We start from the raw sequence: 55,545 nt of genomic DNA on the forward strand, positions 1-55,545 counted from the left end.
GTGATCTTCGCCATTGCGCGCCTGATCGCCGCCACGGCCGCCTCGCTGTTCAAGCGCGTGGAAAGCGGCGAATTGCAGATCGGCTGGCTGGACAAGGACACGGCCCTGCCCACGCGCCGCATCGCCAGCGTGGTGATCTGGCTGTTCGCGCTGGCCATGGCGTACCCGTATTTGCCCGGCTCGCACACGGCCGCCTTCCAGGGCCTGTCCGTGCTGGTGGGCCTGATGGTGTCGATCGGCGCGTCGAGCATCGTGGGCCAGGGCGCCAGCGGCCTGATCCTGATGTACACGCGCGCCCTGCGCAAGGGAGAATATGTGCGCGTGGGCGACAGCGAGGGCACGGTGGTTGACGTCGGCATGTTCGAGACGCGCCTGCGCACGGGCCTGGGCGAGGAAGTTGCCTTGCCGAACGCCTGGGTGATGTCGCAAACGACAAAGAACTATTCGCGCGCCCAGCCCGGCGGCGGCTTCGTGCTCGACTCCACCGTCACCATCGGCTATGCCACGCCGTGGCGGCAAGTGCACGCCATGCTGGAACTGGCCGCTGCCCGCACGCCGGAGCTGTCGACCACGCCGAAACCGTACGTGATGCAACTGGCGCTGCAGGATTACTACGTGCAATACCGCCTCGTCGCCTACGCCAGCGCCGAAGTCCCCCGCCAGCGCGCCGAAGTGCTGAACCGCTTGCACCAGAACATCATCGACGTCTTCAACGAATTCGACGTGCAGATCACCTCGCCGCACTACATCGACGACCCGAAAGAGTCGCACGTGGTGCCGCCCGGTGAATGGTTCAGGGCGCCGGCGAAGCGGGGGAAGAATCGATTGAGGTGGTTCCGCCCAAGTCTTGAACGCGAGGCGTGGTCTGTGCGTGACGTATGCAATGGCACGCGCTATCTTGGTTTTTCCTCGGGAGCGCAGGTATTCTTGCCATTTGTCAGCTGAATTACCTGGAAACCCCCGGCGGGTGCCGCGAGCAGGCAGAAATCTGCGGAGTAGCGCGAAGTGGGATCGGACGCGGATGGCGGCCTTCCCAGGAAGGATACGCCATACACTTTTCCCGCAAGCAGCGGCGCGGCAGCGCTGCTCTCGGCCCCCTCGGGTGCCTTGCCATAGCGCACACATCCCTTGTTTGGCAGACGATAGCTGGGATCGCCAAACGAGGCATTGGGAAACATGACCGTCCATACATCTTTCCAGCCATTCGGCCCAGGTGTGCTGATCGTCAGCATCTTCAGGCTGACTGGTCCCCTTGATCGTTCCTCTTCGCTGGCAATTTTGAAGCAGGGAAGGCCCGCCTCAGTCATGACGGCGGCTGTGCCCATGCGCGACCACGCCGAGGCATTGATGCTCGTCAAGGCGGCAAGCAGGAATAACAGTGTGTGACGATATGGCATGGCGATCCTTGCACTATCTGATGAGCGAATGCTCCGGGCAACTATCCTGTTTCCACGCTGGCGTGTCGCTGCCAATGGCGATGATTTTTCGTTCACCAGTGGCCGTGGCTACTATGCAAAACTTTCCCATATAGCCATAGGTAGGGTCTGCAGGATCATTTGGTCTTCCATTGAGGAAAATGCTGTAGACCCGTCCTGTTTGCAGTTCAGGGGCGGGCATGCCGTTCGCTCCTTGGGGAAGATCACCATACCGAAGGCAGCTTTTTGACGAGAGCGGTACTTTTTTCCACCAGTCATATAAAAACTCCACACACCAACGGCGGGCTTTTCTGACAGGTCTGAAATGCTGAGTGCTCCCAGGAGTGGCTGGCCGTTACGCTTTTCTTCCTTCTGTGAGATTGTGAAACACGGTACGCCGTCAACCGAACTTATTTCTGCGTCGGCGATGCGCGATCTTGCGGATACTTCAAGGGATATCGACGAGAGGAGTACGCTCGATATTGCCGCCAGGTAAATTTTTTCGCTTTTTCTGTCTGTGAAAAAGTCACTGAGTACTTCTTCGTATAGTGCTTGGTCATTGGCATATTGCTCCTGTTGCATCGTTGGAGGATGCTTCAAATACTTTAACGCATAGTAGTCAGCCAGTAGATCCCCTTGTGCTTCCATGTTGTAGTCAGCTAGTCTTTTTGTGTGGCTGAGCTCATAGTTATAGTCCAACCCAATTCTGAATGCGCCCCGCATTGCCACCGGGTATCTCAGTTGATACTGCCAAACATGGACCATTTCGTGAATGAACCAACGGCGCCGGATCCTATCAGTACTAGAAAAATCGTCCAGAAATCTCGACTCATGAAAGTACATTTCCCCATTGGGTGTCATGGCAGTGTTTTTTGGTTGGAACAGCCATAGATAAGGCCTCTTGTGAATTTTGACTTTGCTATAGTCGACGGCATCCTCGAAAATCATCCATGCCATGTCTATTTCACCCTGGGTAAGCGGGCGAGCCATGCTATCGATTTTTACCTGTTTTACTGATGTATCGAGATCCTTGTCGGTCGTTTTTACGTCTTGTAGTTCCAGTATGATCGCCGTTGGCGCCACAGGGGCAGGTGCAGCGGAGCAGCAAGGAAGACTATCTTCTTGTGGGAAAAACTCCACCATCGTTATTTGCGCTTCCCGCTTGCTGGCGACGCGCCCCGTGCGCCCCTTCGCATCCGTCGTCCCCGTCCACGTTTCCCCATTGCTCAAGGTGAGCCGGTAATCGGCGTGCGCCAGCGGCACTTTGTTTTGCGAGACGAATTCCACCTGTTCGTCGTAGCCGCAGCACCAGCATTCGTCGGGCTGTCCGGCCAGGCGGTGCAGTTCGCAGCCGCTTGTCGCGTTGCGCAGGGTCGCGCCCAGCACGGGTCGGCCGTCGGCGCTGAAGGTGACGATCATGCTGTCGAAGCGCGCGCCCAGGCTTTTCTTCTGGTGGGCCACGAGCTTGAAGAACACGTCGCACGCGGTGGTGCTGATGACATGGTGCCTGGCCATGGCGCGCTCCGCCTTAAAACCTCAGCCTAAGCCAGCGGGGGCGGGATGGTATTGACTGGGCGCAAGGGGTGTGCGTTTGCGTTAAGATGCCCGGCGTTTCCCCGTTACGATGAAAAGAAAGAGAACCCATGTCCAGCGTACCCCATACTCAAGCATCGCAAGCCGCCGGCAGCCTGGCTGCCGCCCTGATCGGCGACCCGTTCTACCGCGCCGTCACGGTGGCGTGCGGCGAGGACGAAGCGGCGCGGCTGGTGATGCTGGAAGCGTACTTCGCGCTGGCGCTGGACGAAGGCTGGCAGGCGGGCCGCGTCGACCTGGCTGGCGATGGGTGCAATGAGGCGGGCAATGGCGCCGCCATCTGGACGACGGATACGCCGGCAGCCCGGCGCCAGGCCGCGTATGCGCAGCGCGAGGATGCTTTGCGCGTGCTGCTGGGCGAGCAGGGTTTCGCGCATTTTTCGGCCATCGTCGAGAACATGGAGCATGCGCTGGCGCCGCATGGTCTGCAGGACGCGTGGTACCTGTCGATCGCCGGCATCGCCCCGGACGCGCAGGGCCGGGGATTGGGCGCGTCCGTGCTGGCGCCGGGCCTGGCGGCCGTCGATGCGGCCGGCGCCGCGTGCTTCCTGGAGACCTACAACGAGCGCAGCCTGCCGTTCTACGGCCGTCTGGGCTTCGTGGTGGCGGGGCGTTACGCGGAAACCATCACGGGCTGCGATTACTGGCTGATGCTGCGGCAACCCACTGCTGCCTGATTGACCATTTTGCCAATTTCTATACACTCGTCTTTTCATTCAAGACTTGGAGATGGAAATGCCGACCCTGCCACTGCGCCGCACCCTGCTCGTTCTCGCCTGCCTGGGCGCCCTCGGCCACGCTCACGCCGATACCGTCATCGATAATGCGAATGGCTACACGCTCGACGCGCATGGCAAGGTGGTGCGCTTCACGGCGCTGGCCTTTGACGACGCTGGAAAACTCCTCGCCGTCGGCAGCGCCGCGCAGGTGAAGCGCAAGGCGGCCAAGGGCGCCCTGCACGTCGACGTGCAGGGCAAGACCGTGCTGCCAGGGCTGATCGACGCGCATGGCCACGTGTTCGGCCTGGGGACGATCGCCAGCGGCGTGATGCTGTACGGTTCGTCCTCATTGCCTGCCGCCGTGCAGGCCGTGGGCGACTTCGCCCGCGCGCATCCCGAGCGCAGCTGGATCGTCGGCAGCGGCTGGAACCAGGAAATCTGGAAGCTGGGGCGCTTTCCCACGGCCGCAGAGCTCGATGCGGCGGAAAGCGCACGGCCCGTGTGGCTGCGCCGGGTCGACGGCCACGCGGGCTGGGCCAACAGCCGCGCGCTGGCGCTGGCCGGCATCACGCCCGCCACGCAAGATCCGGCCGGCGGCAAGATAGTCCGCGATGCGGACGGCAATGCAACCGGCGTGCTGGTCGACAATGCCATGGACTTGATGGATGCCGTGCTGCCCAAGCCGGGCGACGTGGAAAACCGCGCCGCCCTCGATGGCGCGCTGGCGCAGCTGTCGCAGGCGGGCCTGACCAGCGTGCACGATGCGGGCATCGGCCAGATGCAGGACCGGCTGTTCCGCGACTATGCGGACCACGGCAAGCTGACGGTGCGCGTCTACGGCATGATTGCCGATACCACCGAAGACTTCGACGCGCTGTCGAAAAGGGGCCCATTAAAAAGCTATGCGCGCGACATGTACGCCTTGCGCGCCGTCAAACTGCTGTCCGACGGCGCCCTGGGCAGCCGCGGCGCGGCCCTGCTGGCGCCGTACAGCGACGATCCTTCTACCCGCGGCCTGCTGTTCTTCAAAGATGACGCCATGCGCGCGAAGATGGAAAAAGCCATGCGCGCCGGCTACCAGGTGAACGTGCACGCCATCGGCGACGCGGGCAACCACCAGATCCTCGACGGCTACCAGGCCTTGACCGCGCAATACCATAGCGCGGGCCTGCGCCACCGCATGGAGCACGCGCAGGTGGTGCAGTTGTCCGACATCCCCCGCTTCAAGGCGCTGGGCATCGTGCCGTCGATGCAGCCCACGCACGCGACGTCCGACCAGAATATGGCGGAGCAGCGCGTGGGCCACGAGCGCATCAAGGGCGCGTATGCGTGGCGCACCTTCCTCAAGCAAGGTTCGCGCATCGCCTGCGGCTCCGACTTCCCCATCGAGTCGCCGAATCCGTTCGAAGGCATCCACGCGGCCGTCACGCGGCAAAACAGCGAGGGGTTTCCGGCCGGCGGCTGGTATCCGCAGCAAGCCATGACGGTGACGGAAGCGCTGCGTTGCTTCACCCTCGACGCAGCCTGGGCGGCGCACCAGGAAAAGGTCATCGGCACCCTGGAAGCGGGTAAATGGGCGGATTTCATCGTCGTCGACCAGGACCTGTTCAAGGTGTCACCAGCCGCCATCGGCAAGACGCAGGTGCTGCAGACGTGGGTGGCGGGCAAGCGCGTGTTCGAGAAAAAGTAAGGATTTGACACCTGCAAAAACCTGTTGACTTGGTTGTATAGACAACCTATGCTGGGAGTACCAGAGCGGACCACGCATGTCCGCTCGCACCCTACGAGGAGACAGCATGAACAGCACAATGGACACCGATCCACGCTTTGATGCCAGCCGTACCATCCGCGCGCCGCGCGGCACGGTCATGGCTTGCAAGAGTTGGCAGGCCGAGGCGGCTTACCGCATGTTGCAAAATAACCTGGACCCGGAAGTGGCGGAAAATCCGCAGCACCTGGTCGTCTACGGCGGCATCGGTCGCGCGGCCCGCAACTGGGCCTGTTTCGACCAGATCCTCGCCTCGCTGCGCGAACTGGAAGACGACCAGACTTTGCTGATCCAGTCCGGCAAGCCGGTGGGCGTGTTCCAGACGCATCAGGACGCGCCGCGCGTGCTGATCGCGAACTCCAATCTGGTGCCGAAATGGGCGAACTGGGAACACTTCAACGAACTCGATCGCCAGGGCCTGTTCATGTACGGCCAGATGACGGCCGGCAGCTGGATCTACATCGGCACGCAGGGCATCGTGCAGGGCACGTATGAAACCTTCGCCGAGGCGGGCCGCCAGCATTTCGGCGGCGACTGGGGCGGGCGCTGGATCTTGACGGCGGGCCTGGGCGGCATGGGCGGCGCGCAGCCGCTGGCCGCCACGATGGCCGGCGCCGTGTCGCTCAATATCGAATGCCAGCAAAGCAGCATCGACTTCCGCCTGCGCACGCGCTACCTGGACAAGCAGGCGGCCAGCCTGGACGAAGCTTTGGCGCTGGTGAAATACCACACCGAGCGCAAGGAAGCCATTTCGATTGGCCTCCTGGGCAACGCGGCCGAAGTGCTGCCGGAACTGGTGCGCCGCGCCAAGGCGGGCGGCCTGGTGCCCGACCTCGTGACGGACCAGACGTCCGCGCACGACCTGGTCAACGGCTATCTGCCGCGCGGCTGGAGCGTGTCGGACTGGAAGGCGGCGCAGCAGGACCCGCAGCGCCACGCGCGCCTGACGGTGGCCGCCGCCGATTCCTGCGCCGCCCACGTGCAGGCCATGCTCGATTTCCACGCCATGGGCGTGCATACGGTCGACTATGGCAACAACATCCGCCAGGTGGCGTTCGACCAGGGCGTGCAGAACGCCTTCGACTTCCCCGGCTTCGTGCCCGCCTACATCCGCCCGCAGTTCTGCGAAGGGCGGGGGCCGTTCCGCTGGGTGGCCCTGTCGGGCGACCCGGAAGACATCTATAAAACGGATGCGAAGATCAAGGAGCTGTTCCCGCACCACAAGCAGGTGCACCACTGGCTGGACATGGCGCGCGAGCGCATCGCCTTCCAGGGCCTGCCGGCGCGCATCTGCTGGCTGGGACTGGGCGAGCGCCACATCGCGGGCCTGGCCTTCAACGAGATGGTGCGCACGGGCGAACTGAAGGCGCCCATCGTCATCGGCCGCGACCACCTGGACACGGGTTCCGTCGCCAGCCCGAACCGCGAGACGGAAAGCATGAAGGACGGCACGGACGCCGTCTCCGACTGGCCGCTGCTGAACGCCATGCTGAACACGGCCGGCGGCGCCACCTGGGTCTCGCTGCACCATGGCGGCGGCGTGGGAATGGGGTATTCTCAGCATGCGGGCATGGTCATCGTGGCCGATGGCACGGAAGGGGCGGCGAAACGCCTGGCCCGGGTGCTGGTCAACGACAGCGGCTCGGGCGTCATGCGCCATGCCGATGCTGGCTACGAAACCGCGGCCGCCTGCGCCAAGCGCAACGGCCTGATTCTTCCAATGCTTCCTTGAGACCTTGATGCGAATGACTATGACACAGCATGCCAAAAGTTGGACCCTGAAGCCGGGCGCGATGACCCTGGGCGACCTGCGCGCCGTCTGGGCCGCACCCGCCAAACTGATCCTCGCCGCCGAGGCCTATCCCGTCATCGAGGCATCTGCCGCCGCCGTGCAAGCCATCGTCGCCAAGGGCGATGCGGCCTACGGCATCAACACGGGCTTCGGCCTGCTCGCCAAGACGCGCATCCCCGATGAAAAGCTGGAGCAATTGCAGCGCAACCTGATCCTGTCGCATTCCGTCGGCACGGGAGAGCTGCTGTCGGACGCCGTCGTGCGCCTGATCATGCTGATGAAGATCGGCAGCCTGGCGCGCGGCTTTTCCGGCGTGCGCCCGCTGATCGTCGATACCCTGATCGCCCTGTACAACGCGGGCATCATGCCGGCCATTCCCGCCAAGGGTTCCGTCGGCGCCTCGGGCGACCTGGCGCCCCTGTCGCACATGACCCTGGCCATGCTGGGCGTGGGCGAGGTGCGCGTCAACGGCGAATTGATGCCGGCCCCCGAGGCACTGGCGCAGGCAGGCATCGCGCCCGTCGTGCTGGCGGCAAAAGAGGGGCTGGCCCTGATCAACGGCACGCAGGTGTCGAACGCGCTGGCGCTGCATGGCCTGTTCATGGCCGAGCGCCTGCTGGAAGCGGCCATGGTCACAGGTGCGCTGTCGCTGGACGCGGCCAAGGGCAGCGATGCGCCGTTCGACGCGCGCGTGCACGCCGTGCGGGGACAGCCGGGGCAGATACTGGCCGCGCAGATGTACCGCCAGCTGGTGGCCAACAGCGCCATCCGCGCTTCGCACCTGGAAGGCGACGAGCGCGTGCAGGACCCGTACAGCCTGCGCTGCCAGCCGCAAGTCATGGGCGCCTGCCTGGATTTGATCGGCAACGTGGGCCGCACCCTGCTGATCGAAGCCAATGCCGTCACGGACAATCCGCTGATCTTCCAGGATGGTCCCAACGGGCAGGCGGAGATCGTCTCGGGCGGGAACTTCCATGCCGAACCGGTGGCCTTTGCGGCCGATACCATGGCGCTGGCGATCGCCGAAATCGGTGCGCTGGCAGAGCGCCGTATCGCGCTGCTGATCGACGCGACGCTGTCCGGCCTGCCGCCGTTTCTCGTGCGCGACCCGGGCGTCAATTCCGGCTTCATGATCGCCCACGTGACGGCCGCCGCGCTGGCGTCGGAAAACAAGTCGCTCGCCCACCCGGCCAGCGTCGACAGCCTGCCCACGTCCGCCAACCAGGAAGACCACGTGAGCATGGCCACGTTCGCCGGGCGCCGCCTGGACGACATGGCGCACAACACGGCCGTCATCGTCGGCATCGAACTGCTGGCCGCCGCGCAGGGCATCGATTTCCACCGTCCGCTGAAAACCTCGCCGCACCTCGAACACGTGCACCACCAGCTGCGCCAGAAGGTGCCGTTCTTCGACGCCGACCGCTTCTTCGCGCCCGACATCGAGGCTGCCAAGCAGATGGTGCTGCAGGGTGAATTGAGCAGCACCTGCAAGAATTTGTTCGCCCCGCTGTACGCTTAAGCGGGAGCAAGGAGACAGGCATGGATTTTCGCTTCAACGAAGGCAGCATCCCGCTGCTCGTGTCGATGCCCCACGTGGGCACCGACATACCGGACGATATCGCCGCGCGCATGACGCCGCAGGCCTTGGTCAAGGCCGACACGGACTGGCATTTGCGCGAGCTGTACGGCTTTTTGCAGGAGATGGATGCGTCCGTGCTGTCGGCGCGCTGGTCGCGCTACACCATCGACTTGAACCGCCCGCGGGAAGACACGAACCTGTACCCGGGCCAGGATACGACGGGCTTGCTGCCCAACGATACCTTTCACCGCGAGCCGCTGTACCTGGCCGGCAAGGAACCCGATGCGGCCGACGTGCAGCGCCGATTGCAGCGCTACTGGGCACCGTATCATGCGCAGCTGCGCGCGGAACTGGACCGCCTGCTGCGCGTGCATGGCGCCGTGGTGCTGTGGGATGCCCATTCCATCGCCTCGCATGTGCCGCGCTTCTTCGACGGCAAGCTGCCCGACCTGAACTTCGGCACGGCCGATGGCGCCAGCTGCGATGCGGGCCTGACGTCCGCCGTGGTGGATATCGCGCGCGCGCAGGAACAGTTTACCGTGGCGCTCAACGGCCGCTTCAAGGGCGGGCATATCACGCGCCATTACGGCCAGGCGGACAAGCGCGTGCATGCGATCCAGCTGGAGATGTGCCAGTGCCTGTACATGAATGAACCTGGCATGGACGAATCGGCGCCGTTCGGCTACCGGCCCGACCTGGCGGCCCGGGTGCAGCCGCTGCTGCGCCGGATGATGGAAGCGGCCGTGGCATGGGTGGCGCATTGAGTACCGGTCTGTTTGCGCGCCACGCGCTGCTGCCGCAGGGCTGGCGCCGCGACGTGCTGCTGGAATGGGACGCGGCCGGCGACTTGACCCACGTCGAGGAGGGCGCCACGCCGCCGCCAGGCGCGGAAGTGGCCGAATATGTCTTGCCCGGCATGGTCAACCTGCATTCGCATGCCTTCCAGCGGGCGCTGGGCGGCATGACGGAGGTTGCAGGCGACGAGGTTAATCATGTCGCGGACAGCTTCTGGACCTGGCGCGACTTGATGTACCGCTTCGCCCGCCACATCACGCCGGAACAGATGGAGACCATCGCCGCGCAGCTGTTTGCCGAATGCCTGCGCCATGGCTACACGTCCGTCTGCGAATTCCACTACCTGCAGCGCGATGCGGCTGGCGCGCTGTATGCGCGTCCCGCCGAAACGGCCGAGCGGGTGCTGGCGGCGGCGCGCGTCAGCGGCATCGGCATGACCATGCTGCCGGTGCTGTACAGCCATGCGGGCTTCGGCGCACAGCCCCTCAAACCCGAGCAGGCGCGCTTCCGCACGGGTGCGGACGATGTCTTGCGCATCGTCGAGGCGCTGGCGCCGCAGCGCGGCGGGCAGGTGGAAGTGGGCTTTGCGCCCCATTCGCTGCGCGCCGCCGGTGTGGCGCAGATCCGCGAAGTGGCGCAAGCGCTGCCCGCGGGCCGCCCTATCCACATCCATATCGCCGAACAGCAGGGCGAGGTGCGCCAGTGCCTGGACTACAGCGGCCGGCGCCCGGTGCAGTATTTGTACGATCAGCTCGACGTCGATGCGCGCTGGTGCCTCGTGCACGCCACGCACGTGCAGCCCGACGAAGTGGCGCGGATGGCCGCCAGCGGCGCCGTGGCGGGCCTGTGTCCGACGACGGAAGCGAACCTGGGCGACGGCCTGTTTCCGCTGGCCGAATTCATCGCCGCCGGCGGGCGTTTCGGCGTCGGCAGCGACAGCCATGTGTCGCAGTCGCCGGTGGAAGAATTGCGCTGGCTCGAATACGGCCAGCGCTTGCAGCGGCAGCAGCGCAACGTGGCTGCCACGCCGGAGCAGCGGCATGTGGGCGACTATCTGTGGCAGGCGGCCTTGCGGGGCGGCGCGCAGGCGGCCGGGCGCAAGCTCGGTGCTTTGGCGCCGGGCTGCCGCGCCGATGTGCTGGTGCTCGACGACGCGCACGTGAACCTGAGCGGCGTGCCCATCGCCGATGTGCTGGGCAGTTTTATCTTCTGCGGCAACGACAAGCTGGTGCGCGACGTGCTGTGCGGCGGCCAGTGGCAGGTGCGCGATGGACGCCACGTGGCGCAGGACGCCATCGCTACCGCCTACAAGCGCACCCTGGCGCAATTGAGGGCGCTCTGATGGCGACCTTCATCCCACAGGAATACCTGCGCGCCGCGCCGTGGAAAAACGGCGGCGGCAGCACCATGGAAATTGCCATTTCTCCCCCGGACGCCGGTTTCGGCGATTTTGACTGGCGTATCAGCCTGGCGACGATCACGGCCAGCGGGCCGTTTTCCAGCTTTCCCGGCATCGACCGCAGCCTGATGCTGGTCGATGGGGACAGCGTGCAGCTGACGCTCGACGGCACGCGCAAGGTGGTTTTGAGCGCGGCGCAGCCGATGCTGTGGTTTCCCGGCGAGGCGGCCGTGGAGGCGCAAGTCAAGGGGCCGACGACGGATTTCAATGTGATGACGCGGCGCGACCGCTGCCGCCACCAGCTGGAAAAAATCACGGCGCCGGGCAAGCTGGTACGGCGCAGCGCGGCCACCCTGCTGTTCGTCGCCGGCGAAGGCCACGTGCTGGCGCGCGCAAGCGGCCAGCAGTTTGCGCTGGCCCGCCATGACGCGCTGCTGCTGGACGCCGACGATGCGCAGGAATGGCGTCTCGACGCCTTGCAGCGCACGGCCGTGTTCCGCGTCGACCTGTTCATCTAGGAGAGAAAACGATGCAAGACTGGGATATGGTCATCCATAACGTCAACCTGGCCACGATGGAGCACGGCTACGGCGAACTGCTCGACGCGGCCATCGCCGTCAAGGATGGCCGCATCGCCTGGTTCGGCCCCGGCGACGAGCTGCCGGCCAGCGGTGCGGTGCTGTTCGATGGCCAGGGCTGCTGGCTGACGCCCGGCCTGATCGACTGCCATACGCACGTCGTCCACGCGGGCAACCGCAGCGACGAATTCGAGGCGCGCCTGAATGGCGCCAGCTATGAAGACATCAGCCGCGCCGGCGGCGGCATCATGTCCACCGTGCGCGCCACGCGTGCGGCCAGCGACGACGAATTGCTGCGGCAAAGCCTGCCCCGCGTGCTGGCGCTGCTGGCCGAGGGCGTGACCACGCTGGAAATCAAGTCCGGCTACGGTCTCGATGCGGACAGCGAGGCGAAGATGCTGCGCGTGGCACGCCGCATCGGTCAAGAGCTGCCGGTCACCGTGCGCACCACCTTCCTCGGCGCGCACGCGCTGCCGCCCGAATACGCGGGCCGGCCCGACTCTTATATCGACCTGCTGTGCGCGCAGATGCTGCCCAGGCTGGCCGGCGATGGCCTGGTCGACGCCGTCGACGCGTTTTGCGAACGCATCGGCTTTACGCCGGCGCAAGCGCAGCGCATGTTTGACGCGGCGCAAGGCCTGGGTTTACCTGTAAAACTGCATGCGGAGCAGCTGTCGGACCTGGGTGGCGCGGCCTTGGTAGCCCGCTACGGCGGCCTGTCGGCCGACCATTTGGAATTCCTGTCGCAGGAGGGCGTCGCCGCCATGGCAAAACACGGCACGGTGGCCGTGCTGCTGCCGGGCGCATATTACTTTTTGCGCGAAGTACAGCAACCTCCCATCTCAGATTTGCGCGCGGCGGGCGTGCCGATGGCCGTATCCACCGATTGCAACCCGGGCACCTCGCCCATGACGTCATTGCTGCTGGCGATGAACATGGCGTGCACCCTGTGGCGGCTGACGCCGCAGGAAGCGCTGGCCGGTGCCACGTGCCACGCGGCGCGCGCGCTGGGCCTGCAGCAGGAAACGGGCAGCCTGGCGGTGGGCAAGCGCGCCGATTTCGCCCTGTGGCGCATCGCGCGCCCGGCCGACCTGGCGTATGCGCTGGGCCTGAACCCGTGCGCGGGCGTGGTGCATGGCGGTGTCTGGCGCACGCCGGTGGTAAGCTTGCCGGATTGATCATCCGTCCCGGAGCGCCGCGTGCGTGCTGCTTATTTGCCGTTTTACTTGCTGTTGTTACTTGTCTTCGCCGCCGCGCCCATGCCCTCCCTTGCCATGGACGGTGACACCCTGAAGGTGGGTTCGAAGCGCTTTACGGAATCGTACATCCTCGGCGAGATCATCCAGCAGAGCGCCGCGCCGCACGTCAGGGCGCAGCACCGCCAGGGCCTGGGCAACACGGCCATCGTGCTGGCCGCGCTGCAGGCGGGCAGCATCGACGTGTATGCCGAATACATGGGCACCATCGCCAGCGAAATCCTCAAGCACGACAAACAGATTGATCTGGATCAGATGCGGCGCGAGCTGGCCGCGCTGGGGCTGGGCGTGGCCGTGCCGCTGGGCTTTAACAATACGTATGCGCTGGCCATGCGCGGCGATGAACAATCCATCGCCAGCCTGGCGCAGCTGGCGCAGCACCCGGCCTTGAAGTTCGGTCTGTCGCATGAATTCATCGGCAGGATCGATGGCTGGCCGGGCCTGGCCGCGCGCTATGGCTTGCCGCAGCGCCCGCGCGGCCTCGATCATGGCATTGCGTATGAAGCGCTGGCGCAGCGCCAGGTGGATGTGATCGACATCTATTCGACGGACGCGAAGATCCGCCAGTACGGCTTGCGCGTGCTGGCCGACACGCAGCAGTATTTCCCCCGCTACGACGCCATGCTGCTGTACCGGCTCGACGTGCCGCGGCGCTTTCCCGCCGCCTGGCACGCCTTGCAGGGGCTGCAGGGGCGCATCAGCGAGGGCGACATGATCGCCATGAATGCGGCCGTGGAAATCGACGGCAAGAGCTTTGCCGGCGTGGCGCGGCAGTGGCTGGCGTCCGGCACGCGGGCAAACAAACCGGCCGCCGCGCGCAGCGGCCTGCTCGATAAAATCTTCGGCGACGATCTGTGGACCCTGACGCGCCAGCACCTGACCCTGGTGCTGCTGTCGGTGGCCCTGGCCTGCCTGATCGGCATTCCGCTGGGCGTGCTGGCGGCGTTTTCGGCGCCGCTGCGGCAAACGGTGCTGGCCTTCGTCGGCGTGCTGCAGACGGTGCCGTCGCTGGCCCTGCTGGCGATATTGATTCCCGTGCTGGGCATGATCGGCTTGGCGCCGGCGCTGGTGGCGCTATTCGTGTATGCCTTGCTGCCCATCGTGCGCAATACGTGCACGGGCATCTTGCAGGTGCCGCAAGGCTTGCGCATGGCGGCGCTGGCGCTGGGCCTGAGCCGGCGCGACCGCCTGCTGCACGTGGACTTGCCGCTGGCCTTGCCCGTCATGCTGGCGGGCGTGAAAACGGCGGCCGTGATGAGCGTGGGCACGGCCACCATCGCCGCCTTCATCGGCGCGGGCGGCTACGGCGAACGCATCACCATCGGCCTGGCGCTGAACGACAACGACATGCTGCTGGCCGGCGCGATCCCCGCAGCCGTGCTGGCCCTGCTGACGCAAGGCTTGTTCGAGCTGGTGGAGCGCTGGGCCGTTGCCGGCCGGCAGCACTGACGGCATCACGGTTACAGCGAGTGCAGTTTGGAGCGCACCGAGACGACGGCCTGGTGCAGGATGCGTTCGGCCTGGAAGTCGTTCTCGCGCTGTTCGGCGATGGCTTGCAAGTCGCGCGTGTAGCGTTCCAGGCGGGAACGCAGGTAGGCGCGGTAGATTTTCATGACGAGCGGTTTGGCAGAGACATTCATGATGTGGCTCCCAGTTGCGGAATGATGCGTTCATTTTGTGTGAGCGGAATGCCGCCACTTTGCGTCATATCAAACGCCATGACCCCGGCAAATTGGCGCGTTTGACATTGCGCAATGCCCCCAACGTCGAAGATGCCACACTGAATCTTCCCTGCTCGCCTGGACATCATCAGCCGCGGGCCCTGATTCCATCAAGCATACTCGAGGAGCGTCGCATGGTCATTTTTGCCGTGGTTGCTGGCTGCATCGCCTGCCTGACAGTGTACCAAATCTATAAAAATGCGCAGGGTGGCAGTGGCGTTACGCAACAACATATCGGCTTGCACGGCACATTGATTGAACCACGGAAATAATCAGTGTCATCCAAGCGACACCTGGCACCTGCCTGGCGGATTTAAGTCAAATGTAAGGTCCGGTAAGCAAATGTAAAGGTCGGCGCGGTGACCAGTCGTAGCGTTTATATTGATAACCGTTGATTGCATTCTCCCCCTCCCACTTGACAATGGGTTCACCCCGCGGTGCCGCTAGCCCGCGGGGATTTTTTGGGAACTTGCATTGTCAGTGCCCTCGCTACAATTCCAATCAGGCCGCTTTTGGCGTGCCCGCCGACAATTGCGTCAAGGCATCGCCAGCCACGCGGCAGATGCGCCAGTCCGGCATCACGTCCGCGCCCATGCCCTGGTAGAAGTTGATCGCGTTGTCATTCCAGTCCAGCACCGACCATTCGAAGCGGCCGCAATCGCGTTCGACGGCCAGTTGCGCCAGCGCCACGAGCATCTGCTTGCCATAGCCCTTGCCGCGCACCGATTGCTTCACATACAGGTCTTCCAGGTACAGCCCCTTGCGGCACAGGAAGGTGGAAAAATTGTGGAAGAACAGGGCGAAGGTTACGACCGTGCCGTCTTCCTCGCCCACCAGCGCCTCGCACGCGGGGTGTGTGCCGAACAGGCTGTCGTGCAGCATGGATTCCTTGGCGATCATCATGTGTTCGAGTTTTTCAAACACGGCCAGTTCGTGGATCATGCCGAAGATGGCGCCCACGTCGGATGCGGTCGCGGGACGGATGGCGAGGGAGGAAGAGGTGCTCATGTTGCCTTTGTTGAGGGAGTGGTGGAAAGGGAAGCAATGCTACTCGTCTTGCGCGCGCCCGACGTCAGCGCCCATGCCACGCTGGACAGGCACAGCACCATGCCCACCCATTCGATGGGGGCGGGCCGGTAATGTTCGAACTGTACCGACAGCAGCACGGAAATGACGGGCGTGACGACGCCGATATACACGGTTTTTTGCGTGCCGATGCGCGCGATTAAAGTGAAATACGCGCTGAAGGCGATCACCGAGCCGAAGAGGGCCAGATACAGCAATCCCATCCAGTAACTCGTGCGCGTAGGCAATTGCCAGGACTGGCCCGTGGCGATGGCCCAGGCGGCGACCATCAAGGTACCCCACAGCATGGTCCACGCCATCGTCAGCATCACGTTGCCGGACTGTTCGCGCACTTTCATGACGAGGGCATTGCCCACCGTGCTCGACACGGTGGCCACCAGGGCCAGCATGAAGCCGAGCAGAAAGTGGCCATTGCCGCCGCCGAGCATATCGTGCAGCGCCGCGCCGATGGACTGGTAAAACAGCAGCACGATGCCGCAGATGGCGACGAACGCCGCGCAACAGGTGCTCCAGGTGATCGGCGTGCCGAAGGCGATGCGGTTGAGCAAGGGCGTCCAGAACACCATCAACGCGAACAGCACGCTGACGAGGGCCGACACCAGGTATTGTTCCGAGCTGTAAGTACACACATAGCTGAGGGCAAACGAGGCCAGGCCCTGCAGCAGCATCCATTTTTGCGCGCGCCAGGGCAGGCGCAGGCGGTCGCCGCGCAGCGCGCACCAGGCGAACAGGGTGGCGGACGCCAGGCCGAAGCGGTAGACCACGGACACGGCAGGGGCGACGTCGCCCAGCTGCAAGGTGATGGCCCAGAAGGTGGAGCCCCAGATCAGGCAGGCAATGATGAACAGGAGAGGAGAGGACATCGCGCAAGTATACGGGCATCGCGCGGGGATGGCGAGTATTGGCCGAGCTTGCTCGGGGCCGTCAGGAGACACTCCGGTATTGAGCCAGCGCAGTGCTTCTGGAGAATGTTGAATTTATGAAAATATTTACATTAATATCAAGTAAATATTTTCTGAATTGCATCTTTGAACGGAGACCGCCATGCCAGCCTCACTGCAGATCAAAGTATGGAGCGTGCTTGTGTATGTTCTCGTGGCAACCTTGATGGCCATCTGGCTGCACGAGGGCATGTCGCCCTCGGCCTTGCTGATGGCTGCCGGCGCCTTTGGTTGAAGCCCGTGCGCCGGCAAGCAGATCAGTGGGTGACGCGGGTCTTGCGGCCATCCGACAGCAGGCGCACGCGCTCGCCCGGACGGAACAGCTCGTCCGCGTCCTGCACGATGGCGCGCATGTCGCCATTGTCCAGGCGCACGGTGATTTCCAGGCCGGGTTTGTTCGAGGCGTTCGCTTCGATGCTCTTGCCGGCCATGCCGCCGGCGACCGCGCCGAGAATGCTGGCCGCGATGGCGCCCTTGCCGCCTCCGACGGTCGAGCCGGCCACACCGCCCAGCGCCGCGCCAGCCAGCACGCCCGTGCCCGTTTCGCCCTTGTCGATGGTTACCTGGCGGACGGATTCAACCGTGCCCATGCGAACCGATTGTTCATTCTGCGCCTGGCGCGCGTTGTACACATTCGCCGAGTTCGGTTGTACGGCACAGCCGGCCAGGGTGGCGAGCAATGCCACTGCAATAATTGGTGCTTTCATGTAGGACTCCCTTGGACAAAAGTTGGTTGCCGATTGCGTCGACCGGCAGATGATGACTTATCATAAGGACACTTGTCGCAGATAACTAGTTGCGAATAGTAAAAATCTGTTACCGGTCCCGCGTAACCGCTTGCCGCTCAATACGCCAGCCGCAGGCGCCGGTACAAAAATCCCAGCACGAACAGCGGACCCACCAGCAAAAAGCGCAAGTCGTCGAGAAACGACGGTTTCTTGCCTTCGATCTGGTGGCCGATGAACTGGCCTATCCAGGCCAGCACGAACAGCGCCAGCGACACGGGCAGGATGGTCAGCGGGGGCATGAGCAGCAGCAGGCCCAGCATGGCGGCCAGCATCGCCAGCATGCCCGCAGCAAACGGGCGCGACAGCTTGTAGTAATAGTATAAGGCCAGAATACTGCCGAGCAGCGCCACGCTGGGATGCACGCTCCACAGCAGCCCCAGCAGGCTGAAAACGATCAGCGGCACGCACACGATGTGCACCCATTCATTGACGTGGTTGCGGTGGCTTTCGCCATACTGGGCCAGCAGGGTGTCGATGGTGCGCATGGGCGGTCTCTTGTGTGGAGTTCTGGCTGGAAATTCTACACCGGAACTCAGCCAACCGAACGCAGCGAACCGCCCGCAGAATTGTTGTATTGGAAATTCTGGGCTATTATTTCCAATTGGAAATGTTTTCACCCACTGCACAGATGGAATAAAGGTATCCGTGACATTGCAAGCCAGCCACCCTGATTACCAGCGCTATTCGATGGCGTCCCTGCAACAAGCCCTGTCCGGCGCCGACGGAGCCGATGCGGCACGGCGCCAGCGCATCGAAGCGGAAATTGCCCAGCGCCAGCAGGATGACCATGCGGCAGAACAGCGCCAGTGGGCCGCGCGGCCGCAGGACAAGCCGCTCGATCCGGCCACTGCCGCGCTCAAGGAAGCAGCCGGTCCCTTTCTGCGATCTGCGGGCTATGTGTTGCTGTTCGCATGGGTGGTGTTGCGAGTTGCGGGCTTGCTGGAAACCTTGCAGACAGGTAGCCGGACCTATGTGTTTGGCAATCTCGGTTTGTTGATCTTTGGTGCCTGCCTGGTGCGCGGCAAGCTGCGCGCGGCAGTATGGCTGCGCTGGCTGGCGGTATTCTGGATCGTGCCTGCCGTGCTGGCGATCGATTTCCTGTTTCTGCAGCCGATGTCTCTGACGGTGATGCAATTCAAGCTTGCACCCGGCTATCGTATCTGGTCGGCGCTGGAAGCCGTGCTGTCATTGTGGGTCATTCATTACCTGTATCGTCAGCTGGGTATGCCTGCCGTCATGGCCGCCTGCGATGCCAGGGGGTACAAGCGACGCGATCTGCGCATCCCTGCCATCTGCGGCCTGATCCTCGGCATGACTGGCGTGGCTTTCCAGCTGCATGCCTTGCATGGAGATACGGCTACGCAGGCGCGTGCGATCGTGGCGCAGCGCTATGGATCGGGCTACCAATACCATGTCAACGGCGTCGGCAATGTCGTCACACCGCAAGGCAAATTTCATACGGCACAGGTGCTAGCGTGGGATGACAAGGGCATCATGTCTGTGCCCGTGCAATGGCCCCAGTAAAATAGGCGCTGCCCCCACTCCTGCAGGATGCCGCTTTTGACCCGCTTATTGTCTGTTGAACCGGCCATGCCGGACCCGCGCAAGCGCTGTTTCGCCCCCGTCGTCGATGCCGGCACGCGCCTGCTGATACTGGGCAGCCTGCCCGGCGAAAAATCGCTGGCGCATAGCCAGTACTATGCGCACCCGCAAAATCGATTCTGGCAGTTGATGTCGGAAGTGACGGGAGTAGATTTGGTACGGCTCGATTACACTTCACGTCTCAATACCTTGCTGGAGCAGCGTGTTGGTCTATGGGACGTGGTGGCTGAAGCACATCGTGCGGGCAGCCTCGATAGCAGTATCCGCGACCGCAATGACAACGATTTACTCGCATTGATGGCCAATTTACCTGAGTTGACGACCATTGCTTTTAACGGTGGGACGGCGTCCAAGCTTGGTCTGAAGATTCTGGGCCAGTATGCGGCACGTTATCGCATCGTCCAACTTCCATCGAGCAGCCCCGCCTACACATTGTCCTACGCCGAAAAATCGCAATTATGGCAGGTTCTACGCGGGGTTATCTCGGTCCCCAACTGACATCGAGCGTGCCTGAAATCAACGCCGAACCCGCTGGGATGAGCTAATCATTTCGCTCAGAACGAACGGGATCAGTGTCGCCCGAGGACGTATTGCGGTAACGTATTCCGAATGGACGTGTAAGCTTCGGGCGTGTTTTATGTAACTTTGCCTAAGGCTTGTGCCGATGTCCATTTTACTTCGGCAGTCTCAACAAGCTGTCGAATTGCTTTGAGGTCGGCAACTGCAAATCCATATGTGAAACTCGGTTCAACTTGATTTCTCTTGGACTTGCTCAAGTCGCGATGAACATGATCCGGGCCATATTCGACTTTGTGATGATCAGCCGAATCTATCCGGGCAATTGGCTTCCTCGTAGGGTCTTGAATATTGTATGCGTAATCATTTAGCGCATCTTGACGAATGATTACGCGAAAACCTGAGTTGCGCACAGCGGTTATGGTCTGGCCATCAATTTTTTCAATTACGCATTTCAGTTCGTCGCGCACCATCTCACAGGTCATTTCGATGGTTTGTTGCCCGTGTCGCACGACCTTTGCACCTACGAGGAAGGGGGCCGGAACGCCCATCTTTTCTGAAATGTAGTTGAGCAGTGTTGAGTGATCCTTGGCTTCCGTTTCATGCTGGCCGCAAAGCTGCAAACCAATCATGATGCCCTTTACGCCGATAACTGTAGTCGTAGACATCAGATTAGTCTTCTTTCCACACACCATACAACCGCCATTGGAAGACAGCCAAATACCTTGTTCGACCACTGTGTTCCTGACCCGCCCGTCCAGCAAACCGTTGAATGCCTTGTTGTTTGCCTCCCACCGCGTATGCCAATGCTCGTAACGTTCGGCATAGCGTTTGTCCTCGATCAATGGCGAGAACTGTTCGTCGTTCATCGGTGGAAGCGTTACACCATGCTGCTGCATATATGCGCCAATCTTACCGACAGCCATCAGGTCAGCCGTCTTCATGTAATAAATTCGTGGCGCAGGGAAGTTGTCGGTTGCTGCATAGAAAGCATTGAAATGGAATTCGCCGGCACCGATGTAGATGTGGGTATTGTCGGCTGTCTTCATCATTTGCAGAAGATCACTTTGGCTCTTCATCTCAATGGCGACCACGGGCATGTTCGGCTTCAGCACGTTTACCGCCATGCTCTTTACACACGTGTCCGTATGGCGTCCGTCAAGGCCATAACTGAAACAAATCTGGATCATTTGGCGGATGTTCAAGTTACTCCTTCACTTTCAACTGGCTCAGTATCGAACCGATATGTGTCCGCATTATGCAGAATCAAGTTGATTCCAAAGATTCTTCGGACTTCGAGATTCAATCGGCGAAAACTTACTGGTACTTTCATTAACGCTCCAGTTGCATTCACAGTGGCGCCTGACAGCTACGCTATTCGTAGCGCAACGCAACTATACCCAGAAAACTTGAAAGACTTGAAGAGCGAAAGTGAGAGTCTTGCGCAAGTCGCGGAGAATCGCATGGATGCGCGCCTTTAGGTGCGATTTGAGCCAAAGGGCAACAGATAACCGAAGTGCTGGGCAAGCATGCGCAGCGCTACCGCATCGTCAGCTTGCCGTCGAGCAGTCCCGCCTACACCTTGGCGTATGCGCAGAAATTGCAGGCGTGGCTGGCTTTGCGCCCCTGATGTCAGGCGGCCCCGTGCATGAGGCGCTGCGCCTGTACCTGCGATACTGGCGCCGCCAGAACCAGGCGATGCAGATCAGGCCCAGCACGGATGGCGCCAGTTGCGTCCAGAGCTGGCCCATGCGCAGCAAGTTGCCCGCGGCGGCCGAAAGCATGGCGAACAGCGAAGCGAGCAACTTGTAGATGTGTTCATAACGCCATAACACGCGATGCCAGCGGCGGGGAAAGGCCCAGCGCGCGCCGTCGTAGACGAGGATGGTGGCGAGGCCCCCAGCGATGACAGTACGACGAGGGCTTGCTGTCCGGACGCATCGTGCTGCAGGCGCAGCAGGATCAGCCCGCCCGCCAGCAGCGCCGCTGCCGTCATCGTGCCGTCGACGGCTTGCGGACCGGCATCGCGCGTGTAGATGGCGCGCCAGCCGCTCAGCAGCTGGTACAGCACCAGCACGGTCAGCACGGCAAAGACGGGGCGATAGTCAAACAGCACAGGTTGCCGAGGGCGGCCGTGGCGCAGACCAGCAAGGTCAGCCAGGCGAACAGCCTGCCGCGGCGACGGTGCTGCGGAGTGCCCTTGGCGGTCGCCAGCAGGAACAAGCCCAGGCCGATGGCGGCGTTGCCGGTCAGCACATGGGTGGCAATATTGATCAGTTGTGGCTGGGGCATGCGCTTCTCCGGACGGTGCGCCTGGCTGGTCGCACGCTAACGGGAGATGGTATCTTGATAACTGCCGCATGTCGAGATGGCGGGCGGCAGGGGCGAACTCAGGCAGGCGCGTAAGGCTGCGCTTCCAGCGGCTGCCCCTTGGCATCGAATTTCAGCGCCACGGACAAGCTGGTGACGCCGATGGTGGCCAGCGCGTCGCAGATGTCGTCGACTTCGTCCTGCAGGTCGGCGGCCAGGTCCAGCGGCTTGTCTGCGCTGTGCAGCAACTGGCCGCCCGCCGTGCTGACGTTGACGCGCAGCAGCATTTCGCCATGTTCATCGGCCGGGCCGACGACCACCGAGACGTCGCCCGCGTCCACCTTGTTTTCCGCCAGTGCATGATTGATGCCGGACATCATCTGCAGCATCGCATACTCGCTCATGCCTTGTTCCTTGCCACCGTGGAACAGATCCTGGTACAGAAAACTCACTTCCAGGGTACTGCCGGCCGGCGCCAGGCAGCGTTTCACCAGGTCGCCCACTTCCGTCGTCCACTGCTGGTAGCGGGCCATGCGCGCATCGAACCAGGCGTCGAGCGCCGCTTCATCCTTCGGTTCCGCATAGAACGGGTCGTCCACGCGCTTCAAGGCAAAGCCCAGCAGGAAGCGCAGTTCGACGGCCGTGTCCTGCGGGCCGAAAGCCGTCTCGCTCCAGCCGACGATGCTGCTTTCCAGACCCGGCGTGGCGACGATTTTCTTGTCCGTCATCGATGAATAGGCATCGCGCACCATGTCGTGCAGGTGGCTGTAGGTGATGCGGTCGATCTCGTTGAGGTCGTAGGCATGGCTCATCAGGACCACCTTGGCCTTGGCGCTTTCCAGTTGCGCCTGCTGGAAACTCTTCACCAGCGCTTCGAACGCGTCCTGGTCCTGGAAACTGTCCGCTTCCCGCAGGCCGCCCGTGCTTTGCACCAGCAGGGGCACGACGAAGGCGTTGATTTCCATGGCCGGGGCATTCTCGCGGCGGATCACGGAAACGGCAGCCGCTTCCTCGATATGGCTGCGCAGGTACTGGTAGGCGCCCACGTCCTCGTACTTGGCACGCTCGATGGCGTCGTACAGGATTTCATCCTTCTTTTGATTCAGGGCCTTGCGGATCAGGCGGCCGAACTCGACGGCTTGCTCGGCCAGCACCGTGCCCTGCGATTCGCTGTCTTCCTGCTCCGCCAGGTTCAGCGCCATCGTGCACAGCATGCGTGTGACGGACTCGTCCTTGTCTTCGGGCGTGTTGGCGGATTTACGGGGGACAGGGCGCTTATTTTTGGGCATGGCGATCAAGAGGTTAAGAAATACGGGTCAGGCAAACGGAAACGGGCGCCAGGACTCTGCCAGGCGCCGGGACGGATCATACAGGCGGACGCGGCCGCCTGATACCTCAATGGTCGGTATCGAACATCTCGTGCAGCTCGTCGAGCAGGTCGGCGGCTTCTTCCTGCGACAGGCCAAGATGCTGGCAAGCAAGTTCGCCGCCCTTGTCCCACTCGAGCGAAGTACTGTTGCCATGGTAGCGCTGAATGCCCTTTTCGGCCAGCAGCGACAGGGCGACGAGCGAGCGGATGGCGTCGTCCGTGGACGGGTCGGCCAGCACCGTGTAGTCGTGGTGGTGCAAAATCGCCCAGGAGACGTCGGAGGACAGGCCCCAGTTGCGCGCCAGCAAGCAGCCGATGGCCGCATGGTTGGTCTGGTGGCGCGCGTCTTCCAGTGTCGTAAAACAATTGTGCGCATCGTTGGCCGCCGCCGCGTACGTCTTGACATAGTCGGGGAAGCGGTTCATCAACAGCGGCACGCCGATGTCGCAGAACAGGCCGAAGGTATGCGCGATGTCGGGCGGGGCGATGCGCAGCTTGCGCGAGGTAAATACCAGGGCGCGCGCGCGCTTGGCCGACACATCCCAGAAATTGGTCAGTTCCACGCCTTCCGCTTCCAGCGCCTGGCGCGCCAGCAAGCCCGTCATCATGGCGCTGCACTGGTTGATACCGAGAAAGTTGATGCCTTGCTCGACGGATTTGGCTTTGCGCGCGGCGCCATAGAACGGTGAATTCGCCAGTTTCAGCAGGGCGCCCGACATGCCGACGTCGTCGGCGATGATGCGCGCGATGCGGCGCGGCGACGGGTCGTCTTCCGCCAGTTCGCGCTGCAGGTCGACCAGCAGGCTGGGACGCGGTGGGATACGGATGGAACGCATCAAGGCGTCAACCGGATCTTCCTGCACTACCTGCTTTTGCGCTGCCGCTCTCATCATCACGCTTTCATCATCATTTTTGTGTCCGGTGCTTATTCTGTCGCGCGCTGCCGCTGCCCGCCTCATGAGCGTCTGGCGCAGTGCCCGACGATTATCGCTGTTTATGCATGGCAATAGTTCATATCTGCAATATATTGTCGCAAAAATCCCCGTTTTGGCCTGGTCCGGCCGCCATTTTCGTCATTTTACGACGCTGCCCATCCCGATATCCGTGATAAAAAGTTCAAGTTTTATTTGTTTTCAAGGCGGGGGTGAGGCGTGCGGTGGACAGCGCGGCGGTACAATTGCCGGATGAAAAAATCCTCGCGGGTATCGATTTTGCGGACGATTCCAGCAGCGTGGCGCGCCAGCTGATCGGCGTGACCGTGCTGGTCGACGGCGTGGGCGGGCGCATCGTGGAAACGGAAGCGTATGACCGGCTGGACCCCGCTTCGCACACGTATGGCGGCATGACGCCGCGCAATGCGGCCATGTTCGGCCCGCCCGCGCACGCCTATGTCTACCGCTCGTACGGCATCCACTGGTGCCTGAACTTTGTGTGCCGCGAAGCGGGGCATGGCGCGGGCGTGCTGATCCGCGCCATCGAACCGCTCGTGGGACTCGATGCCATGCGCGAGCGGCGCGGCGTTGAGGATGCGCGGCTGCTGTGCTCGGGACCGGGCAAGGTGTGCCAGGCGCTCGGTGTGAGCCATCTGCAGAACCGGCTGGCGCTCGATGCGCCGCCCTTCATGCTGCTGGCCCGCGAGGACGAGGTTGCTGTACAGGCGGGACCGCGCATCGGCATTTCCAGGGCGATGGAGACGCCGTGGCGTTTCGTGCTGGCCGGCTCCGCTTATCTGAGCAAACCGATGCGCGCGCCCGTCATCTAGTTACCTTCCTGCCCGCGCCGGCGCGGGGCGCATCCTTGGCGCCACGCATGCCGGGCATGCCGCGCAGCGGACTGTGCAGCGCGCGCCGTTCCCGGGCGGGCATCCTGGCGGGGTCTTGAAAGGCGTCGTCTTCGGCGCCGGCGGGCGTGGCCGGCGCGGCTGGATCCAGGGTGAACACGCTGACCGCCGCCGACAGTTTGACGGCCTGGTCCTGCAGGCTGGCCGCCGCCGCTGCCGCCTGCTCCACCAGGGCCGCGTTTTGCTGCGTGACGTCATCCATCTGCGCCACGGCCAGGTTCACTTCCGTGATGCCCGACGCCTGCTCGGCGCTGGCCTCTTTGACGCGCTGGATGATCTCGTTGACTTGCTGCACCGAGGCCACGATGGCGCCCATGCTGTCGCCCGCCTGCTGCACGGCCACGCTGCCGCCGTCGATGGTGGTGACGGACGTGGCGATCAGGGTCTTGATTTCCTTGGCCGCCTGCGCCGAGCGCTGCGCCAGGGTGCGCACTTCCGACGCCACGACGGCAAAGCCGCGGCCTTGTTCGCCCGCGCGCGCCGCCTCCACCGCGGCGTTCAGCGCAAGGATATTGGTTTGGAAGGAAATACCGTCGATCACGCCGATAATATCCACGATCTGGCGCGAATTGGCCCGTATCGTCGCCATCGTCGCCACCGCCTGCTGCATCGACGTGCCCCCTTGCACGGCCAGGGTGGACGCTTGCCCCGCCAGCTCGCAGGCCAGCTGGGCGTTGTCCGCATTGTTGTTGACGGCTTCCGTCAAGGTTTCCATGGCGCTCGACGTTTCTTCCAGCGAACTGGCTTGCATTTCCGTGCGCGCCGACAAGTCCAGATTGCCGGTGGCTATTTCGCGCGAGGCCGTGTCGATCGATTGCACGGCGCCCATGATGGTGCGCAAGGTCTGGTTCAGGTGGGCGATGGTCTGGTCCAGCACGCGCGACGTGGCGGCGATTTCGTCGTTGCCCGGCTTGGGGGCGCCGGCCATCAGCTTGCCTGCCGCCAGGTCTTGCACGGCGTCGGCAATGCCGCGGATTTCCACCAGCATGGCGCGGCGTACCAGCATGGTCACCACGATGGAGACGAGGATGGACAGCAGGACGGTCAGCAGCAGGCTCCAGCCCAGGCTGCGGAACTCGGCGCTGGCCGTCGCATGGGCCTGGCTGCTGAGCTTTGTTTCCAGGGCCGACAGCTGCGCCAGCTGCGTATTGAACTGGACGAATTGGGTTTCCGCCTTGAGCATGGAATTGGTGGCGATCGACTGGTCCATCTGCGCCATTTCCATGGTTTCCAGCACGGCCTTGCGATAGCCGGCCAGGGCCGCGATGGCCGCATCGACCAGGGTGCGCTCGGCGCCCGTGGCCGTGGAACGCAAGGTGGCCAGCTGGGCGCCGATGGCCGCGTGGCGCGCCTTGATCTGTTGCTCTAGCGCATCGAGGCGAGCCTTGGCGAAGCTGCCATTCGTCCACGACAGCAACTGGTACATATTGCCATGCACATGCTTGGCGTCGCCGACGACGTCGGCGGCCGCTTTCAAATGCGCGATGCGTACCAGCACCATGTTTTCCAGCGAGGCATTTTGCCGTACCATGCCATACCAGGCGCCGGTCGAGCTGAGTATCAGCAGCAGCAAGACCAGGGTGGGCGCCAGCAACAATTTTGGTCCGATGCGTAATTGATTGAGCATGCTTGACTCCTGGCTATGGCTGTTCAACGCGCAGGCGGCGCGCTGCGCGCGCGCGCCGCCCCTGCCCTATTTTTTGTAGATGCCCGCTTCCAGCACCACATCGTTGACGCGCAGAATGTACGTGGTCTTCGGCTCGATCTTGCCGCTGGTGGGATTCTTGTACTGATAATCGACCCAGCCCTTGCCCTGCTTTTGCGCCAGCTCGATGATTTCACGCCGATATTTCTTGCCGTTCGCATCCGGCACATCCGTCAAGTCCTTGCCCACGATGGAAGGATTGATGGGGTGGGCCAGCACGATGCCCGTCTTGATGTCGCGCATGTCCACATACAGCGAACCCTGCACGAAGTCGGGATCTTTCGCCGTGATTTTCTTCATCATTTCTTCCTTGCCATGCGCCTTCATGAAGGCGGCGCCCCGTTCGGCCATGGCGATGGCGTCTTTCTCCGTTGGTTCGACCGCGGCGTTGACGCTGCCGCCTGCAAATGCCAGGCACAGCAGGCTACCCGTGAATAAGCGTTTCATGAAAGCTCCTTGTGATATCGAGGGATGTGTTGCCAAGTCGTAATTTACGTCGCCGACGGTGCCGTCAAATTGCGATGGAACAAACTAAGGTGTTGCTTGTAGGCAGCGTGCAACGTATCGAGAGGCTTGTTGATATGTAGCAATTTGATTCCGAGTGGCAAGAACTATGATGACTTTCATAGCATGCCGAGGTGGACTGGCATGGGGGAGGAAGAGGCTGAAATTGGCCGCTATACGGCCGACTTCATGAAAGTTGTCGCTATTTACAGGCAAGGAGCCGATCGTGTCCGCACTCATTACCGAGCCGTTTTCACCCAAGTTCAAGCCATATACGCGGCAAACCATTCAACAGGCGCGGCAGTGGGAATGGCTGCCGGAAGAGCAACGCGAAGCCGTGCAAGTGGTCTCGCACGTCTTGCCGTTTCGTACCAATGAATATGTGCTCGATCAGTTGATCGACTGGAACAATATCCCTGACGATCCCATCTACCGCCTCGTCTTTCCCCACCGCGACATGCTGCCGCCAGAGCAGTATGCGCACCTGCGCGACCTGGTGCTGGTGCGGCGCGACAAGGCGGCCATCGACGCCTATGTGCATGGCTTGCGCCTGGGAATGAATCCCCATCCTGCCGGGCAAATGACGCATAACGTGCCGAGGGTCAACGATGCGCCCGTGCGCGGCCTGCAGCATAAGTATGCGCAAACGGTGCTGTTTTTTCCCAGCGCGGGCCAGACCTGCCACGCGTATTGCACTTTCTGTTTTCGCTGGCCCCAGTTCGTCGGCATGGACGACATGAAGTTCGATGCGCGCGAGTCGCATGAGCTGGCCGCCTACCTGAAACTGCATCCGGAAGTGACGGACGTGCTGATCACGGGCGGCGATCCGATGATCATGAACACGCGGCAACTGGCCGCCTACCTGGAGCCGCTGCTGGCGCCGGGCCTGGAACATATCCAGAACATCCGCATCGGCACCAAGGCGGTGGCGTATTGGCCGCAGCGCTTTGTCTCGGACCGCGACGCGGATGACTTGATGCGCCTGTTTGAGCGCATCGTCAAGGCGGGCAAGAACCTGGCCGTGATGGGCCATTACAGCCATGCCGTCGAGCTGCGCCAGGACATCGCGCAGCAAGCCGTGAAACGCATCGTGTCCACGGGCGCCACCTTGCGCATGCAGGGGCCGCTGATCCGCCATATCAACGAAGATCCGGCAAGCTGGGCCGAGCTGTGGCAGACGGGTACGCGCCTGGGAGCGATTCCGTATTACCTGTTTGTCGAACGCGACACGGGCCCGCGCGGCTATTTCGAGTTGCCGCTGGCGAAGGCGCACGAGATTTTCCAGGCTGCCTACCAGATGGTGTCGGGCCTGTCGCGCACGGTGCGGGGACCGTCCATGAGCGCCTTTCCCGGCAAGATCGTCATCGACGGCGTCGTCACCATCAATGGCGAAAAACTGTTTGCCCTGCAATTTTTGCAGGCGCGCAACCCGGACTGGGTGCGCCGGCCGTTTTATGCGAAGTTCGATGCGGAAGCGACGTGGATGGACGATTTGAAGCCGGCTTTTGGCCACGATAAATTCTTCTTCGAGATGGATGACCCTGTGCCGCAGTTGCCGCATAAAATCATCCGCCTGGCGCAGGCTGCCTGAGCATGTCTGCCGCCGGTGCGCCTGCCCGCTCCGGTCTGGCCGTGTTTTGTCTCGTATTCCTGCCGTTTGCGCTCGGGCATTACCTGTCGTGCCTGCTGCGCGGCGTGAATGCCGTGCTGACGGCGGAATTGCTGGGCGCCATCGCCCTGACGCCAGCGCAGCTGGGCCTGCTGACCAGCGCCTTTTTCCTCGCCTTTGCGCTGGTGCAATTACCAGTCGGCATGGCGCTCGACCGCTACGGCCCCCGTACGGTGCAACTGTGGCTGCTGGCGCTGGCGGCCCTGGGCGTGTGGCTGTTCAGCCGGGGCCACAGCTTTGCCGAGCTGATGTGGGCGCGTGCCCTGATGGGGGCGGGGCTGGGCGGCTGTTTCATGGCCGCCGTGAAAGCGATCTCGTGCGCCATCGCGCCGGCGCGCCTGCCGTCCGTGCACGGTTACCTGATCGCCGTGGGCGGCCTGGGCGCGGCCACGGCCACCATCCCCGTCAAGCTGGCCCTGCATTACACGGACTGGCGCGGCGTGTTCCTGGGCCTGGCGCTGGCGGCGCTGGCCATCGGTTTGCTGATCCGCCTGCTGTCGCCGGCCATGCCCGCGCGTGCCGCAGGCATGCATAAGGCGAGCAAGGTCAGCGTCTGGAGCGTGTACCGCGATCCCGGCTTTCGCCGCACCATCGCGCTGATCCTGCTGCCGCACACGGTGTTCTTTGGCGTGCAGGGCTTGTGGGTGGGGCGCTGGCTGGCCGACGTGGGCGGCTTGTCCGATGACAGCGTGGCGTATCTGCTGTACCTGGGCATGGCGGCCGTCATCTTCGGCGCCATCGGCATGGGCATGCTGACGGAATGGGCAGGGCGGCGCGGTATCGCACCCATGCAGGCGGCCGCCGGCATCGTCCTGTTTGTCGCCGTGCAAGTGGCGATGGCCTGCAATGTCGTGCCCGGCCTGCCTTTGCTGTCCGTGCTGTTTACCTTGCTGGGCACGGTGACGGGCCTCGAATACGCGATCGTCGCGCAAAGCATGCCGGCCAGCTTGACGGGCAGGGCGGCCACCTGTTTGAATTTGCTCATTTTTACGGGCGCCTTCCTGGTGCAGGCGGGCTTTGGCCTGATCCTCGGCTGCTGGCCCCTGAACAGCTTGCAGCAGTACCCGCCGCAGGCGTATCAGGTGGCGTTTGGCGTGCTGGCGGCCTTGCAACTGCCGGGACTTGCGATGTTTTTCATCAACCGCTACAGGCGTGCCGGGCCATCCGGTAAAATGGCAGCCTGCACAGCGGCAATGATCAACTCCAAGGAAGACTATGAAACTCGTTCGTTATGGACGTCCAGGCAAGGAAAAACCGGGCCTGATCGATGAAGAAGGCAAACTGCGCGACCTGTCCGGCGTGATTGCCGATATTGACGGCGCACAACTGTCCGACAAGGCCCTGCGCAAGCTGGCCAAGCTCGACGAAAAGACCTTGCCCCTTGTGCGCGGCAACCCGCGCTTCGGCGTGCCGCTGGCGAAGGTCGGCAAGTTCATCGGCATCGGCCTGAACTACGCGGACCACGCGGCCGAATCGGGCATGCCGATCCCGGCCGAGCCGATCGTCTTCATGAAGGCAATCACTTGCCTGAACGGCCCGGACGACAATGTCGTGCTGCCGAAAGGCTCGAAAAAGACGGACTGGGAAGTGGAGTTGGGCGTGATCATCGGCACGCGCGCGCAATACGTGAGCGAAGAAGACGCGCTGAAATACGTGGCCGGTTACTGCGTCGTCAACGACATTTCCGAGCGCTCGTTCCAGCTGGAACGGGGCGGCCAGTGGGATAAAGGCAAGGGCTGCGACACCTTCGGTCCTGTCGGCCCGTGGCTGGTGACGCGCGATGAAGTCATCGACGAGCAAGACCTGGACCTGTACCTGGAAGTCAACGGCAAGCGCATGCAGACGGGCAATACGCAAACCATGATTTTTACTGTCGCGCAGATCGTCAGCTACCTGTCGCAATTCATGACCCTGGAACCGGGCGACGTCATCGCCACGGGCACGCCGCCGGGCGTGGGCCAGGGCCGCAAGCCGCAGCGCTTCCTCAAAAAAGGCGACAGCCTGCGCCTGGGCATCGCCGGCCTGGGCGAGCAGCAGCAGGACGTCGTCGCCTGGACGGCCTGATGGCCGGTAGCAATATCGACCGTTTGCCCGCGTTGCCGCTGGACCGGCTGGACCCGCAGCAGCGCGCCGCCGCGCAAGCCATCATCGACGGCCCGCGCGGGGCCCTGTACGGCCCCTTCGTGCCCCTGATCCGCAGTCCCGAGCTGATGGAAGCGGCGCAGCGCATGGGAGAGTATTTGCGCTACCGCAGCGCCATCGGCACGCGCCTGTCGGAGCTGGCGATCCTGGTGACGGCGCGCCAGTGGGACCAGCAAGTCGAGTGGGCCATCCACGCGCCGCTGGCCGTGCAGAACGGTATCGCGCAAGCGGCCGTGGACGCCATCGCCGCGCGGCGCGTACCGCTTGCCCTGAAGGAAGACGAGCAAGCCGTGCATGACTTCTGCATCGAGCTGCAGCAGAACAAGCGCGTCAGCGACGCCACGTATGCGCGGGCGCTGGTGCTGTTCGGCGAGCACGGCGTGGTCGACTTGATGGGCATCAATGGCTATTACACCTTCCTGGCCATGGTGATGAATGGGGCGCAGACGGCCGTGCCGGCCTTGGGCGTTACGCCTTTGCCCGATTAGAATAGTTCTTCGGGCAAAGATGGACAAAATGTAATGAAGTTGCAATTATTCAATATATAATTTTGCTTCCCTTCCATTGCCCATTAGCTCAATGAAAACTCGTCCGTGCATCACCCTGATGGGCCGCGCCTTCCTGGCGCTGGCCCTTTCTTTTTCTCCCTTGATGACGCTGCGCGCGCTTGCCGCCGAGACCGCCGCCAGCGCTTCGGCACTGGAAAATTCCGTCGTCAAGGTGTTTTCCACCCTGCGCGGGCCGGACCCGTATAAACCCTGGAGCAAGGCCGCGCCGCAGGAAGTGACGGGCTCCGGCGTCGTCATCGAAGGCCGCCGCATCCTCACCAATGCGCACGTGGTCGGCTATGCCAGCCAGGTGCAGATCCAGGCGAATGGCGCGGGCGACAAGATACCGGCGACCGTGCTGGCCATTTCGCGCGGCATGGACCTGGCCTTGCTGAAGATCGACGACGACAGTTTTTTCGCCAGCCACAAGGCGGTGCCGCGCGCGAACGTCTTGCCGGACGTGCGCGATGCCGTGCTGGCGTATGGCTATCCGACGGGCGGCACCTCGCTGTCGATCACCAAGGGCATCGTGTCGCGCATCGAATTCGTGCGCTACAACTTTCCCGTCTCCGGCCTGCGCATCCAGATCGATGCGGCCATCAACCCCGGCAATAGCGGCGGCCCCGTGATTGCGGGCGACAAGATGATCGGCCTGGCCTTTGCCGGCATGCTCAATGCGCAAAACATCGGCTACATTATTCCCAACGAGGAAATCGAGCTGTTCCTGCGCGACCAGGAAAGTGGCGCGCCCAAGGGCAAGCCGGCCATGCGCGACGTGACGCAAACGCTGGAAAATCCCGCGCTGCGCACGTATTTGAAACTGGCCAAGGGTGTCGAGGGCGCCGTCGTGATGACGCCGGCCAGCAAGGATGCCGCCTATCCGCTCAAGGAGTGGGATGTCATCACGCATATCGGTGAATTTCCTATCGACAACCAGGGCATGGTCAAGCTGAATGCCAACAGCCGCGTGCGCTTCCAGTACCGCGTGCAGCAGCTGGCGAAAGACGGGCAATTGCCGTTGACGGTGGTGCGCCAGGGCGCGCCCCTGAAAATCAAGGTGCCCGTCTCGGCGGCGCACCCGATGCTCATCAGCGGTCTGCAGGGCAACTATCCGTCCTATTTCATCTTCGGCCCGATGGTGTTTTCGCGCGCCACCACGGAATTCATGGCCGCGCCGAATGGCAACCCGGCAATGTTGGGCGGCATGGCGTTTGCCGGCAATCCACTGGCCACGCGGCGCGGGATGCGCCCGACAGTGAGCGCGAAGAGCTGGTGGTGATCGCCGCGCCGTTCTTCCCGCACAAGCTGATGAACGGCTACAGCACCCGTTTCTTCTCGGTCGTCGATTCCGTCAATGGCGTGCGCGTGCGCAGCCTGGCGCACCTGGTGGCCTTGCTGCGCGACCAGACGGACGAATTGCTGACGTTCCGCTTCCAGCAGCGCGATGCGGAAATGCTCGTCGTGCCCCGCAAGGACATGCTGGCAGCGACGGAATCGGTGCTGACGGACAACGGTATCCGTTCGGAAGCGTCGCCCGACATGTTGAAAGTCTGGAATGAAAAAACGCCGGCGAACTGATCGTTCCCGGCGTTCCGAATGACAACAGGCGCGGCGCACACCGCGCCTGTTTTACTTTAAACCAATACTTTTTTCAGCCAGGCGCCGATGGCGTCGATTTCTTCCTGGCACAGCGAGTGCTGCATCATGTATTCGTGCCATTCCACCTTGTAACTCATGCCGGTGAGCAAGTCGCGCGATTGCTGCGCGCGGGTAATCGGCACCACGGGGTCGGCCGTGCCATGCGCCATGAAGATGGGCGTCTGCAGGCTGGCTGGCGTGCGCTCAAGAGCCGTCTTGTCGGCCAGCGGCAGGTAGCCGGACAGGCACATCAGGCCGGCCAGCGGTTCCGCGTGGCGCAAGCCCGTTTGCAGGGTCATGGCGCAGCCTTGCGAGAAGCCGGCCAGGATGATGCGGCTGGCGGGAATGCCGCGCGCCTTTTCGCGCGCAATCAGCGCTTCGATTTGTCCCTGCGAGGCGCGCAGGCCGCCCTCGTCTTCGCGGCGCACGAGATCGTTCACGAGGATGTCGTACCAGGCGCGCATCACATAGCCGTTGTTGATGGTGACGGGCATGGTGCCGGCGCTGGGGAAGATGAAGCGGATGGCGGGGCAGCCGCGCAAATCGAGCTCTTTGACCAAGGGCACGAAGTCGTTGCCGTCGGCGCCCAGGCCGTGCATCCAGATGATGGAGACGGTAGGGTTCGGTGCGCTGTCGAGTTCTATGGTTTCCAGCAAGGTGCTCATGTATTTTCCTCTGGTAAAGGTTGCGCCGGACGCAGCGCCGATTTGGGACGGAAGGCCTTGCAGATGGCCGGGTCGGTTTCCATGTAGGGGCCGCCGATGAGATCGATGCAATACGGCACGGCGGCAAAGATGCCATTGACCAGTTGCACGCCATCGGCATCTTTCAAGCCTTCCAGGGTTTCCTTGATGGCTTTCGGCTGGCCCGGCAAGTTCATGATCAGGCAAGCGCGCTCGGGCGTTTCACGGATCACGGCCACCTGGCGCGACAGGATCGCCGTCGGCACGAATTGCAGACTGATCTGGCGCATCTGTTCGCCGAAACCCGGCATTTCCTTGGTGCCCACGCTGAGCGTGGCGTCCGGCGTGACGTCGCGCCGTGCGGGACCCGTGCCGCCCGTCGTCAGGATCAGATGGCAGTGGTTCAGGTCGACCATGTCGATCAGGGTGTTTTCAATTTGCGAGCGCTCGTCCGGGATCAGGCGTTTTTCCAGGCGGAACGGCGTGCGGATGGCGGCGGACAGCCAGCTTTCCAGGGCCGGGATGCCCAGGTCTTCATACACGCCGCCGCTGGCGCGGTCCGAGATCGACACGAGGCCGATAATCAATTCGTCTTCTATCGTGGTCATGGGGCACCTGTCTATGTCGTAAAAAAACCGGGCTGATCCCGGTTTTTAGCTACTTTCGGGGTCAGACCCGCCGGGTCAGACCCAGTTGCTTATTCGTCTTCTTCTGGCTCGACGCCATCTTCATCGGCATCTTTCTTGCCGCTGTTGTTCTTCTTGGCGATCTCTTTCAAGATCTGGAAGATTTCGCGGTAGGCTTTCGGCGGCTTGTTCTCGGCTTGCTCCTTGCGGGCATTGCGGATCAGGGTGCGCAGGTGTTGCACGTCCAGTTCCGGGTTTTCCGACAGCAAGACGGTCAGCGCCTTGTCATCCGTCAACAGCTTGTCGCGGCGGCGTTCCATCGCGTGCATATTGGCCGTGTCGGCTTTCGACAAGCCTTTCCAGCTATCGATGGTGCGTTGGATGGCGGCAACTTCTTCCTCGTCCAGGGTGCGCATTTTCTTGCCCACGTATTGCAGCTGGCGGCGGCGGCCTTCGTGATCCTTGATTTGCTGGCATTCGAGAATGGCGTCGCGCACGTCTTCCGGCATCGGGACGCGCTTGACGCGGTCACGTGCCTCATTGACGAGTTCTTCGCCCAGCTTTTGCAGGACGGTCATCTGGCGCTTGAGTTCCGATTTCGACGGACGTTCATATTCCTGTTCGAATTCGGTGGATTGGAAGCCGCAAGCTCCCCGGTTTGGATTTGGCATGATAAGGCGGGATTGGCCGCGTAGGCCGCACCTGTAAACTGTAAACGACTGCTATGATAACCTTTTTAGCGGCTTTCCGAAGAAAACAGCGCATGAACGACTCCGTATTTACCCATAGTCAAGAGCAATTGCAGCAACTGGCCCGTGATGTGTTGTCTTTTGCGCGGGAAGCGGGCGGCACCGACGCTGCCGTCGAAGTCAGCGAAGGCGGCGGCCTGTCCGTTTCTGTACGAAAGGGCAAGATCGAGACGATCGAGCAAAACAAGGACAAGGGCATGGGCGTGACCGTGTTTGTCGGCAAGAAACGCGGCAATGCCAGCACCTCCGACTTTTCCCCTGCCGCCCTGCGCGCCACGGTGGACGCCGCCTACAATATCGCCCGCTTCACGGCCGAGGACGATTGCGCGGGGCTGGCCGACGCCGACATGCTGGAAATGTCCCCCCGCGACTTGCAGCTGTTTTATCCTTGGCTGATTTCCGCCGAGGAGGCCGTCGCCCTGGCCCAGCGGGCCGAGGCGGCCGCGTTCGCCGTCGATCCGCGCATCACGAACAGCGAGGGCGCCAGCGTGCACGTGCAGCAATCGCACTTTGTGTCCGCCAATTCGCGCGGCTTCATCGGCGGCTACCCGTTTTCGCGCCACACGCTGTCCGTGGCGCCCATCGCCGGCAGGGGCGCCAAGATGCAGCGCGACGACTGGTATTCGTCCGTGCGCGACGCCGCCAAGATGTCGAGCCCGGAAGCCATCGGCCGCTACGCCGCCGAGCGCGCCCTGTCGCGCCTGAACGCGCGCAAGCTGGGCACGCGCACCTGTCCCGTGCTGTTTGAGGCGCCGCTGGCGGCTGGTTTGCTGGGTACCTATGTGCAAGCGACCTCGGGCGGCGCCCTGTACCGCAAATCCACGTTCCTGAACGATTCCCTGGGCACGCAGGTGCTGCCGTCGCACGTGCAGATCTTCGAAGACCCGCACGTGATCGGCGGCGTCGGTTCCGCGCCGTTCGACGAAGAGGGCGTCAAGACTGTCAGCCGCGACGTCGTCAAGGATGGCGTGGTGCAAGGCTATTTCCTGTCGACTTATACGGCCCGCAAGCTGGGCATGCAGACGACGGGCAATGCGGGCGGCTCGCACAATCTGTACCTGACCTCGAACCTGACGGCCGCCAGCGACGATTTCAGCGCCATGCTGAAAAAGCTGGGCACGGGCTTGCTGGTGACGGAACTGATGGGACAAGGAACCAATTACGTGACGGGCGACTATTCGCGCGGCGCCTCCGGTTTCTGGGTGGAAAACGGCGTGATCCAGTATCCGGTGGAAGAAATCACGATTGCCGGCAACATGAAGGACATGCTGCGCAACATCGTCGCCGTGGGCGCCGACACCCTGCGCCGCGGCACCAAAGAGACGGGTTCCATCCTCATCGAGAGCATGGTGGTGGCCGGCGGTTAAATCTGCCCGGTACCACCCCAGCCTGCGGCATAGCTGCCGGTTGGCTGGGGTGGTACCGCATTACCTTCTTACGTTGATTTGACGTTGACGCATGTCCAAGAAATATTCGAGGCGTCCCAGGTCGCTTTCCAGTTAATCGTCGTCTGGTCCCTGCATGCTTGCTCAGATGCAAATTTGGTATCCTGGTAGCGCTGGTAGATATAGCCGTCCTGAGGACGCCAGACGGCGCCATACCAATAGTTGTTGGCATCGACGGCGGTGGCCGGCTGTTCCAGTGGCTTATTCAGGGCCGTGTTCTTGTAATCGATAGCGGAACTGCCATCCGGGTTGAAGAGTCGAATCCACACGGAATTGTTCTGCGTACCAGCCGCATCGACTGGAATGCACATTCTCGTTTTGGCCGTGTACAGGCTATCAGGCATTGTTAGGCAGAAATATGGACTCGGCGAACCTGCTGCAATCGACCATTCCACGTTGCTGGTCGTCGTGCCGCTTGGGTCGCAGTAATTCGCGTATTTGCCCGATTTGAAGCCTTGGACATAAGTCGACGTTTGCACACCCGAAAAATACGTTCCGGATGAATTGCTGAGGGTGGGCAACACATTACGGCCTGTGACGGACATGCATGCCTTGTAGCCGGCATCGGCATACCCGATCGCCATGCCGATGGGTTGCATATTCGTATCCAGATGCAATTTCCAACTATTCCGGTATTGCAGCTTGCCACTGGCATTGCTACGTAGCAGTGAAATGACTTTGACGGATGTTGCTTGTTGCGATACTCCATTGGTAATGAATGGCGCAGACTGTCCGGATTCCTGGCTCACGATTAAGGTCGCCGTCCCCAGGCTGCCATCGTTGGATGCCAGATTCGAGATGGTCAGGTCGCTTCCCAGGAATTTATTCAATGCATCAGCGGCATTGATGGATGCCAGCACCGGTGTCGGTGGAACCACCGGTTTAGGATCCGGACTGCTGCCATTCCCGCCACCGCCTCCGCCGCCTCCGCAAGCGGCGAGCAAGCTGACGATCGCGCACAATATGCTCTGTTTCTTCATCTTTACAACCTAATATAGCGACAAGAATGCGTGTCGTTGCGCCGCCGCATTATAGGGAGTGTTGATTGTAGGAAATCTATCCAATTGTATCGATGGTCCCCCATTTGCCCTTTCATTGCCGGCGCCATGTTTTTCTTACGCTCGAATCAAAACATGGCTGCCTGGCGAGAAAAGCCGTGCTGGATGAATGATGCCGGCGGCCGGCGCAATACGTGCATGTGCTGCGTGTCGGCCAGCGTGCAGGTCTCGCTCCTCCAATAGTGATCAGCGCGTCATACGGCGGAAATATTCGCTTCGTATGATGGCGCCATCTGACGTTATCTGCGTAATTTAGATGCTTTTAATGTAAGTAAGCCGAACTTCGTGATATTTCATGCAAGATACGAGTCTTGCTGTGACGCGTCGTTGTTGATCCAACCTGCATAGTGAACCCTCCCCATGACCTGTTCCCGTACCCGCATCGCCCGCGCGGCGGCCCTGTTGTGCGCCATGAGCGCTGTCTTCGCCAGCCAGGCGCATGCCCATGGCGATGCGCCCGCCGCGCCCGTTGCTGCCAGCGATACCCTTGATGCACCGCAAGCCGTGATCGTCACCGGCACGCGCGGCAGCAACCGAACCCAGTTCGACACCATGGCGCCCGTCGATGTATTCAACCGCAGCGATATCGGCGCCGTCGAATCGTCGGACTTGAATGATGTCCTGGCGCAATTGGTTCCCTCGTATGTGGTGCAGCGCTTGCCGATGGCCGATGGGCAAGTCTTCGTGCGCCCGGCTACCTTGCGCGGCCTGTCGCCGGACCAGACCCTGGTGCTGGTCAATGGCAAGCGTTTCCACCGCAGCGCCCTGCTGGGTGCGCGCGGTGCGCAGGCGCCGGACCTGGCGCAGATTCCCGTGTCCGCCATCAAGCGCATCGAGGTGCTGCGCGACGGCGCTTCGGCCCAGTACGGCTCCGACGCGATCGCGGGTGTGATCAACATCATTCTCGAAGACACGGTCGGCACGGAAATCTCCGTGCACCATTCGCAATACTCGGAAGGCGACGGCAAGGGCAATGAGCTCAACCTGAAGACGGGCTTTGCCTTTGGCGAGACGGGCAAGGCGACGATTTTTGGCGCCCTGGCCAAGTCCGACCCCACTTCGCGCACGCGCCAGCGGGCCGACGCCATTGCTTTCCAGCAAGCGCATCCGGAACTGAAGGTGCCCAACCCCGTGCAGCGCTGGGGCCAGCCTGAACTCGACAGCAAGCGCCTCGGCTTCAATGCCGGCATGGCCCTGTCCGACACGGCGGAACTGTACGGTTTCGGCCTGTTCAGCCGCAGCGACGGTACCTCGGATTTTAATTGGAGAAATCCCGATACCAGCACGGGCGCGTATAAGACCAGCAGCCTGTTCCCCGGCTGGGACTTGCGCAGTGTATATCCGCTCGGTTTCAGCCCCAGCTATTCGAACGAGCAGGATGATGTGCAGCTGGTGGCCGGTGTGCGCGGTCACTTCAACGACCGCTTGGGCTGGGATGTGAGCGCTTCCTATGGCCGCAACCGCATCGATTACAAGCTGGCCAATTCCATCAACGCCTCGATGGGGCCGGCCAGCCCGACGTCGTTCTACCTGGGCCAGTTATCGCAGGCGGAAAAGATTCTCAACGCCAACTTCAACTATGAACTGCCCGTGGCATCGTTGCCGCAACCCGTCAATATCGCGTTTGGCGCGGAAGCGCGCAATGAAACGTACGGCGTGAAGGCGGGCGATGTAGCGTCCTGGACGGTAGGGCCGGGCGCGGCCATCGGCCTGGATGCGAATGCCAACGGCGCACCCGGTTTCAGCGGCCGCCAGTCGGGCAGCTGGGGCCAGGACAGCTATGCGGCCTACCTGGACGTGGAAGTGCCCGTCAGCAAGGCCCTGAGCCTGGGCGGCGCGGCCCGCTACGAACATTTCTCGGAATTCGGCAGCACCGTCAACGGCAAGCTGTCGGCCCGCTACGCCTTGAGCGAAGGTCTGGCCCTGCGCGGTTCCTACTCGACGGGTTTCCGCGCGCCAACGCCGGGCCAGTCGAACACCAACAGCACCAACCAGGGCCTCGACACCAAGACCCTGCTGTTGTTTACCAGTGGCCGCCTGGCCAATAGCGACCCGCTGGCCATCCTGCTCGGTGCGCAGGCGCTGAAGCCGGAGAAATCGAAGAACCTGTCGCTGGGTTTTACCTGGAAGACGCCGGCCGGCTTTTCCGGTTCCGTCGACGTGTATGACATCAAGGTCAGCGACCGCTTCAGCACGTCCGCCGCGTTTGCCGTGCCCGCTGGCGTGGCCAACCCGCTGCGCTACACCTCCGTCAGCTATTTCACGAACGACTTCGACACCACCACGCGCGGCATCGATATCGTGGCCAGCCACCTGAGCCGTATCGGTGACGGCAAGCTGAACCTGACCCTGGCCTACAACTACAACACCACCAAGGTCGACGGCGGCAAGTCCAGCCTGGTGACCAATGCAGCCCAGCGCCAGGTGTTCGAAGAGCGCCTGCCGCGCCAGAAAGCCACCATCAGCGGCAACTATGACCTGGGCAACTGGAATGCCCTGGCCCGCGTGCGCTATTACGGCGCGTGGACGGACAATTCCGGCAACGCCACGGGCGATATCTTCCAGCGCTTTGGCGCCATGCAATTTCTCGACCTGGCGGCCAGCTACAAGATCAGCGACAAGCAATCCGTGCGCGTGGGTATCGACAACGTGCTGGACAAATATCCCGATGAGGCAACCTTCCAGGCCAGCCGCGGTCTGATCTATTCGCGCAATGCGCCGTACGACACGGACGGGCGCAAGCTGTACGTCGAGTACAAAGTGACGTTCTAAGGGGGTAATGTGAATATGAATCCACAACGCCGCGCCTTGTTGCGCGCCGGTTCGCTGGCGGCGGCGCTGCCCTTGACGGCTGGCGCAGGATCGGCTGCGGCGGCGTCCGCCGCCTTGCCTCCTGCCTTGCCGCCATTGCCAGCAGTACCGGCCGGCACCACGCCGGAAGCGCTGGCCAGCAACCAGGCTTACTGGCAAGCCGTGGCCGCGCAGTACGACACCACCGATGCCATCGTGCAACTCGACAACGCCTACTGGGGCTCGATGGCCAGGCCCGTGCTGCGTCATTACGAGCAGCAACTGGCCATGGTCAACCGCGACAACGCCTGGTATGCGCGCATGCGCTTTCCCGCCGACTTCGAGGCGGCCCGCGCGGCGGCGGCCAGGGCGCTCGGCGTGGGTGTCGATGAAATCGTGCTGACACGGGGCGCCACGGAAGCGCTGCAAGTCCTGATCGCCGGCTACAACCGCCTGCAGCCGGGTGATGCGGTGCTGTACGCGGACATCGATTACGACAATATGATCACCGTCACGCGCTGGCTGCAACAGCGGCGCGGCGCCCAGGTGGTGTCCATTGCGATCCCGGAACCATTTACGTATGACAATGTTGTTGCTGCCTATGTTGCCGCCATGGAACGTCAGCCGAAGCTGAAACTGATGCTGCTCACGCATGTCAACCACCGTAACGGCATGGTCTTGCCCGTGGCCGAGATCAGCCGCCTGGCGCGCGCGCGCGGCATCGATGTGATCGTCGACACGGCGCACGGCTTTGGCCAGCTGGACATGACGATCCCCGACCTGCAGGCGGACTTTGCCGGTATCAACCTGCACAAATGGATAGGCGCGCCCGTCGGCGTGGGGGCCGCCTACATCAAGCGGGGCCGGGTGGCCGATATCGACCCCTACCTGGGAGAAAAGGCGGGCGACGATATCCGCACCCGCGTGCACACGGGCACGCTCAATTTCGCCGCCTACCTGAGCTTGCCGGCGGCGCTGGACTTGCATGCGCAGATCGGCGTGGCCAACAAGCAGGCGCGGCTGCGATTGCTGCGCAACCGCTGGGTGGAGGCGGCGCGCGGCATCGACGGCATCGAGGTGCTGGCATCGAGCGACCCGCGCCTGACGAGTGCCATCGCTTCGTTCCGCTTAAAAGGCAGGAGCAGCGCGGCAGACAGTTATGCCCTGTCGAAAAAGCTGGTGCAGGAACACGGCATCTTTGCCGTGCCGCGCGACGGTCTGGCCAGCGGCGCGTGCGTGCGCGTCACGCCGGGCATCTTTACGCCCGAGTCGCATCTGGACCGGCTGGTCGATGCCCTGCGCAAGGTGGCGCGCGGCTAGTTGCAAGGGGCGTTCCGGCGCTGGAACCCCCATGTCTTACTGCTGGACTTGATAGCCATCCGTCAAGGTGGCTAAAAACTTCACCATATCCTCGATCTCGCCCGCCGTCAGTGCGGGCGCCATGCCGCGCCTGCGGTCGAACGGCGCTTCGCTGACGTTGACGTCGGCGCGGTACCTGGCCGGTACGTCATTGAATTTCTGCACTTTTCCCCGCTTGTCGCGCGGATACCATTCTTGCGGATGCGTATCGCGCCGCACGTAGAAGCGCAAGGCATCCGTCAGGTTGTCGAACACGCCGTTATGGAAAAACACCTGGCGCGTGGCCACATTGCGCAGGCTGGGCACCTTGAAGGCGCCGCATAGCCCGGCTTTTGTTGCCAGGTCCGTGCGGTCCGGGCCGCACAAGCCCAGGTCGAAATAGGCGGGGTCGGCCGTGGCGGGAATGCGCGTATTGCGCGGCACGCCCAGATTGTCGAAACTGAAGTCCGTAAACAAGGGCGGCGCGCCATGTTCGCCCCGCACGCTGGGGTGGCAAGCGGCGCAATTGCCCTTGCGTTCATCGTTGAACAGGGCCAGGCCACGCAATTCCGCCAGCTCCAGCGGAACCTTGTTGGCCAGGTAGAGGTCATATTTGGAATCGTAGCGGTGGAAGTCCGGCTCTTCCTGCTGGAATTGCTGCAAGGCATACGTGATGCGGCGGAATGCCTGTTGCGGTTGCGTAAAGATGGCGGCGCCAAAGACATGCCGAAATACTTGCGCGTAACTGCCATTGCGCAGCCGTTCCACCACTTCATCCGTGCTGGTATTGGCCATTTCGTGCGCTGCCAGGAAAGGCCGTTCCGCCTGTTCCGCCAGGCTGGCGGCGCGGCCGTCCCAGTTGATGCCGCCGTTGGGCGCGCCTTCCTCATCCAAGCGGAAGGGCGGATTGTGTTCCAGGTAGCGCAGCGATGGCGTGGCGCGGTAACCGTGCGCCTGGCCATCGGCGCCCCCAGTTGCACGGCCAGCTGGTTGCCGGGCGCGTAAGCGTGGGCCGGGTCATGGCAACTGGCACACGACTGCTTGCCCGAGGCGGACAGGCTGGCATCGTGGAAGATGCGCCGCCCCAGCTGTGCGGCGGGGCTGAGTTCGGCCGCCGTGCCTGGCATGCCGTACAAGCCAGCAAACAAGAATATGCACACGTGTGCAAATCGGGTCGGTGAAAATCGCGCCGCAGCGCGTGGCTGGTCTTTGATGGTCATAGGTAGGAGCTTATCGGCAAGGGAAGGGACGAACAATGCTGCGCCCAGTATAGGCAGCAATGGCCGGCGTGGCAACGATTAGCGATGCTGCGCTGCGCCATGGCGGCGCGCCGCTCCCGCCGCGCTGGACGGCGGCACGGGCGGCTGGCTGCTGCCCGGTCAGGTCAGTATTGTTCCCACTCGCCTTCCGCCGCCATGGCGGGCGCGGCGCTCTTGCGGCTGGCGGGAGCGTTGGCGACGAGACGGGGCGGGACCGCCCTGGCGGCTGCGGCCTGTGGCGCTGGCTTTGGCGCCGGCCGCGCTGCTGGCGCGGCGGCTGGCAGTGCCTGCGTGCCGTCGAGCTTGAACACGCTGACGGCCTCGGCCAGGATGCCCGCTTGCTCCTGCAGCGCTTCGGACGCGGCGGCCGCTTCTTCCACGAGCGCGGCATTTTGCTGGGTCACGGCATCCATTTCCGTGATGGCCTGGTTGATCTGTTCGATCCCTGCTTCCTGCTCGTTGCTGGCGGACGTGATCTCGGCCATGATGTCCGTAACGCGTCGCACGCTGCTGACGATCTCTTCCATGGTGCTGCCCGCCTGGTTCACCAGATTGCTGCCGAGATTGACCTGGTGCACGGAATCGTCGATGAGGATCTTGATTTCCTTGGCGGCGGAGGCGGAGCGGTGGGCCAGGTTGCGCACTTCCGTGGCCACCACGGCAAAGCCCCGTCCCTGTTCGCCCGCCCTGGCCGCTTCCACGGCCGCATTCAGGGCCAGGATATTGGTCTGGAAGGCAATGCCGTCGATGACGCCGATGATGTCGACGATTTTCTTCGACGAGGCATTGATGGAGTCCATGGTCGTGATCACTTCCGCCACCACCTGGCCGCCCTTGCCGGCCACGCTGGAGGCCGATTGCGCCATCTGGTTGGCCTGGCGCGCGTTTTCGCCATTCTGCTTGACGGTCGACGTCAGTTCTTCCATCGACGATGCCGTTTCTTCCAGTGAGCTGGCTTGCTGTTCCGTGCGCGAAGACAGGTCCATATTGCCGGAGGCGATTTCACGCGAGCCGTGGGCGATGGCGTCCGTGCCATGGCGCACGCGCGCCACGATGCCTTGCAGATTATCGTTCATGTCTTTCAGGGCGCGCAGCAGCTGGCCTGTTTCATCGGTGCCGCGCGCGTCGATGGTGCCCGACAGGTCACCGGCCGCCACCCGTTGCGCCACTGTGACGGCTTCGGCGATGGGCCGGCTGATGGAGCGGCTGATCAGGACGGCCAGCGCGATGGCAATGGCCGTCGCCGCGATGGACAGGGACAAGGTCAGGATGATGGCCATGCGCCCATCGGCGGCGGCTTGCTTGCCTTCGCTTTCCATCAGCGATTCCTGGAAGCCGGTCATGGCCGCCAGTGCAGTCAAGAATTTTTCTTGGGGATAGCGCAGCTGCGTCAACAGGAAGATGCCCGCCGTTTCCGATTTGCCTTCCTGTAGTAGCTTGATGTTCGCATCGCGCGTCCTGGCATAGCTTTCGCGGCTGGTCATCACGGCCTGGAGCAGTTCCTGGCCCTTGGGCGTATTGACCATGGTTTTCAGGCGCGCCAGCAGTTCCAGGTTCTTTTTGATCGAGGCCTGAATCTTGGCCACAGAACTGCTGACTTCGTCGGCATCGTTGGCGCCGATGATGGCGATGCTCAGCAGGCGGGCCTGGATATTGACCTCGGACTGTATCGTATTCGACAACATGACCTTGACATAGCGGTCGTTGAGAATTTTTTCCGTCGATGCATTGATGTTGCGGATGCGGCTGACGGAAACAAATGCCACCATGGCAAGCAGGACAATGATCAGGCCGAAACTGAAGGTCAAACGGGTACTGATTTTAAGCTTAGACATAGATCATTCATCCTCGGCGAAAAGCGGAAAGCGTGCGCTGGGAATCGTCCCGCGGACAGGCGGTGTCCATTCAAGACGATGCTGATGCGGTCAGTTTGCGTTACAGAAAGCTAATTCGGCAGGGACAGGGCCGTGGATGCGTATTGCCGGTGGCCGGGAAGTCATGGCGACCCGCCCGGCGAGATATTCTTGCGGGGCAGCGCAGCGTGGCGTGGCCCGATTCTGTTGCTTAGTGTAGGACGATAATTTCTGGTAGGCAAGATGTTAGGAAAAAATCTGCTCGGCCAGCAACGCTTGTCGTGCGGTCAAAAAAATGCCCCGGCGAGCGGGGCATGGGATCAAGCGGGCCGCTTCGGCCCAGGCGCTCAGGCGCGCAAGGTGGACAGGATAGGCTGCAGCACGGCCGCGCCCAGGGCAGCGCTGCGGGCGCCGCTCCAGCCCGTTTGCGGGTCGGGATCGTTGGCGTTGTCCTTGAACGGCAGTTCCAGGGTCAGCGACAGGCAGCCGAAGGCGTGCGTGATGTGGGGCGAACCCATGGTCAGCACTTCCGGCGTGAACGGACCGTCTTCGTAGCCGTGCTCATCCTGGAAGTCGGGGCTGGCCACCTTGAAGTCGGCGATGAAGCGGTCTTGTTCCGCCTTCTGGGCTGGCGTAAAGTTTTCCAGCGCATCGCTGCCGGCCACGAAGACGTAGGGCAAGCCTTCGTCGCCATGCACGTCGAGGAACAGGTCGCAACCGATTTCATGCATTTTCTGTTTCACCAGGAACACTTCCGGGCTGCGCTCCATGGTTGGCGTCATCCACTCGCGGTTCAGGTTGGCGCCGGCCGCATTGGTGCGCAGGTTGCCATGCACGGAACCGTCCGGGTTCATGTTCGGCACCACGTAGAAGACGGCGTCCTGCAGGCACTGGCGGGCAAACGGATTGGCCTGGTCCAGCAAGGCTTCGAGCATGCCTTCGACAAACCATTCGGCCATCGTCTCGCCCGGATGCTGGCGCGCGATGACCCAGACTTTTTCTCGGCATCGGCGTCGCCGACGACCAGCAGATTCATGTCGCGGCCTTCCACCGTGCTGCCCAGGTCGATCAGGCGCACCAGCGGCGACGCTTGCGCGCTGTCGATCAGGGCCAGGTGGCGGTCCCATGGGTACGGCTCGAAGTAGGCGTAGTACACGCTTTCTTCCTCGGGCGTGTGTGCGATGGTCATCACCGTGCCGTCAAAGCTGGTGGGTACGCGGAACCAGGTTTCGCGGTCGTAGCTGGCCACGGCCTGGTAATCTTTCCAGCCGTCCGGGTAGGCCGACTTGCCTGCGTTCATGAAGCGGATCGTGCACGCCTCGCCTTGCGCGCCTTGCAGGCGGAAGTAAAACCACTGCGTGATGTCGGCGTGGGAATCCTTGCGGATGTTCAGCTCGATGGAGTGGGCATCGTCGGCGCGCAGCACCTCGATCGCGCCGGCGTCGAATTGCTGGCTGATTTTAATGGTCATGAGTGTTCCTGATAAAAACGTATGGGTTTTGCATCGTGTGCAATGGCGCGATGATACCTGTTTTGCGGTGGCCTTTGTGCTGGCGCAAACGATGACGGACATGCTTTGCTAACGTGGAAGCTCCGATATGGGGAGATCATCATGGACGACAACGGTAAACACATACGCGAACTGGAAAAGAAAATCAGCGCCCTCAGCGACGCGCTGGCGCACCTGGGCAAGGGTACGACCTTGCAGGAATTGCTGCGCATCATACGTTTCCCTGGCTACACGACGCCGGCCGAATTCACCTTCAATGTGGCCATCCTCGACACCATGCTGGTGCAGGCCAATGCGCTGGAAAAGCTGGGGCAGGATTTGCTGGCGGGGGCCAAGCAGGTGGTGGCAAAACAGTGAGCAGGCGGTGACTTACAACACCTAACAAAACCGTAGCGAGCGGAAGGGAGTTGTGGTTGAGAAGCGCAACTGTACGAAGATACAGTGAGCATCGCAGGCCGCAAATACCGACGCGCAGTAGGTTTTGATAGGTGTTCTTATTCCTGAACACCTGAAAAATGGCCAGGGCAAGGCGCAGGGCCGCAGGCAGTACGAACGTACGCCCAGGCCCTGCAACGCCGCCATGGACGTTTTATCAGGTGTTCAGTCCGCCGAAGCGTTCGTAAAACCACGGCTCCACGTCCGGCGCGTGCTCATCCTCGCGACGCAGGGTGGCCAGGATGTGTTCCTCTGCAGGAGCGTACGTGATGCGGTACAGGTCGCGCGCCAGCGCATAGGCTTGCGTGCCGGGCCACGGTTCGGGCAGCAGTTCGACGGGCAGTTGCGGATCGTGCAACTGCACGCGGCGGTAGGCGTGCGTCAGCAGCGAGCGGATGACGAAGGCCTGCTCGGCATCGAACACGGGTTCTTCCTGCAGCAGGGTCAGCAGCGGCTGGAAGCTGGCGATGAATTTTTCGTAGCCGGCCATCACTTCCGACAAGTCCCAGCAGTCGCCCACCATGTCGCGCAGGGGGCGCGTACTGACACCGGGCAACTCTGTTGTGTGGCAGACATACAGCTTGCCCTGCACCTCGTTGCGCACGAGAATATCTTCCAGCGCCTCCGCATTGCTGGCCGGGTGGCCAAAGATGCCGGGCGAGATCAAGCCATAGCCCGCCCACAATAATTCCTTGCGCAGCGCGCCCCGTTCGGCGGCGCCGATGCTGCCGGCCGGACCGATCACCAGGGTCCAGCTGCCATCCCAGTGCACGACCAGCGGCGCATAGATGCGGCGGTAGGCGCGTTCGAAGCGGGCCAGCGCCTCCGGGCGTATCGCATAGGCGCTGCGGCGGCCGTCGCGCTGCGAGCTGAGCCAGCCTTCCTGCGCCAGGCGGAACACGCTGGTGCGCAATAGCCGGTCATTGACGCCGAATGGCGCCAGCAGTTCGATCAGGCTGCCCAGCCAGATGGCGCCGCCGCGCGGCACGATGGCGTCGCCGAAGATGGTCATCACCAGAGACTTCGAGCGCGGTGGGTCGCTTTCCAGGAAATCGGCTATCCATGCCGTGCAGCGGGTGTTCTTCATGTGGTTCCGGTCTGGCCGTGTTGCGGTCGGTTCAATAAAAGCAGCAGTTTACTTGGCTGCGCGGGTAGCGCGGCAATAATTTGCCGGAAGCGCGGGTAGCGCCCCATGGTGTTTTCTCATAAGCAATATCATACGCACAAAAAAGCGGCACAAGATACGTTTTTTAAAATGATTCATATCAAGTGTATGCAAATCGTTTTTTGTATCGTATTATCTGTTTATCGCACCGCGTTGCTGCGCAAAATCAAAGACATGGGAGACACATCATGTACGCACAAATGGTTGAAACCGGCCTCAAGAACGTCCGCTCCATCGACGACATGGGCCAGGAAGAGCGCGCTTTCCAGGCGCGCATCGACGAAGGCATCAAGATCGAGGCCAAGGACTGGATGCCGGACGCCTACCGCAAGACCCTGATCCGCCAGATTTCGCAGCACGCCCACTCGGAAATCGTCGGCCAATTGCCCGAAGGTAACTGGGTTACGCGCGCGCCGACCCTGAAACGCAAATCGATCCTGCTGGCGAAGATCCAGGACGAAGCGGGCCACGGTCTGTACCTGTACAGCGCCGCGGAAACCCTGGGCGTCTCGCGCGACGATTTGCTGGCCGCCTTGCACTCGGGCAAAGCCAAATATTCCAGCATCTTTAACTATCCCACCCTGTCGTGGGCCGACATGGGCGCCATCGGCTGGCTGGTCGACGGCTCCGCCATCATCAACCAGATTCCCCTGTGCCGCTGCTCCTACGGTCCGTATGCGCGCGCCATGATCCGCGTCTGCAAGGAAGAATCGTTCCATGCGCGCCAGGGCTACGACATCATGATGTCGCTGTGCAAGGGCACGCCCGAACAGAAAGCCATGGCCCAAGATGCCTTGAACCGCTGGTGGTGGCCATCGTTGATGATGTTCGGCCCGTCCGACGCCGCCTCCGTCAACAGCGCCCAGTCGGCGCAATGGCGCATCAAGCTGTTCTCGAACGATGAATTGCGCCAGCGCATGGTCGACCAGACCGTGCCGCAAATCGAATACCTGGGTTTGACCGTGCCCGATCCCGACCTGAAGTTCAACGCGGAGACGGGCCATTATGAATTCGGCGAGATCGACTGGTCCGAGTTCAACAATGTCTTGAAGGGCAATGGCCCGTGCAACCGCGAGCGTTTGCAAACGCGCGTGAAAGCGTATGAAGACGGCGCATGGTTCCGCGATGCCTTGCTCGCGTATGCAGACAAGCAAGCCGCCAACAAAGCGGCAGCGTAATTACATAAGACAGATAGGGGATAGCAACATGAGCAAAGAATGGCCTTTGTGGGAAGTTTTCATCCGCAGCCAGCACGGCCTGGCGCACAAGCATGTGGGCAGCCTGCACGCTTCCGACGCCACCATGGCGGTCAACCATGCGCGCGACGTCTACACGCGCCGCAATGAAGGCGTGAGCATCTGGGTGGTGCGCGCGGCCGATATCGTCGCCAGCAGCCCCGGCGACAAGGGCGCCCTGTTCGAACCGTCGAACAGCAAGGTGTACCGCCATCCCACCTTCTTCCCGATGCCGGAAGAAGTCAAGAACCTGTGATGGGAGCGCCTGCAATGGATGACAAGGTCAATTACCTCCTGCGCCTGGGCGACAATGCCCTGATCCTCAGCCAGCAGCTGTCGCAGCTGTGCGGCAAGGGCCCGGCGCTGGAAGAAGACATGGCGCTGACCAACGTGTCGTTGGACTTGCTGGGCCAGACGCGTTTGTGGTTCAGCTATGCGGCCGAACTGGAAAACGCGGGCCGCGACGAGGACGATATCGCCTTCCTGCGCGACGCCCACGATTTCAAGAACTGCCTGCTGGTCGAACAGCCGAACGGCAATTACGCCGACACCATGATGCGCCAGTTCTTCTTCGACAGCTGGCATTACTTCCAGTTGCTGGAACTGACGAAATCGACGGACGCGCGCATCGTCGAGGTGGCGCAGAAGTCGATCAAGGAAGTGACGTATCACCTGCGCCGCAGCGGCGACCTGATCGTGCGCCTCGGCGACGGCACGGCGGACAGCCATGCAAAAACGCAGGTGGCCGCCGACAAGCTGTGGATGTACACGGGCGAGATGTTCAAGTACGACGCCGTCGACCAGGCCATGGTCGCCGCCGGCATCGCGCCGCCATCGGACGTGCTGCGCCGGGCGTTCCTCGAGCACGTGGCCGAGATCTTCGCCGAAGCGACGCTTGTCATGCCGGCACCCGACGCGTGGATGCAAAAGGGCGGCAAGCAGGGCACGCACACGGAGCACCTGGGTTTTATCCTGGCCGAGATGCAGTTCCTGCAGCGCGCCTATCCCGGGGCGGAGTGGTAATGCACGCCGCCGGCGCATCACTGGACGCGGCCCAGGTCTGGGCCTGGCTGGGTGACGTGCCGGACCCGGAAATCCCCGTCATCTCGGTGGTGGACCTGGGCATCGTGCGCGCCGTCGAAGTCACGGATGGCGATGCGTGCATCGTGACGATCACGCCCACATATTCGGGCTGCCCGGCGATGCAGGTGATCGCCGACGCCGTCACCGATGCCTTGCGCAGCCATGGCGTGGCCAGGGTGACCCTGGTGAACCAGCTGGCGCCTGCGTGGACCACGGACTGGATGAGCGAGGCGGGCAAGGCCAAGCTGAAAGGCTATGGCATCGCGCCGCCGCAGCAGCAGGTGATCGACATCAGTGGTTTGAAAGGTGGCGTCAAGCGCCAGGCTGGCCCCAAGCTGGAGGTGATCTGCCCGAACTGCGGTTCCACGCATACGCAGCTGACCAGCCAGTTCGGCTCCACGCCGTGCAAGGCCCTGTACAAATGCCTGGCTTGCCGCGAACCGTTTGACTACTTCAAGTGCCACTAAAAAAATCAGGTACACGTTCCGAAGAAACTGGAGATGAAGCATGAGTAAATTTTATCCGCTGTGCGTAGCGAACGTGCGCAACGAAACGCGCGACACCATCGCCGTCACGTTCGATGTGCCCGCCGAGCTGCAGCAGCAGTTCCGCTTCCAGCAGGGCCAGCACCTGACCCTGCGTGCCAACATCAATGCGGAAGACGTGCGCCGCTCGTATTCCATCTGTTCGGCGGTGCAGGACGGCACGCTGCGCGTGGCCATCAAGCGCACGCCAGGCGGCGCCTTTTCCACCTGGGCGAACGACACCCTGAAAGCCGGCGCCACCATCGACGTGATGCCGCCCATGGGCCACTTCAACGTGCCGCTCGACTGCGTCAACCGCAAGCACTACCTGGCGTTTGCGGCCGGCAGCGGCATCACGCCCATCCTTTCCATCATCAAGACGACCCTGCTGACGGAACCATTGAGCCGCTTCACCCTGTTCTACGGCAACCGCGCCTCGTCCTCCGTCATCTTCAAGGAAGAATTGACGGACTTGAAGGATGTGTACCTGGAGCGTTTGAACCTCGTCTACGTGATGAGCCGCGAGCAGCAGGACATCGAACTGTTCAATGGCCGCATCACGCAGGAAAAATGCGAGCAGTTCCTGCAGCACTGGATCAAGGTCGAAGACTACGACAACGCGTTTATTTGCGGCCCGGAAGACATGATGCTCGGCGTGTCCGCTGCCCTGCAGGCGGCCGGCATGCCCAAGCAGAACATCAAGATCGAGCTGTTCGCCGCCAGCATCCCGAAAAACGCCCACAAGCCGCGCGCCCAGCTGGCCGCGGATACGGTGCAGGAAACGGAAGTGACCGTCGTCATGGATGGCAACCACACCACCTTCACGATGGACAAGGACAAGGAATCCATCCTCGACGCGGGCCTGCGCCATGGGCTGGACATGCGCTACTCGTGCAAGGGCGGCGTATGCTCGACCTGCCGCTGCAAGATCCTCGACGGCAAGGTCGAGATGGACGTCAACTACGCGCTGGAAGACTACGAAGTGGCGCGCGGCTTCGTCCTCAGCTGCCAGAGTTTTCCATTGACCGACAAGGTGGTGGTCGATTTCGACCAAGCTGAATAGTCGCAAACCCCAAACAACATCTGGGGTCGGACCTTAAGGGTAATTCGGCCCAGTGGGGCGAATGACGATTCCGCAGGAACCGACCTTACTTGTCCCCGGGTTAAAAATAAACGTATACGAGACACGCCATGACCTACCAAAACATCCTCTTCACCATCGAGCAGGGCATCGCCACGCTCACCCTGAACCGTCCCGACAAGCTCAATAGCTTTACCCAGGCCATGCACGAGGAAGTGCGTGACGCGATTGCGCAAGTGAACGCCGACAGCACCGTGCGCGTCTTCGTGCTGACGGGCGCGGGGCGCGGCTTTTGCGCCGGCCAGGATCTGTCCGACCGCGCCGTGGAGCCGGGCTCGAAGGGCGTGGACCTGGGCGAATCGGTGGAAAAGAACTATGCGCCGCTGGTGCTGGCCTTGAAAGCCTTGCCGATGCCCGTGATCTGCGCCGTCAACGGCGTGGCCGCCGGCGCGGGCGCCAACCTGGCGCTGGCCTGCGACATCGTCATCGCCGGCAAGTCGGCCAGTTTCGTCGAAGTGTTCTGCAAGCTGGGCCTGATCCCGGACACGGGCGGCACCTTCTTCCTGCCACGGCTGATCGGTTCGGCGCGCGCCATGGGCCTGGCCATGCTCGGCGAAAAACTGACGGCGGAAAAGGCCGAGGACTGGGGTTTGATCTGGAAATGCGTGGATGACGCCGAACTGGCGCAGGAAACGCGCAAGCTGGCCGTGCACTTTTCCACGGCGCCGACCAAGGGCCTGGCGTATACCAAGCAGGCGCTGGCTCTCAGTGGCGCCAATACCCTGCCGCAGCAGCTGGCGCTGGAAGCGCGCATGATGAGCGATCTCGGTAACAGCGACGATTACCGCGAAGGCGTCGCCGCCTTCATGGAAAAGCGCGCACCGCAATTCAAGGGACACTGATATGGCAGCTTTGGACAACAACAGTATCGTCGCCGTTATCGGCAGCGGCGCCATGGGCGCCGGCATCGCGCAGGTGGCCGCTGCCGCCGGCTACCGCGTCAAGCTGTACGACACGCGCGCGGAAGCGGTGAGCAAGGCGCTGGCCGACATCGGCAAGATGTATGCGAAGCTGGCCGAGAAGGGCCGCATGAGCGTTGACGAAGCGGCCGCCGCCACGGCGCGCCTGCAGGCGGCCGGCAGCCTGGCTGATGTGAGCGATGCTGTCCTGGTGGTGGAAGCCATCGTGGAAAACCTCGACGTCAAGCGCGGCCTGTTCGCCGAACTCGAAGCGTTAGTCAGCGACGACTGCATCCTGGCGACGAATACCTCGTCGATCTCCGTCACGGCCATTGCCGCCAAGCTGCGCCGGCCGGAACGCCTGGTCGGCATGCACTTCTTTAATCCCGTGCCCCTGATGGCGCTGGTCGAAGTGATCAGTGGCCTGGCCACCAGCGAGCAGGTCGCCGCCACCGTCTACGACACCTCGATTGCCTGGGGCAAGAAGCCCGTGCATGCTAAATCGACACCGGGCTTCATCGTCAACCGCGTCGCCCGTCCGTTCTATGCGGAAGGCTGGCGCCTGTTGAACGAGCAGGCGGGCGACCCCGCCACCATCGATGCCGTGCTGCGTGAAGCGGGCGGCTTCCGCATGGGCCCATTCGAATTGATGGACCTGATCGGCCATGACGTGAATTTCTCCGTCACCCAGTCCGTGTTCGGCGCCTACTTCAACGACCCGCGCTTCACGCCGTCCGTGCTGCAGCAGGAGATGGTCAACGCCGGTTTCCTGGGCCGCAAATCGGGCCGCGGCTTCTACCTTTATGGCGAAGGCGCCAGCGCCCCTGTCGCGCAGGCGGAAGGCGCGCAAGCGACCCCGGAATTCGTCGCCCTGTCGGCCGCCATCGGCGGCGATGGCCGTGGCCACAGCGGCATCATCCGCAGCCTGGTGCAGCGGCTGGAGCAGGCGGGCGTCACCGTCAGCCGCCGCGTGACGCAGGAAGGCCAGGTGCATGACGAAGCGCCCGCCCTGCATTGCCATGGCGCCGCGATCTATCTGACCGATGGGCGCAGCGCCACCCAGCGCGCGCACGACAACCAGCATCCGGACACGGTGCTGTTCGACCTGGCGCTCGATTACGCCAGTGCAAAGCGCATCGCCGTGGCCCGTGCCGACCAGTGCAGCGACGACGCCTACGCGGCCGTCGTCGGCCTGTTCCAGGCGGCCGGTTTCATCGTCACGCGTCTGGACGACGTGCCTGGCCTGGCCGTCATGCGCACCGTCGCCATGCTGGCCAACGAAGCGGCCGACGCCGTCAACCAGGGCGTGTGCACGGCGGACGCCGTCGATATCGCCATGCAGAAGGGCGTCAATTACCCGCGCGGACCGCTGGCCTGGGCCGATGCGGTGGGCGTTCAACAGATCGTGACCGTGCTGCACCACCTGGCGCAAGGCTATGGCGAGGACCGCTACCGGGTCTCGCCGCTGCTGCGCCGCAAACTCGCCAATGGAGTACCGTTTCATGCATAAGGAAGACCAATTTCACGCTGCCCAGGCCTTGGCTGAAGCGGCCGCCGCCTCCATGCTGTCGCGCGATAACGCCACCGCCGCCATGGGCATCGCCCTGGCCGACGTGGGTCCCGGCCATGCGCGCATGACGATGACGGTGCGCGCCGACATGCTCAACGGCCACCAGACCTGCCATGGCGGCTTTATCTTCGCCCTGGCCGACAGCGCCTTCGCCTTTGCCTGCAACAGCTACAACATGAACACCGTGGGCGCCGGCTGCACTATCGATTACCTGGCGCCGGGCCGCGAGGGCGACGTGCTGACGGCGCACGCCGTCGAGCAGGCGCTGGCCGGCAAGAGCGGCGTCTACGACGTCAAGGTCAGCAACCAGGAAGGCCGCGCCATCGCGCTCTTCCGCGGCAAGTCGATCCGCGTGGCGGGCGAAGTCATTAGTGATTGAAGGTACAAGAGCAGGCTTGAACTGCCGTTGCAGCATTTCATAGTAAAAGAACCGATTAGGAGACAATGATGGTCCAACGAATTCCCGCCCCGAATGACCTCGAGCCGATCGAGCGCGCCAGCAAGGATGAACTGCAGGCGCTGCAGCTCGAACGCATGAAATGGACGCTCAAGCACGCGTATGACAACGTGCCCCATTACCGCGCCGCTTTTGACGCAGCGGGCGTGCATCCGGACGACCTGAAGTCCCTGGCCGACCTGGCCAAATTCCCGTTCACCGACAAAAAAGTCTTGCGCGATAATTACCCGTTCGGCCTGTTCGCCGTGCCGCGCGAGCAGGTGGTGCGCATCCACGCATCGAGCGGCACCACGGGCAAGGCCACGGTGGTCGGCTACACGCAGAACGACATCGATACCTGGGCCAACGTGGTGGCGCGCTCGATCCGTGCCGGCGGCGGACGCGCGGGCGACATGGTGCATATCTCCTACGGCTACGGCCTGTTCACGGGCGGCCTGGGCGCGCACTACGGC

General features: G+C 62.5%; 56 protein-coding genes and 3 pseudogenes (2 of these 59 running past the window's edge). 36 read left to right on the top strand and 23 right to left on the bottom strand.

All coding sequences use genetic code 11. The annotated features are described in order from the left end of the window. On the top strand, positions 1-945 hold the 3' portion of the coding sequence (locus ACRHIG_RS06595) for a mechanosensitive ion channel family protein (RefSeq protein ID WP_489629707.1). The gene continues 825 nt to the left of window position 1, outside the view; 945 of the gene's 1,770 nt are visible here — the last part of the coding sequence; the start codon falls outside the window, past its left edge; its stop codon occupies positions 943-945. Here the strand turns inward: ACRHIG_RS06595 and ACRHIG_RS06600 are convergent. Then, positions 894-1,397: a hypothetical protein gene (locus tag ACRHIG_RS06600; RefSeq protein WP_475416589.1), complete on the bottom strand. Its 504-nt coding sequence runs from the start codon at positions 1,395-1,397 to the stop codon at positions 894-896. The genes ACRHIG_RS06595 and ACRHIG_RS06600 overlap by 52 nt on opposite strands. Positions 1,398-1,508: 111 nt before the next feature. Next, the gene (locus ACRHIG_RS06605) at positions 1,509-2,930 is read right to left on the bottom strand and encodes a hypothetical protein (protein ID WP_489629708.1); all 1,422 of its coding nucleotides are present in this window, start codon (positions 2,928-2,930) and stop codon (positions 1,509-1,511) included. Positions 2,931-3,058: 128 nt separating this feature from the next. On the opposite strand from ACRHIG_RS06605, the gene ACRHIG_RS06610 reads away from it, so the two are divergent. From ACRHIG_RS06610 to ACRHIG_RS06650, 9 genes are all read left to right on the top strand, one after another. Beyond that, positions 3,059-3,685: a GNAT family N-acetyltransferase gene (locus tag ACRHIG_RS06610; RefSeq protein WP_489629709.1), complete on the top strand. Its 627-nt coding sequence runs from the start codon at positions 3,059-3,061 to the stop codon at positions 3,683-3,685. A 58-nt stretch (positions 3,686-3,743) separates the two neighbouring features. After that, the gene (locus ACRHIG_RS06615) at positions 3,744-5,417 is read left to right on the top strand and encodes an amidohydrolase (protein ID WP_489629710.1); all 1,674 of its coding nucleotides are present in this window, start codon (positions 3,744-3,746) and stop codon (positions 5,415-5,417) included. A gap of 106 nt (positions 5,418-5,523) precedes the next feature. Further along, entirely contained in the window at positions 5,524-7,227 is a 1,704-nt protein-coding gene (gene hutU, locus ACRHIG_RS06620) for a urocanate hydratase (protein ID WP_489629711.1), read from the top strand. Between the two features lie 19 nt (positions 7,228-7,246). Further along, the gene (gene hutH / locus ACRHIG_RS06625; protein WP_475416583.1) at positions 7,247-8,806 is read left to right on the top strand and encodes a histidine ammonia-lyase; all 1,560 of its coding nucleotides are present in this window, start codon (positions 7,247-7,249) and stop codon (positions 8,804-8,806) included. A 20-nt stretch (positions 8,807-8,826) separates the two neighbouring features. Next, positions 8,827-9,630, top strand: coding sequence for an N-formylglutamate deformylase (hutG, locus tag ACRHIG_RS06630; RefSeq protein WP_489629712.1), 804 nt, complete (start codon positions 8,827-8,829; stop codon positions 9,628-9,630). Beyond that, positions 9,615-11,003: a formimidoylglutamate deiminase gene (locus ACRHIG_RS06635; protein WP_489629713.1), complete on the top strand. Its 1,389-nt coding sequence runs from the start codon at positions 9,615-9,617 to the stop codon at positions 11,001-11,003. The genes hutG and ACRHIG_RS06635 overlap by 16 nt, the downstream gene beginning before the upstream one ends. Then, positions 11,003-11,578: a HutD/Ves family protein gene (locus ACRHIG_RS06640; protein ID WP_489629714.1), complete on the top strand. Its 576-nt coding sequence runs from the start codon at positions 11,003-11,005 to the stop codon at positions 11,576-11,578. The genes ACRHIG_RS06635 and ACRHIG_RS06640 overlap by 1 nt, the downstream gene beginning before the upstream one ends. Before the next feature lie 11 nt (positions 11,579-11,589). Further along, positions 11,590-12,816, top strand: a complete 1,227-nt coding sequence (gene hutI / locus ACRHIG_RS06645) for an imidazolonepropionase (RefSeq protein WP_489629715.1) — start codon at positions 11,590-11,592, stop codon at positions 12,814-12,816. 81 nt (positions 12,817-12,897) lie between these two features. Next, the gene (locus ACRHIG_RS06650) at positions 12,898-14,343 is read left to right on the top strand and encodes a glycine betaine ABC transporter substrate-binding protein (RefSeq protein ID WP_489630757.1); all 1,446 of its coding nucleotides are present in this window, start codon (positions 12,898-12,900) and stop codon (positions 14,341-14,343) included. 11 nt (positions 14,344-14,354) lie between these two features. Here the strand turns inward: ACRHIG_RS06650 and ACRHIG_RS06655 are convergent, their stop codons facing one another. Further along, positions 14,355-14,534, bottom strand: a complete 180-nt coding sequence (locus ACRHIG_RS06655) for a hypothetical protein (RefSeq protein WP_034746290.1) — start codon at positions 14,532-14,534, stop codon at positions 14,355-14,357. Positions 14,535-14,593: 59 nt separating this feature from the next. Between ACRHIG_RS06655 and ACRHIG_RS06660 the strand changes: the two genes are divergently transcribed. Beyond that, positions 14,594-14,887, top strand: a complete 294-nt coding sequence (locus ACRHIG_RS06660; protein ID WP_475416578.1) for a hypothetical protein — start codon at positions 14,594-14,596, stop codon at positions 14,885-14,887. Positions 14,888-15,116: 229 nt separating this feature from the next. Here the strand turns inward: ACRHIG_RS06660 and ACRHIG_RS06665 are convergent, their stop codons facing one another. Continuing rightward, a complete protein-coding gene (locus ACRHIG_RS06665) occupies positions 15,117-15,623 on the bottom strand; it encodes a GNAT family N-acetyltransferase (protein ID WP_489629716.1) in 507 nt (168 codons plus the stop codon). Further along, complete coding sequence (locus ACRHIG_RS06670) at positions 15,620-16,564, bottom strand: DMT family transporter (RefSeq protein ID WP_489629717.1); 945 nt, start codon at positions 16,562-16,564, stop codon at positions 15,620-15,622. Before ACRHIG_RS06670 ends, ACRHIG_RS06665 begins: the two co-directional genes overlap by 4 nt. A 181-nt stretch (positions 16,565-16,745) precedes the next feature. Between ACRHIG_RS06670 and ACRHIG_RS06675 the strand changes: the two genes are divergently transcribed. After that, positions 16,746-16,877, top strand: coding sequence for a hypothetical protein (locus ACRHIG_RS06675; RefSeq protein WP_489629718.1), 132 nt, complete (start codon positions 16,746-16,748; stop codon positions 16,875-16,877). 22 nt (positions 16,878-16,899) lie between these two features. On the opposite strand, the gene ACRHIG_RS06680 is transcribed toward ACRHIG_RS06675, so the two are convergent. Further along, the gene (locus ACRHIG_RS06680; protein WP_034780449.1) at positions 16,900-17,349 is read right to left on the bottom strand and encodes an outer membrane lipoprotein; all 450 of its coding nucleotides are present in this window, start codon (positions 17,347-17,349) and stop codon (positions 16,900-16,902) included. 137 nt (positions 17,350-17,486) lie between these two features. After that, positions 17,487-17,915: an Mpo1 family 2-hydroxy fatty acid dioxygenase gene (locus tag ACRHIG_RS06685; RefSeq protein ID WP_353659899.1), complete on the bottom strand. Its 429-nt coding sequence runs from the start codon at positions 17,913-17,915 to the stop codon at positions 17,487-17,489. On the opposite strand from ACRHIG_RS06685, the gene ACRHIG_RS06690 reads away from it, so the two are divergent. Together ACRHIG_RS06690 and ACRHIG_RS06695 are read left to right on the top strand one after the other, a co-directional pair. Continuing rightward, positions 17,905-18,954 carry a hypothetical protein gene (locus ACRHIG_RS06690; protein WP_489629719.1) on the top strand — a complete coding sequence of 350 codons (1,050 nt, stop codon included), beginning with the start codon at positions 17,905-17,907 and terminating at the stop codon, positions 18,952-18,954. The genes ACRHIG_RS06685 and ACRHIG_RS06690 overlap by 11 nt on opposite strands. 66 nt (positions 18,955-19,020) lie before the next feature. Next, on the top strand, positions 19,021-19,530 hold the full coding sequence (locus ACRHIG_RS06695; RefSeq protein ID WP_489630758.1) for a DNA-deoxyinosine glycosylase: 510 nt from the start codon (positions 19,021-19,023) through the stop codon (positions 19,528-19,530). A gap of 137 nt (positions 19,531-19,667) precedes the next feature. On the opposite strand, the gene ACRHIG_RS06700 is transcribed toward ACRHIG_RS06695, so the two are convergent. Further along, positions 19,668-20,753: a hypothetical protein gene (locus tag ACRHIG_RS06700; RefSeq protein ID WP_489629720.1), complete on the bottom strand. Its 1,086-nt coding sequence runs from the start codon at positions 20,751-20,753 to the stop codon at positions 19,668-19,670. Positions 20,754-21,061: 308 nt separating this feature from the next. On the opposite strand from ACRHIG_RS06700, the pseudogene ACRHIG_RS06705 reads away from it, so the two are divergent. Next, positions 21,062-21,178 (top strand): annotated as a pseudogene (locus tag ACRHIG_RS06705) (DNA-deoxyinosine glycosylase); the annotation flags it as partial. A 75-nt stretch (positions 21,179-21,253) separates the two neighbouring features. Here the strand turns inward: ACRHIG_RS06705 and ACRHIG_RS06710 are convergent. The 4 genes from ACRHIG_RS06710 to ACRHIG_RS06725 all read right to left on the bottom strand — a co-directional run bounded on the left by ACRHIG_RS06710 (position 21,254) and on the right by ACRHIG_RS06725 (position 24,120). Beyond that, complete coding sequence (locus tag ACRHIG_RS06710; protein ID WP_489629721.1) at positions 21,254-21,664, bottom strand: hypothetical protein; 411 nt, start codon at positions 21,662-21,664, stop codon at positions 21,254-21,256. After that, positions 21,628-21,840, bottom strand: coding sequence for a hypothetical protein (locus ACRHIG_RS06715; RefSeq protein WP_489629722.1), 213 nt, complete (start codon positions 21,838-21,840; stop codon positions 21,628-21,630). Before ACRHIG_RS06715 ends, ACRHIG_RS06710 begins: the two co-directional genes overlap by 37 nt. 98 nt (positions 21,841-21,938) lie before the next feature. Then, the gene (locus ACRHIG_RS06720) at positions 21,939-23,147 is read right to left on the bottom strand and encodes a hypothetical protein (RefSeq protein WP_475416573.1); all 1,209 of its coding nucleotides are present in this window, start codon (positions 23,145-23,147) and stop codon (positions 21,939-21,941) included. Positions 23,148-23,253: 106 nt separating this feature from the next. Continuing rightward, positions 23,254-24,120 (bottom strand): HDOD domain-containing protein, encoded by an 867-nt coding sequence (locus ACRHIG_RS06725; RefSeq protein ID WP_489629723.1) that lies wholly within the window; start codon positions 24,118-24,120, stop codon positions 23,254-23,256. Here ACRHIG_RS06725 and ACRHIG_RS06730 point away from each other — a divergent pair. Together ACRHIG_RS06730 and ACRHIG_RS06735 are read left to right on the top strand one after the other, a co-directional pair. Continuing rightward, on the top strand, positions 24,053-24,415 hold the full coding sequence (locus tag ACRHIG_RS06730) for a hypothetical protein (RefSeq protein WP_489630919.1): 363 nt from the start codon (positions 24,053-24,055) through the stop codon (positions 24,413-24,415). The two genes, ACRHIG_RS06725 and ACRHIG_RS06730, sit on opposite strands and share 68 nt — an antisense overlap. Beyond that, positions 24,405-24,989 (top strand): DNA-3-methyladenine glycosylase, encoded by a 585-nt coding sequence (locus ACRHIG_RS06735; RefSeq protein ID WP_489629724.1) that lies wholly within the window; start codon positions 24,405-24,407, stop codon positions 24,987-24,989. The genes ACRHIG_RS06730 and ACRHIG_RS06735 overlap by 11 nt, the downstream gene beginning before the upstream one ends. On the opposite strand, the gene ACRHIG_RS06740 is transcribed toward ACRHIG_RS06735, so the two are convergent. Together ACRHIG_RS06740 and ACRHIG_RS06745 are read right to left on the bottom strand one after the other, a co-directional pair. Next, entirely contained in the window at positions 24,982-26,694 is a 1,713-nt protein-coding gene (locus ACRHIG_RS06740; protein WP_489629725.1) for a methyl-accepting chemotaxis protein, read from the bottom strand. The genes ACRHIG_RS06735 and ACRHIG_RS06740 overlap by 8 nt on opposite strands. Positions 26,695-26,760: 66 nt before the next feature. Beyond that, positions 26,761-27,219: a cache domain-containing protein gene (locus ACRHIG_RS06745; RefSeq protein WP_071075415.1), complete on the bottom strand. Its 459-nt coding sequence runs from the start codon at positions 27,217-27,219 to the stop codon at positions 26,761-26,763. 283 nt (positions 27,220-27,502) lie between these two features. Here ACRHIG_RS06745 and ACRHIG_RS06750 point away from each other — a divergent pair, with 283 nt between their 5' ends. From ACRHIG_RS06750 to ACRHIG_RS06775, 6 genes are all read left to right on the top strand, one after another. Beyond that, entirely contained in the window at positions 27,503-28,867 is a 1,365-nt protein-coding gene (locus tag ACRHIG_RS06750) for a KamA family radical SAM protein (RefSeq protein WP_489629726.1), read from the top strand. 2 nt (positions 28,868-28,869) lie between these two features. Continuing rightward, a complete protein-coding gene (locus ACRHIG_RS06755) occupies positions 28,870-30,216 on the top strand; it encodes an MFS transporter (protein WP_489629727.1) in 1,347 nt (448 codons plus the stop codon). Then, positions 30,161-31,009, top strand: a complete 849-nt coding sequence (locus tag ACRHIG_RS06760; RefSeq protein ID WP_070291020.1) for a fumarylacetoacetate hydrolase family protein — start codon at positions 30,161-30,163, stop codon at positions 31,007-31,009. The genes ACRHIG_RS06755 and ACRHIG_RS06760 overlap by 56 nt, the downstream gene beginning before the upstream one ends. Next, complete coding sequence (locus ACRHIG_RS06765; protein WP_489629728.1) at positions 31,009-31,575, top strand: carboxymuconolactone decarboxylase family protein; 567 nt, start codon at positions 31,009-31,011, stop codon at positions 31,573-31,575. The genes ACRHIG_RS06760 and ACRHIG_RS06765 overlap by 1 nt, the downstream gene beginning before the upstream one ends. Before the next feature lie 91 nt (positions 31,576-31,666). Further along, entirely contained in the window at positions 31,667-32,914 is a 1,248-nt protein-coding gene (locus tag ACRHIG_RS06770) for a S1C family serine protease (protein ID WP_489629729.1), read from the top strand. Further along, positions 32,911-33,213, top strand: coding sequence for a PDZ domain-containing protein (locus tag ACRHIG_RS06775; RefSeq protein WP_489629730.1), 303 nt, complete (start codon positions 32,911-32,913; stop codon positions 33,211-33,213). Before ACRHIG_RS06770 ends, ACRHIG_RS06775 begins: the two co-directional genes overlap by 4 nt. 56 nt (positions 33,214-33,269) lie before the next feature. Here ACRHIG_RS06775 and ACRHIG_RS06780 read toward each other — a convergent pair whose 3' ends face one another. From ACRHIG_RS06780 to yjgA, 3 genes are all read right to left on the bottom strand, one after another. Beyond that, positions 33,270-33,938, bottom strand: coding sequence for an alpha/beta hydrolase (locus tag ACRHIG_RS06780; RefSeq protein WP_489629731.1), 669 nt, complete (start codon positions 33,936-33,938; stop codon positions 33,270-33,272). After that, entirely contained in the window at positions 33,935-34,564 is a 630-nt protein-coding gene (gene mog, locus ACRHIG_RS06785) for a molybdopterin adenylyltransferase (protein ID WP_070224232.1), read from the bottom strand. The genes ACRHIG_RS06780 and mog overlap by 4 nt, the downstream gene beginning before the upstream one ends. 89 nt (positions 34,565-34,653) lie before the next feature. Further along, on the bottom strand, positions 34,654-35,253 hold the full coding sequence (yjgA, locus tag ACRHIG_RS06790) for a ribosome biogenesis factor YjgA (RefSeq protein ID WP_131373528.1): 600 nt from the start codon (positions 35,251-35,253) through the stop codon (positions 34,654-34,656). Between the two features lie 92 nt (positions 35,254-35,345). Between yjgA and pmbA the strand changes: the two genes are divergently transcribed. Beyond that, on the top strand, positions 35,346-36,698 hold the full coding sequence (gene pmbA, locus ACRHIG_RS06795; protein ID WP_489629732.1) for a metalloprotease PmbA: 1,353 nt from the start codon (positions 35,346-35,348) through the stop codon (positions 36,696-36,698). Positions 36,699-36,766: 68 nt separating this feature from the next. On the opposite strand, the gene ACRHIG_RS06800 is transcribed toward pmbA, so the two are convergent. Beyond that, positions 36,767-37,756, bottom strand: coding sequence for a hypothetical protein (locus tag ACRHIG_RS06800; protein WP_230517095.1), 990 nt, complete (start codon positions 37,754-37,756; stop codon positions 36,767-36,769). Positions 37,757-38,194: 438 nt separating this feature from the next. Between ACRHIG_RS06800 and ACRHIG_RS06805 the strand changes: the two genes are divergently transcribed. Both ACRHIG_RS06805 and ACRHIG_RS06810 read left to right on the top strand, forming a co-directional pair. After that, positions 38,195-40,606, top strand: a complete 2,412-nt coding sequence (locus tag ACRHIG_RS06805) for a TonB-dependent receptor plug domain-containing protein (RefSeq protein ID WP_489629733.1) — start codon at positions 38,195-38,197, stop codon at positions 40,604-40,606. A 15-nt stretch (positions 40,607-40,621) separates the two neighbouring features. After that, entirely contained in the window at positions 40,622-41,944 is a 1,323-nt protein-coding gene (locus tag ACRHIG_RS06810; protein ID WP_475416560.1) for an aminotransferase class V-fold PLP-dependent enzyme, read from the top strand. Between the two features lie 36 nt (positions 41,945-41,980). On the opposite strand, the gene ACRHIG_RS06815 is transcribed toward ACRHIG_RS06810, so the two are convergent. The 4 genes and pseudogenes from ACRHIG_RS06815 to ACRHIG_RS06830 form a co-directional block, all read right to left on the bottom strand. Then, positions 41,981-42,856 carry a cytochrome-c peroxidase gene (locus tag ACRHIG_RS06815; protein WP_489629734.1) on the bottom strand — a complete coding sequence of 292 codons (876 nt, stop codon included), beginning with the start codon at positions 42,854-42,856 and terminating at the stop codon, positions 41,981-41,983. Between the two features lie 74 nt (positions 42,857-42,930). Then, positions 42,931-43,182, bottom strand: a pseudogene (locus ACRHIG_RS06820) (cytochrome c peroxidase); the annotation flags it as partial. A gap of 164 nt (positions 43,183-43,346) precedes the next feature. After that, positions 43,347-45,056 carry a methyl-accepting chemotaxis protein gene (locus tag ACRHIG_RS06825; RefSeq protein WP_489629735.1) on the bottom strand — a complete coding sequence of 570 codons (1,710 nt, stop codon included), beginning with the start codon at positions 45,054-45,056 and terminating at the stop codon, positions 43,347-43,349. A gap of 365 nt (positions 45,057-45,421) precedes the next feature. Next, positions 45,422-46,545: pseudogene (locus tag ACRHIG_RS06830) on the bottom strand (M14 family metallopeptidase). Positions 46,546-46,686: 141 nt separating this feature from the next. Between ACRHIG_RS06830 and ACRHIG_RS06835 the strand changes: the two are divergent. Then, entirely contained in the window at positions 46,687-46,941 is a 255-nt protein-coding gene (locus ACRHIG_RS06835; protein ID WP_077408596.1) for a hypothetical protein, read from the top strand. 235 nt (positions 46,942-47,176) lie between these two features. Here ACRHIG_RS06835 and paaX read toward each other — a convergent pair whose 3' ends face one another. Continuing rightward, positions 47,177-48,106, bottom strand: a complete 930-nt coding sequence (gene paaX / locus ACRHIG_RS06840; protein ID WP_070224237.1) for a phenylacetic acid degradation operon negative regulatory protein PaaX — start codon at positions 48,104-48,106, stop codon at positions 47,177-47,179. Between the two features lie 266 nt (positions 48,107-48,372). Between paaX and paaA the strand changes: the two genes are divergently transcribed. From paaA to paaK, 9 genes are all read left to right on the top strand, one after another. After that, positions 48,373-49,362: a 1,2-phenylacetyl-CoA epoxidase subunit PaaA gene (paaA, locus tag ACRHIG_RS06845; protein ID WP_219132666.1), complete on the top strand. Its 990-nt coding sequence runs from the start codon at positions 48,373-48,375 to the stop codon at positions 49,360-49,362. A gap of 28 nt (positions 49,363-49,390) precedes the next feature. After that, positions 49,391-49,675 (top strand): 1,2-phenylacetyl-CoA epoxidase subunit PaaB, encoded by a 285-nt coding sequence (gene paaB / locus ACRHIG_RS06850; protein ID WP_034746356.1) that lies wholly within the window; start codon positions 49,391-49,393, stop codon positions 49,673-49,675. A gap of 14 nt (positions 49,676-49,689) precedes the next feature. Beyond that, a complete protein-coding gene (gene paaC / locus ACRHIG_RS06855) occupies positions 49,690-50,442 on the top strand; it encodes a 1,2-phenylacetyl-CoA epoxidase subunit PaaC (protein WP_475416602.1) in 753 nt (250 codons plus the stop codon). Next, the gene (paaD, locus tag ACRHIG_RS06860) at positions 50,442-50,969 is read left to right on the top strand and encodes a 1,2-phenylacetyl-CoA epoxidase subunit PaaD (protein ID WP_489629736.1); all 528 of its coding nucleotides are present in this window, start codon (positions 50,442-50,444) and stop codon (positions 50,967-50,969) included. Before paaC ends, paaD begins: the two co-directional genes overlap by 1 nt. A gap of 40 nt (positions 50,970-51,009) precedes the next feature. After that, on the top strand, positions 51,010-52,089 hold the full coding sequence (gene paaE / locus ACRHIG_RS06865; RefSeq protein WP_489629737.1) for a 1,2-phenylacetyl-CoA epoxidase subunit PaaE: 1,080 nt from the start codon (positions 51,010-51,012) through the stop codon (positions 52,087-52,089). 128 nt (positions 52,090-52,217) lie between these two features. Further along, positions 52,218-53,009, top strand: coding sequence for a 2-(1,2-epoxy-1,2-dihydrophenyl)acetyl-CoA isomerase PaaG (paaG, locus tag ACRHIG_RS06870; RefSeq protein WP_475416555.1), 792 nt, complete (start codon positions 52,218-52,220; stop codon positions 53,007-53,009). 1 nt (position 53,010) lies between these two features. Continuing rightward, positions 53,011-54,576 (top strand): 3-hydroxyacyl-CoA dehydrogenase PaaH, encoded by a 1,566-nt coding sequence (gene paaH / locus ACRHIG_RS06875; RefSeq protein ID WP_489629738.1) that lies wholly within the window; start codon positions 53,011-53,013, stop codon positions 54,574-54,576. Next, positions 54,569-55,015: a hydroxyphenylacetyl-CoA thioesterase PaaI gene (gene paaI / locus ACRHIG_RS06880; RefSeq protein ID WP_489629739.1), complete on the top strand. Its 447-nt coding sequence runs from the start codon at positions 54,569-54,571 to the stop codon at positions 55,013-55,015. Before paaH ends, paaI begins: the two co-directional genes overlap by 8 nt. A 68-nt stretch (positions 55,016-55,083) precedes the next feature. After that, positions 55,084-55,545 carry the 5' portion of a phenylacetate--CoA ligase PaaK gene (gene paaK / locus ACRHIG_RS06885; RefSeq protein WP_475416601.1) on the top strand. 867 nt of this gene lie beyond the right edge of the window, so only the first 462 of its 1,329 coding nucleotides appear in the window; it begins with the start codon at positions 55,084-55,086; its stop codon lies beyond the right edge, outside the window.

This window comes from Janthinobacterium sp. C22 (assembly GCF_057919405.1).

Bases quoted from the DNA above. Each gene is read 5' to 3' on its own strand.
- ACRHIG_RS06720 (WP_475416573.1), bottom strand. From the start codon at position 23,147: ATGCCCAAAAATAAGCGCCCTGTCCCCCGTAAATCCGCCAACACGCCC.
- paaX (WP_070224237.1), bottom strand. From the start codon at position 48,106: ATGAAGAACACCCGCTGCACGGCATGGATAGCCGATTTCCTGGAAAGC.
- ACRHIG_RS06740 (WP_489629725.1), bottom strand. From the start codon at position 26,694: ATGCTCAATCAATTACGCATCGGACCAAAATTGTTGCTGGCGCCCACC.
- ACRHIG_RS06670 (WP_489629717.1), bottom strand. From the start codon at position 16,564: ATGTCCTCTCCTCTCCTGTTCATCATTGCCTGCCTGATCTGGGGCTCC.
- paaI (WP_489629739.1), top strand. From the start codon at position 54,569: ATGCATAAGGAAGACCAATTTCACGCTGCCCAGGCCTTGGCTGAAGCG.
- mog (WP_070224232.1), bottom strand. From the start codon at position 34,564: ATGACCACGATAGAAGACGAATTGATTATCGGCCTCGTGTCGATCTCG.
- ACRHIG_RS06600 (WP_475416589.1), bottom strand. From the start codon at position 1,397: ATGCCATATCGTCACACACTGTTATTCCTGCTTGCCGCCTTGACGAGC.
- ACRHIG_RS06730 (WP_489630919.1), top strand. From the start codon at position 24,053: ATGGAACGCATCAAGGCGTCAACCGGATCTTCCTGCACTACCTGCTTT.
- ACRHIG_RS06765 (WP_489629728.1), top strand. From the start codon at position 31,009: ATGGCCGGTAGCAATATCGACCGTTTGCCCGCGTTGCCGCTGGACCGG.
- ACRHIG_RS06655 (WP_034746290.1), bottom strand. From the start codon at position 14,534: ATGAATGTCTCTGCCAAACCGCTCGTCATGAAAATCTACCGCGCCTAC.
- ACRHIG_RS06825 (WP_489629735.1), bottom strand. From the start codon at position 45,056: ATGTCTAAGCTTAAAATCAGTACCCGTTTGACCTTCAGTTTCGGCCTG.
- hutG (WP_489629712.1), top strand. From the start codon at position 8,827: ATGGATTTTCGCTTCAACGAAGGCAGCATCCCGCTGCTCGTGTCGATG.
- hutH (WP_475416583.1), top strand. From the start codon at position 7,247: ATGACACAGCATGCCAAAAGTTGGACCCTGAAGCCGGGCGCGATGACC.
- ACRHIG_RS06685 (WP_353659899.1), bottom strand. From the start codon at position 17,915: ATGCGCACCATCGACACCCTGCTGGCCCAGTATGGCGAAAGCCACCGC.
- yjgA (WP_131373528.1), bottom strand. From the start codon at position 35,253: ATGCCAAATCCAAACCGGGGAGCTTGCGGCTTCCAATCCACCGAATTC.
- ACRHIG_RS06615 (WP_489629710.1), top strand. From the start codon at position 3,744: ATGCCGACCCTGCCACTGCGCCGCACCCTGCTCGTTCTCGCCTGCCTG.
- hutI (WP_489629715.1), top strand. From the start codon at position 11,590: ATGCAAGACTGGGATATGGTCATCCATAACGTCAACCTGGCCACGATG.
- paaG (WP_475416555.1), top strand. From the start codon at position 52,218: ATGACCTACCAAAACATCCTCTTCACCATCGAGCAGGGCATCGCCACG.
- paaH (WP_489629738.1), top strand. From the start codon at position 53,011: ATGGCAGCTTTGGACAACAACAGTATCGTCGCCGTTATCGGCAGCGGC.
- ACRHIG_RS06695 (WP_489630758.1), top strand. From the start codon at position 19,021: ATGCCGGACCCGCGCAAGCGCTGTTTCGCCCCCGTCGTCGATGCCGGC.
- ACRHIG_RS06770 (WP_489629729.1), top strand. From the start codon at position 31,667: ATGAAAACTCGTCCGTGCATCACCCTGATGGGCCGCGCCTTCCTGGCG.
- ACRHIG_RS06810 (WP_475416560.1), top strand. From the start codon at position 40,622: ATGAATCCACAACGCCGCGCCTTGTTGCGCGCCGGTTCGCTGGCGGCG.
- ACRHIG_RS06745 (WP_071075415.1), bottom strand. From the start codon at position 27,219: ATGAAACGCTTATTCACGGGTAGCCTGCTGTGCCTGGCATTTGCAGGC.
- paaC (WP_475416602.1), top strand. From the start codon at position 49,690: ATGGATGACAAGGTCAATTACCTCCTGCGCCTGGGCGACAATGCCCTG.
- ACRHIG_RS06650 (WP_489630757.1), top strand. From the start codon at position 12,898: ATGCCCTCCCTTGCCATGGACGGTGACACCCTGAAGGTGGGTTCGAAG.
- ACRHIG_RS06715 (WP_489629722.1), bottom strand. From the start codon at position 21,840: ATGCCCCAGCCACAACTGATCAATATTGCCACCCATGTGCTGACCGGC.
- ACRHIG_RS06835 (WP_077408596.1), top strand. From the start codon at position 46,687: ATGGACGACAACGGTAAACACATACGCGAACTGGAAAAGAAAATCAGC.
- ACRHIG_RS06610 (WP_489629709.1), top strand. From the start codon at position 3,059: ATGTCCAGCGTACCCCATACTCAAGCATCGCAAGCCGCCGGCAGCCTG.
- ACRHIG_RS06665 (WP_489629716.1), bottom strand. From the start codon at position 15,623: ATGAGCACCTCTTCCTCCCTCGCCATCCGTCCCGCGACCGCATCCGAC.
- pmbA (WP_489629732.1), top strand. From the start codon at position 35,346: ATGAACGACTCCGTATTTACCCATAGTCAAGAGCAATTGCAGCAACTG.
- ACRHIG_RS06690 (WP_489629719.1), top strand. From the start codon at position 17,905: ATGGTGCGCATGGGCGGTCTCTTGTGTGGAGTTCTGGCTGGAAATTCT.
- ACRHIG_RS06800 (WP_230517095.1), bottom strand. From the start codon at position 37,756: ATGAAGAAACAGAGCATATTGTGCGCGATCGTCAGCTTGCTCGCCGCT.
- ACRHIG_RS06780 (WP_489629731.1), bottom strand. From the start codon at position 33,938: ATGAGCACCTTGCTGGAAACCATAGAACTCGACAGCGCACCGAACCCT.
- ACRHIG_RS06725 (WP_489629723.1), bottom strand. From the start codon at position 24,120: ATGATGAGAGCGGCAGCGCAAAAGCAGGTAGTGCAGGAAGATCCGGTT.
- ACRHIG_RS06635 (WP_489629713.1), top strand. From the start codon at position 9,615: ATGGGTGGCGCATTGAGTACCGGTCTGTTTGCGCGCCACGCGCTGCTG.
- ACRHIG_RS06805 (WP_489629733.1), top strand. From the start codon at position 38,195: ATGACCTGTTCCCGTACCCGCATCGCCCGCGCGGCGGCCCTGTTGTGC.
- paaE (WP_489629737.1), top strand. From the start codon at position 51,010: ATGAGTAAATTTTATCCGCTGTGCGTAGCGAACGTGCGCAACGAAACG.
- paaB (WP_034746356.1), top strand. From the start codon at position 49,391: ATGAGCAAAGAATGGCCTTTGTGGGAAGTTTTCATCCGCAGCCAGCAC.
- ACRHIG_RS06680 (WP_034780449.1), bottom strand. From the start codon at position 17,349: ATGAAAGCACCAATTATTGCAGTGGCATTGCTCGCCACCCTGGCCGGC.
- ACRHIG_RS06675 (WP_489629718.1), top strand. From the start codon at position 16,746: ATGCCAGCCTCACTGCAGATCAAAGTATGGAGCGTGCTTGTGTATGTT.
- paaD (WP_489629736.1), top strand. From the start codon at position 50,442: ATGCACGCCGCCGGCGCATCACTGGACGCGGCCCAGGTCTGGGCCTGG.
- ACRHIG_RS06640 (WP_489629714.1), top strand. From the start codon at position 11,003: ATGGCGACCTTCATCCCACAGGAATACCTGCGCGCCGCGCCGTGGAAA.
- ACRHIG_RS06755 (WP_489629727.1), top strand. From the start codon at position 28,870: ATGTCTGCCGCCGGTGCGCCTGCCCGCTCCGGTCTGGCCGTGTTTTGT.
- ACRHIG_RS06760 (WP_070291020.1), top strand. From the start codon at position 30,161: ATGAAACTCGTTCGTTATGGACGTCCAGGCAAGGAAAAACCGGGCCTG.
- ACRHIG_RS06605 (WP_489629708.1), bottom strand. From the start codon at position 2,930: ATGGCCAGGCACCATGTCATCAGCACCACCGCGTGCGACGTGTTCTTC.
- paaA (WP_219132666.1), top strand. From the start codon at position 48,373: ATGTACGCACAAATGGTTGAAACCGGCCTCAAGAACGTCCGCTCCATC.
- hutU (WP_489629711.1), top strand. From the start codon at position 5,524: ATGAACAGCACAATGGACACCGATCCACGCTTTGATGCCAGCCGTACC.